General features: G+C 35.9%; 52 protein-coding genes and 1 tRNA gene (2 of these 53 running past the window's edge). 34 read left to right on the top strand and 19 right to left on the bottom strand.

What is annotated here, in order from left to right; genetic code table 11:
• Both ftsY and ACTJIP_RS04875 read left to right on the top strand, forming a co-directional pair.
• Window positions 1-468, top strand: partial view of a signal recognition particle-docking protein FtsY gene (ftsY, locus tag ACTJIP_RS04870; RefSeq protein WP_047386493.1) — the end only. The gene continues 486 nt to the left of window position 1, outside the view; only the last 468 of its 954 coding nucleotides appear in the window; its start codon lies off the left edge, out of view; its stop codon occupies window positions 466-468.
• Between the two features lie 71 nt (window positions 469-539).
• Complete coding sequence (locus tag ACTJIP_RS04875; protein WP_077419074.1) at window positions 540-800, top strand: GlsB/YeaQ/YmgE family stress response membrane protein; 261 nt, start codon at window positions 540-542, stop codon at window positions 798-800.
• A gap of 76 nt (window positions 801-876) precedes the next feature.
• Here the strand turns inward: ACTJIP_RS04875 and sppA are convergent, their stop codons facing one another.
• Entirely contained in the window at window positions 877-2,634 is a 1,758-nt protein-coding gene (gene sppA, locus ACTJIP_RS04880) for a signal peptide peptidase SppA (RefSeq protein ID WP_047386490.1), read from the bottom strand.
• A gap of 20 nt (window positions 2,635-2,654) precedes the next feature.
• Between sppA and folK the strand changes: the two genes are divergently transcribed.
• The 6 genes from folK (at window position 2,655) to fmt (ending at window position 10,481) form a co-directional block, all read left to right on the top strand.
• Entirely contained in the window at window positions 2,655-3,071 is a 417-nt protein-coding gene (gene folK, locus ACTJIP_RS04885) for a 2-amino-4-hydroxy-6-hydroxymethyldihydropteridine diphosphokinase (RefSeq protein WP_077419072.1), read from the top strand.
• A 17-nt stretch (window positions 3,072-3,088) separates the two neighbouring features.
• Window positions 3,089-4,204, top strand: a complete 1,116-nt coding sequence (locus ACTJIP_RS04890) for a flagellar motor protein MotB (RefSeq protein ID WP_077419071.1) — start codon at window positions 3,089-3,091, stop codon at window positions 4,202-4,204.
• A 50-nt stretch (window positions 4,205-4,254) separates the two neighbouring features.
• Window positions 4,255-5,781 (top strand): OmpA family protein, encoded by a 1,527-nt coding sequence (locus tag ACTJIP_RS04895; RefSeq protein ID WP_077419070.1) that lies wholly within the window; start codon window positions 4,255-4,257, stop codon window positions 5,779-5,781.
• A 210-nt stretch (window positions 5,782-5,991) separates the two neighbouring features.
• Window positions 5,992-7,431 carry an OmpA family protein gene (locus ACTJIP_RS04900; RefSeq protein ID WP_440704172.1) on the top strand — a complete coding sequence of 480 codons (1,440 nt, stop codon included), beginning with the start codon at window positions 5,992-5,994 and terminating at the stop codon, window positions 7,429-7,431.
• A 76-nt stretch (window positions 7,432-7,507) separates the two neighbouring features.
• The gene (locus tag ACTJIP_RS04905; protein WP_077419068.1) at window positions 7,508-9,412 is read left to right on the top strand and encodes a RecQ family ATP-dependent DNA helicase; all 1,905 of its coding nucleotides are present in this window, start codon (window positions 7,508-7,510) and stop codon (window positions 9,410-9,412) included.
• A gap of 121 nt (window positions 9,413-9,533) precedes the next feature.
• Window positions 9,534-10,481, top strand: a complete 948-nt coding sequence (gene fmt, locus ACTJIP_RS04910) for a methionyl-tRNA formyltransferase (RefSeq protein ID WP_077419067.1) — start codon at window positions 9,534-9,536, stop codon at window positions 10,479-10,481.
• Window positions 10,482-10,572: 91 nt separating this feature from the next.
• Here the strand turns inward: fmt and ribB are convergent, their stop codons facing one another.
• Window positions 10,573-11,694 carry a 3,4-dihydroxy-2-butanone-4-phosphate synthase gene (gene ribB, locus ACTJIP_RS04915; protein WP_077419066.1) on the bottom strand — a complete coding sequence of 374 codons (1,122 nt, stop codon included), beginning with the start codon at window positions 11,692-11,694 and terminating at the stop codon, window positions 10,573-10,575.
• 54 nt (window positions 11,695-11,748) lie between these two features.
• Window positions 11,749-12,765 (bottom strand): LLM class flavin-dependent oxidoreductase, encoded by a 1,017-nt coding sequence (locus tag ACTJIP_RS04920; protein WP_077419065.1) that lies wholly within the window; start codon window positions 12,763-12,765, stop codon window positions 11,749-11,751.
• Between the two features lie 189 nt (window positions 12,766-12,954).
• Here ACTJIP_RS04920 and ACTJIP_RS04925 point away from each other — a divergent pair, with 189 nt between their 5' ends.
• The gene (locus ACTJIP_RS04925) at window positions 12,955-13,410 is read left to right on the top strand and encodes a hypothetical protein (RefSeq protein ID WP_175627292.1); all 456 of its coding nucleotides are present in this window, start codon (window positions 12,955-12,957) and stop codon (window positions 13,408-13,410) included.
• 228 nt (window positions 13,411-13,638) lie between these two features.
• Window positions 13,639-14,487, top strand: coding sequence for a M12 family metallopeptidase (locus ACTJIP_RS04930; protein ID WP_077419064.1), 849 nt, complete (start codon window positions 13,639-13,641; stop codon window positions 14,485-14,487).
• A 42-nt stretch (window positions 14,488-14,529) separates the two neighbouring features.
• On the opposite strand, the gene ACTJIP_RS04935 is transcribed toward ACTJIP_RS04930, so the two are convergent.
• Window positions 14,530-16,656, bottom strand: coding sequence for a helix-turn-helix domain-containing protein (locus ACTJIP_RS04935; RefSeq protein WP_440704173.1), 2,127 nt, complete (start codon window positions 16,654-16,656; stop codon window positions 14,530-14,532).
• Between the two features lie 82 nt (window positions 16,657-16,738).
• Between ACTJIP_RS04935 and ACTJIP_RS04940 the strand changes: the two genes are divergently transcribed.
• Window positions 16,739-17,191: a hypothetical protein gene (locus ACTJIP_RS04940; protein ID WP_180564522.1), complete on the top strand. Its 453-nt coding sequence runs from the start codon at window positions 16,739-16,741 to the stop codon at window positions 17,189-17,191.
• A 103-nt stretch (window positions 17,192-17,294) separates the two neighbouring features.
• On the opposite strand, the gene ACTJIP_RS04945 is transcribed toward ACTJIP_RS04940, so the two are convergent.
• Complete coding sequence (locus ACTJIP_RS04945) at window positions 17,295-17,831, bottom strand: gamma carbonic anhydrase family protein (protein ID WP_047378983.1); 537 nt, start codon at window positions 17,829-17,831, stop codon at window positions 17,295-17,297.
• Window positions 17,832-17,996: 165 nt separating this feature from the next.
• Here ACTJIP_RS04945 and ACTJIP_RS04950 point away from each other — a divergent pair, with 165 nt between their 5' ends.
• The 3 genes from ACTJIP_RS04950 to hemH are packed head-to-tail and all read left to right on the top strand — an operon-like array spanning window position 17,997 to window position 20,459.
• Window positions 17,997-18,875: a NifU family protein gene (locus ACTJIP_RS04950; protein ID WP_077419061.1), complete on the top strand. Its 879-nt coding sequence runs from the start codon at window positions 17,997-17,999 to the stop codon at window positions 18,873-18,875.
• A gap of 12 nt (window positions 18,876-18,887) precedes the next feature.
• Window positions 18,888-19,415 (top strand): NADPH-dependent FMN reductase, encoded by a 528-nt coding sequence (locus tag ACTJIP_RS04955; RefSeq protein WP_180564523.1) that lies wholly within the window; start codon window positions 18,888-18,890, stop codon window positions 19,413-19,415.
• Between the two features lie 15 nt (window positions 19,416-19,430).
• Window positions 19,431-20,459, top strand: a complete 1,029-nt coding sequence (gene hemH / locus ACTJIP_RS04960) for a ferrochelatase (RefSeq protein ID WP_077419059.1) — start codon at window positions 19,431-19,433, stop codon at window positions 20,457-20,459.
• Between the two features lie 80 nt (window positions 20,460-20,539).
• Here the strand turns inward: hemH and ACTJIP_RS04965 are convergent, their stop codons facing one another.
• Window positions 20,540-22,498 (bottom strand): M4 family metallopeptidase, encoded by a 1,959-nt coding sequence (locus ACTJIP_RS04965; protein WP_180564524.1) that lies wholly within the window; start codon window positions 22,496-22,498, stop codon window positions 20,540-20,542.
• Window positions 22,499-22,865: 367 nt separating this feature from the next.
• On the bottom strand, window positions 22,866-24,086 hold the full coding sequence (locus tag ACTJIP_RS04970; RefSeq protein ID WP_180564525.1) for a DUF5103 domain-containing protein: 1,221 nt from the start codon (window positions 24,084-24,086) through the stop codon (window positions 22,866-22,868).
• A gap of 70 nt (window positions 24,087-24,156) precedes the next feature.
• Between ACTJIP_RS04970 and ACTJIP_RS04975 the strand changes: the two genes are divergently transcribed.
• The gene (locus ACTJIP_RS04975) at window positions 24,157-24,795 is read left to right on the top strand and encodes an MBL fold metallo-hydrolase (protein ID WP_077419363.1); all 639 of its coding nucleotides are present in this window, start codon (window positions 24,157-24,159) and stop codon (window positions 24,793-24,795) included.
• Between the two features lie 136 nt (window positions 24,796-24,931).
• On the opposite strand, the gene ACTJIP_RS04980 is transcribed toward ACTJIP_RS04975, so the two are convergent.
• The 3 genes from ACTJIP_RS04980 to ACTJIP_RS04990 are packed head-to-tail and all read right to left on the bottom strand — an operon-like array spanning window position 24,932 to window position 30,097.
• Window positions 24,932-27,361, bottom strand: coding sequence for a TonB-dependent receptor (locus tag ACTJIP_RS04980; protein ID WP_440704174.1), 2,430 nt, complete (start codon window positions 27,359-27,361; stop codon window positions 24,932-24,934).
• Between the two features lie 22 nt (window positions 27,362-27,383).
• The gene (locus ACTJIP_RS04985) at window positions 27,384-28,865 is read right to left on the bottom strand and encodes a trehalase family glycosidase (RefSeq protein ID WP_440704175.1); all 1,482 of its coding nucleotides are present in this window, start codon (window positions 28,863-28,865) and stop codon (window positions 27,384-27,386) included.
• Window positions 28,866-28,867: 2 nt separating this feature from the next.
• Window positions 28,868-30,097: an MFS transporter gene (locus ACTJIP_RS04990; RefSeq protein WP_440704176.1), complete on the bottom strand. Its 1,230-nt coding sequence runs from the start codon at window positions 30,095-30,097 to the stop codon at window positions 28,868-28,870.
• A gap of 123 nt (window positions 30,098-30,220) precedes the next feature.
• Between ACTJIP_RS04990 and ACTJIP_RS04995 the strand changes: the two genes are divergently transcribed.
• A complete protein-coding gene (locus tag ACTJIP_RS04995; protein WP_440704177.1) occupies window positions 30,221-31,126 on the top strand; it encodes an AraC family transcriptional regulator in 906 nt (301 codons plus the stop codon).
• 223 nt (window positions 31,127-31,349) lie between these two features.
• On the opposite strand, the gene ACTJIP_RS05000 is transcribed toward ACTJIP_RS04995, so the two are convergent.
• Window positions 31,350-31,904 carry a thioredoxin family protein gene (locus tag ACTJIP_RS05000; RefSeq protein WP_077419052.1) on the bottom strand — a complete coding sequence of 185 codons (555 nt, stop codon included), beginning with the start codon at window positions 31,902-31,904 and terminating at the stop codon, window positions 31,350-31,352.
• A 309-nt stretch (window positions 31,905-32,213) separates the two neighbouring features.
• On the opposite strand from ACTJIP_RS05000, the gene ACTJIP_RS05005 reads away from it, so the two are divergent.
• The 4 genes from ACTJIP_RS05005 (at window position 32,214) to ACTJIP_RS05020 (ending at window position 39,145) form a co-directional block, all read left to right on the top strand.
• Window positions 32,214-32,810 (top strand): TetR/AcrR family transcriptional regulator, encoded by a 597-nt coding sequence (locus ACTJIP_RS05005; protein WP_047386447.1) that lies wholly within the window; start codon window positions 32,214-32,216, stop codon window positions 32,808-32,810.
• A gap of 366 nt (window positions 32,811-33,176) precedes the next feature.
• A complete protein-coding gene (locus ACTJIP_RS05010) occupies window positions 33,177-34,337 on the top strand; it encodes an efflux RND transporter periplasmic adaptor subunit (protein ID WP_077419051.1) in 1,161 nt (386 codons plus the stop codon).
• 40 nt (window positions 34,338-34,377) lie between these two features.
• On the top strand, window positions 34,378-37,560 hold the full coding sequence (locus ACTJIP_RS05015; protein ID WP_077419050.1) for an efflux RND transporter permease subunit: 3,183 nt from the start codon (window positions 34,378-34,380) through the stop codon (window positions 37,558-37,560).
• Between the two features lie 172 nt (window positions 37,561-37,732).
• Window positions 37,733-39,145, top strand: a complete 1,413-nt coding sequence (locus tag ACTJIP_RS05020) for an efflux transporter outer membrane subunit (RefSeq protein WP_180564530.1) — start codon at window positions 37,733-37,735, stop codon at window positions 39,143-39,145.
• Window positions 39,146-39,363: 218 nt separating this feature from the next.
• Here ACTJIP_RS05020 and miaA read toward each other — a convergent pair whose 3' ends face one another.
• On the bottom strand, window positions 39,364-40,284 hold the full coding sequence (gene miaA / locus ACTJIP_RS05025) for a tRNA (adenosine(37)-N6)-dimethylallyltransferase MiaA (protein WP_077419048.1): 921 nt from the start codon (window positions 40,282-40,284) through the stop codon (window positions 39,364-39,366).
• A 293-nt stretch (window positions 40,285-40,577) separates the two neighbouring features.
• On the opposite strand from miaA, the gene ACTJIP_RS05030 reads away from it, so the two are divergent.
• The 3 genes from ACTJIP_RS05030 (at window position 40,578) to nadA (ending at window position 43,201) form a co-directional block, all read left to right on the top strand.
• Window positions 40,578-41,435, top strand: coding sequence for a YicC family protein (locus ACTJIP_RS05030; RefSeq protein ID WP_077419047.1), 858 nt, complete (start codon window positions 40,578-40,580; stop codon window positions 41,433-41,435).
• A 77-nt stretch (window positions 41,436-41,512) separates the two neighbouring features.
• Window positions 41,513-42,076: a guanylate kinase gene (gmk, locus tag ACTJIP_RS05035; protein ID WP_077419046.1), complete on the top strand. Its 564-nt coding sequence runs from the start codon at window positions 41,513-41,515 to the stop codon at window positions 42,074-42,076.
• Window positions 42,077-42,181: 105 nt separating this feature from the next.
• A complete protein-coding gene (gene nadA, locus ACTJIP_RS05040; protein WP_077419045.1) occupies window positions 42,182-43,201 on the top strand; it encodes a quinolinate synthase NadA in 1,020 nt (339 codons plus the stop codon).
• A gap of 52 nt (window positions 43,202-43,253) precedes the next feature.
• Here the strand turns inward: nadA and ACTJIP_RS05045 are convergent, their stop codons facing one another.
• The 6 genes from ACTJIP_RS05045 to ACTJIP_RS05070 all read right to left on the bottom strand — a co-directional run bounded on the left by ACTJIP_RS05045 (window position 43,254) and on the right by ACTJIP_RS05070 (window position 44,652).
• Entirely contained in the window at window positions 43,254-43,445 is a 192-nt protein-coding gene (locus ACTJIP_RS05045) for a hypothetical protein (protein WP_440704178.1), read from the bottom strand.
• A gap of 35 nt (window positions 43,446-43,480) precedes the next feature.
• A complete protein-coding gene (locus ACTJIP_RS05050) occupies window positions 43,481-43,690 on the bottom strand; it encodes a bacteriocin-like protein (protein WP_077419043.1) in 210 nt (69 codons plus the stop codon).
• 68 nt (window positions 43,691-43,758) lie between these two features.
• Window positions 43,759-43,956, bottom strand: a complete 198-nt coding sequence (locus ACTJIP_RS05055; RefSeq protein WP_077419042.1) for a hypothetical protein — start codon at window positions 43,954-43,956, stop codon at window positions 43,759-43,761.
• A gap of 61 nt (window positions 43,957-44,017) precedes the next feature.
• A complete protein-coding gene (locus ACTJIP_RS05060) occupies window positions 44,018-44,188 on the bottom strand; it encodes a bacteriocin-like protein (RefSeq protein ID WP_175627291.1) in 171 nt (56 codons plus the stop codon).
• A 57-nt stretch (window positions 44,189-44,245) separates the two neighbouring features.
• Window positions 44,246-44,437, bottom strand: coding sequence for a bacteriocin-like protein (locus ACTJIP_RS05065; RefSeq protein WP_219073213.1), 192 nt, complete (start codon window positions 44,435-44,437; stop codon window positions 44,246-44,248).
• A gap of 14 nt (window positions 44,438-44,451) precedes the next feature.
• The gene (locus tag ACTJIP_RS05070; RefSeq protein ID WP_077419041.1) at window positions 44,452-44,652 is read right to left on the bottom strand and encodes a bacteriocin-like protein; all 201 of its coding nucleotides are present in this window, start codon (window positions 44,650-44,652) and stop codon (window positions 44,452-44,454) included.
• Between the two features lie 332 nt (window positions 44,653-44,984).
• On the opposite strand from ACTJIP_RS05070, the gene thrA reads away from it, so the two are divergent.
• The 9 genes from thrA to ACTJIP_RS05115 all read left to right on the top strand — a co-directional run bounded on the left by thrA (window position 44,985) and on the right by ACTJIP_RS05115 (window position 54,341).
• Window positions 44,985-47,432: a bifunctional aspartate kinase/homoserine dehydrogenase I gene (gene thrA, locus ACTJIP_RS05075; RefSeq protein WP_428168513.1), complete on the top strand. Its 2,448-nt coding sequence runs from the start codon at window positions 44,985-44,987 to the stop codon at window positions 47,430-47,432.
• 8 nt (window positions 47,433-47,440) lie between these two features.
• Window positions 47,441-48,367 carry a homoserine kinase gene (locus ACTJIP_RS05080; RefSeq protein WP_440704179.1) on the top strand — a complete coding sequence of 309 codons (927 nt, stop codon included), beginning with the start codon at window positions 47,441-47,443 and terminating at the stop codon, window positions 48,365-48,367.
• A gap of 14 nt (window positions 48,368-48,381) precedes the next feature.
• Window positions 48,382-49,686, top strand: coding sequence for a threonine synthase (gene thrC / locus ACTJIP_RS05085; RefSeq protein WP_440704180.1), 1,305 nt, complete (start codon window positions 48,382-48,384; stop codon window positions 49,684-49,686).
• 4 nt (window positions 49,687-49,690) lie between these two features.
• On the top strand, window positions 49,691-50,059 hold the full coding sequence (gene folB / locus ACTJIP_RS05090) for a dihydroneopterin aldolase (protein ID WP_440704181.1): 369 nt from the start codon (window positions 49,691-49,693) through the stop codon (window positions 50,057-50,059).
• 35 nt (window positions 50,060-50,094) lie between these two features.
• Window positions 50,095-51,459, top strand: a complete 1,365-nt coding sequence (locus ACTJIP_RS05095) for a DUF4403 family protein (RefSeq protein ID WP_077419036.1) — start codon at window positions 50,095-50,097, stop codon at window positions 51,457-51,459.
• Window positions 51,460-51,500: 41 nt separating this feature from the next.
• Window positions 51,501-52,010 carry an RDD family protein gene (locus ACTJIP_RS05100; RefSeq protein ID WP_219073218.1) on the top strand — a complete coding sequence of 170 codons (510 nt, stop codon included), beginning with the start codon at window positions 51,501-51,503 and terminating at the stop codon, window positions 52,008-52,010.
• A gap of 58 nt (window positions 52,011-52,068) precedes the next feature.
• Window positions 52,069-52,139: transfer RNA gene (locus ACTJIP_RS05105), tRNA-Cys, on the top strand.
• Window positions 52,140-52,850: 711 nt separating this feature from the next.
• The gene (locus ACTJIP_RS05110) at window positions 52,851-53,078 is read left to right on the top strand and encodes a glutathione synthase (RefSeq protein ID WP_077419034.1); all 228 of its coding nucleotides are present in this window, start codon (window positions 52,851-52,853) and stop codon (window positions 53,076-53,078) included.
• A 429-nt stretch (window positions 53,079-53,507) separates the two neighbouring features.
• Window positions 53,508-54,341, top strand: coding sequence for a glycosyltransferase family 2 protein (locus ACTJIP_RS05115; protein WP_077419033.1), 834 nt, complete (start codon window positions 53,508-53,510; stop codon window positions 54,339-54,341).
• Between the two features lie 484 nt (window positions 54,342-54,825).
• Here the strand turns inward: ACTJIP_RS05115 and ACTJIP_RS05120 are convergent, their stop codons facing one another.
• Window positions 54,826-55,266 (bottom strand): hypothetical protein, encoded by a 441-nt coding sequence (locus ACTJIP_RS05120; protein WP_077419032.1) that lies wholly within the window; start codon window positions 55,264-55,266, stop codon window positions 54,826-54,828.
• 345 nt (window positions 55,267-55,611) lie between these two features.
• Here ACTJIP_RS05120 and ACTJIP_RS05125 point away from each other — a divergent pair, with 345 nt between their 5' ends.
• Entirely contained in the window at window positions 55,612-56,163 is a 552-nt protein-coding gene (locus tag ACTJIP_RS05125) for a YMGG-like glycine zipper-containing protein (protein ID WP_077419031.1), read from the top strand.
• Between the two features lie 117 nt (window positions 56,164-56,280).
• Window positions 56,281-57,671, top strand: partial view of an LIC_10190 family membrane protein gene (locus tag ACTJIP_RS05130; RefSeq protein WP_440704182.1) — the 5' portion only. It continues 181 nt past the right edge of the window; the window shows 1,391 of its 1,572 coding nt (coding positions 1-1,391); it begins with the start codon at window positions 56,281-56,283; its stop codon lies beyond the right edge, outside the window.

The following is a 57,671-nucleotide window of genomic DNA, read 5'->3' on the forward strand; positions in this document are numbered from 1 at the left end:
ATCTGGAGCGAAAGAGTGGGTGTTCCTATCGTAAAACAGGAAATGGGTTCTGATCCAGCTTCCGTAGCATTTGATACTGTACAAAGCGCTGTAGCACAAAATGCAGACGTTGTGATCATTGATACAGCAGGAAGACTTCATAACAAGATCAACCTGATGAACGAACTTTCCAAGATCAAAAGAGTAATGCAGAAAGTAATTCCTGATGCACCTCATGAGATCCTGCTGGTTCTGGACGGTTCTACCGGACAGAATGCCTTTGAACAGGCAAAACAGTTTACAGCAGCAACGGAAGTTAATGCATTAGCAGTTACAAAACTAGACGGAACAGCAAAAGGAGGTGTTGTAATTGGTATCTCTGACCAGTTCCAGATTCCGGTTAAATATATTGGTGTAGGCGAAAAAATGCAGGATTTGCAGCTTTTTAATGGTACGGAATTTGTAGACTCATTCTTCAAGAAAAGATGATTTATATCATGTTTTCCCTTATATTAGCAACAATCAATTTTAAATATTAACAATTAAAAAAATTTGCAACTATGGGAATACTAACATGGATTTTATTCGGTCTTATTGCGGGTGCAATCGCTAAAATGATCATGCCAGGAAGTCAGGGAGGAGGATGGCTAATCACTATTATCCTGGGGATCCTGGGAGCTTTTGTAGGAGGAGCTATAGGAGTTTACGTTCTACACTGGGGAGATGTTTCTTCATTCTGGAATCCAAGAAGCTGGATTCTTTCAATCGGAGGAGCTTTAATTATCCTATGGATTTATGGAATGGCTACCAAGAAAAGCTGATAAGTATTTATAAAAAATAAAATCCCGGATCTAAAATTTCAGATCCGGGATTTTTGTATACAATATAAAATTTAGTTTAGTTGTTGATTCTGATCTGATAAGGCATTTCCATTTTCACCTCAGACTGTAGTTTTTTATCTGTAATCTGCTGTAGAATCTCATAGTTGGATTTACCAATCTTATTTTTAATGATTCTGGCAGAAACATCTTCTTCATTCAGATCTTTAAAGATTTGTTCAAATGGTGACATTCTCTTAGGGAAAGCATCTATTTGATAAGATTTTAATCCTGCTTTTTGTGCAGCAAATTTCACCGCATCATTCAAAGTACCCAGCTCATCTACTAAGCCAATCTCTTTGGCACGAACTCCACTCCATACTCTACCACCACCTACATTGTCAATCTGCTCAAAAGTTTTCTTTCTGTTCTGAGTTACAAAATGTACAAATCTCTTATAAGTACCTTCTACACTTCTCGTCATCATATTTACTCCATAAGGCGTAACTCCGTTTAAGCCTGAATAATACATAGAGTTGGCATTGGTAGCTACAATATCCGCACGGATTCCGTTTTTGCTTGCAATATCTTTATAATAAGGCATTACCCCAAATACTCCGATAGAACCGGTAAGTGTATTAGGCTCTGAATAAATTTTATCAGCTGCCATGGCAACATAATATCCTCCTGAAGCCGCATAATCACCAAAAGAAACCACCAATGGCTTTTTCTTTTTCAGCTGCTGCAATTCAAATAAGATTTCATCCGAAGCATTGGCACTTCCCCCAGGAGAATTGATTCTGAAAACAACTGCTTTCACTTTATCATCTTCCTGAAGTTTTTTAATATACTTCACATATTTCTCAGAATGAATATCGTTATACTCATCTCCATTGTTAATAGATCCTGAAGCGTACAGTACAGCAATCTTTTCACCAGATTTATCTTCATCAGCATAAGAACTGATATAGTTTGTCAAAGAAATTTTATTAAGCTTTTCCTTATCTTTTACACTTAACTTCGTCTTAAGAAGATCTTCATATTCTGATTTCTGAATAAGTTTATCTGCAAGTTTATATTTTAAACTTTGTTCAGGAATCATTCCATATAAACTATCTGTAATTGTTCTGAACTGAGCGGTATCAATTTTTCTTGAAGCTGCCATTTTGTTGGACGTATTTTTCCAAAGGTCATTCAGAAGAGTGCTTAGCTGCTCTTTATTTTCCGGAGAAATATCATTCCTTAAAAAAGGTTCTACCGCAGATTTGAATTTACCGTGACGAATCACTTCAATTCCAATACCGTATTTATCAGCAAAATCCTTAAAGAAAGTAACTTCAGTAGAAAGACCTTTCAATTCAATACCACCTGCCGGATGAAGATAATATTTATCTGCTACCGATCCTAAATAGTAAGCTGATTGCGACACTCCGTTTCCGTAAGCATACACAAATTTTCCGCTCTTCTTAAAATCTTCAATAGCATTTCTAAGATCATCAATCTGAGTCAGACCTGCATTCAGATCATCTGCCTCAATACTGATCCCTTTAATATTATCATCGGTTTTAGCCTTATTAATAGCTTCCAGTGCATCATATAAAAGGACACTTTTATTTTGGGCGCCTATACCAAACAATCCCATCTGCTCTTCAGTAGGACTATCGATTATATTTGTTTTTAAATTAATCGTAAGAACCGAGTTCTTTTTCACCGCCACCGACTTATCATTTCCCATAGAACTGAACACAAGCATCATGATGAAAAAGATGAAAAATAAAGCGCAAAGTATGACAATTGCCACTATATTTGCCAAAACATTTTTAAAGAAACTTCTCATAAATCAATCAATTTTCTAATATGTCGCAGCATAAGGTCGTTTTGTTACTAGGAAGTAACTTAGGAGAGCAAAAAAAAAATGTAGAGCTTGCATTAAAGAGGTTAAAAGATGCTGGAAATAACATTTCACAAACCAGCGAATATTTAATGTCTGAGCCTGTAGAATTTGCCAGTTCCAATATTTTTTGTAATATTGCAGCAATAATATTCACACCTCTTTCACCAATTCAACTGCTTGATTGTATTAAGAATATAGAAGTTGAGATGGGAAGAATTAATGATTCAAAAGTATCTGGAGGCTATACTGACAGGATAATAGACATTGATATCATTAAGTATAATGAATTAAATTTTCAATCAGAAAGATTAGAAATCCCTCATAAAAAGCATCTTTTTGAAAGGGATTTTTCCAGAGTATTATTAAAAGATTTTATTTAAAACATAAAACATATTGTATGAAATTAGGTTTATTATTATTGGCTACGACATTGCCAATTGCAGCTTTCGCACAGAACAGCAGCACTACAGTAAACTCTTCCACAGAGTATCCTAATACATTCTCCTCAGGCTCCGCTAATGTACAAACTTTCGACAATAAAGCCAGACGCTTTAGAGACTGGTCTATTTCTGTCGGAGGTGGTCCTGCATTTATGGTTCACTCCGATTTAAAATCTATCCGTAAGGATAAGACCAATTGGGGGTACAATGCCTATGTAAGCGTAGACAAACAAATCACACATGCATTCGCTCTAAGCGTAATGTATATGAGAGGAGAAACGAAACAGACAGCACAGCTTCCCGGTGCTGCAGGAGTAAAATCAGGAGTAGCAACTGCAACAACACAGTTTGACAACATCTCTTTATTAGGAGATATCAACTTCTCGAACTTATTCAGAAGAGTAGACAACCACTCCCCTTACAGATGGGCATTCCATGGATATATGGGAATTGGAGTTCAGGGATTCAGAACGTCATTACATGATAATGATGAGTTCAGATGGAGTAATACTCCAAGAAGAGCCCCTTTATTCATTAAACAAGATATCGATATCAATTCTATCTTTTATCAGGGAGGTCTAGGAATAAAATATAATGTTTCAAAACTTATTGATGTTGAAGCAAGAACCATGTATATCATCAGTGGTGATGATGAATTTGATGGTGGCGGATGGGCTGATCCTAATGACTATGATCCTTCCACACCAGGTTCAAAATATAACATGCTAAACCCTAGAAGATCAGATAATGCCTGGACAGTAAGTTTAGGAGTATCTTTCAAATTAGGAAAGCAGTTATCTCACCTTGCATGGCATGACCCACTTCAGGAAGCTTACTACAGAACAAGTGTTCTTGAAAATGCATCAACAGATCTTGTTGTTTGCGAAAAAGGAGATGCTGATAATGATGGAGTATGTGATGATTGGGACAGACAGCTTGACACTCCTGCAGGAGCAAGAGTAGATGGTGCCGGAGTTGCTTTAGACATGGATCTTGACGGAGTTATTGACCTTTATGACAAGTGTGTAACTGTACCAGGACCTGTTGAAAATAACGGATGTCCTATCAAATAATTAATAAATCTAAAAATTCTTTTTCAAAAGAAATCAAATAATAATACACGATGAAATTAAGTTTAGCAATTGTAGCATTTGCTTTGGCAATTCCTTCTGCCACTTATGCACAAGACTCAACTGCTGATTCAGGTGGAAAATACCCAAATACATTTTCTTCGGGATCTGCCAATGTTGCTCCATTCACGAACCAGTCTAAGAGATTTAACGATTGGTCTGTTTCAGTAGGAGCTGGAGTCCCACTTCTTCAGTCAGCAGATTTAACCTCTATCAAAAATGGTAACGGTAAAAACCTTTTTGGATATTCAGCCTATGTAAGTATTGATAAAGCAATTACACATGCTTTCGGAATCAATCTACAATATGACAAAGGTGAAACCAGACAAGGATGGTTCAATACTAAAAACGCAGCACCAGATGCAACAGCAGTAGGAGCAAGAACTCAGTATGATGCGATCTCTATCTTAGGAGACATTAACTTTTCTAATTTATTAAGAAGAGTTGATAATCATTCTCCTTACAGATGGGCTCTTCATGGATATGCAGGTATTGGTACTATTGCCTACAGAGCATACCAGAAAGACGGGAATAACAAACAGACATTGATGACTGAAATTAAACCTTTCCAGTTAGGTTCTATGTTCATGCAGGCTGGTACAGGTCTGAAGTTTAAAGTTAACAGAAGAATTGATATTGAAGGTAGATTAATGTATGTAGTAACCGGTGATGACGAATTTGATGGTGGCGGTGATGCTTACAGTGCTATCAACAAGCGTTCTGAGCAGGTTTCTGACAACTTCTTCAATGCAACTTTAGGTCTTACTTTCAAATTAGGAAAACATGAGTCTCACCTAATGTGGCATGACCCACTTCAGGAAATCTATTACAAACTGGATGTATTGGCTAATAAAAACCAGGATATCGAAGTATGTAAAAAAGGAGATGCTGATAACGATGGGGTATGTGACGATTGGGACAGACAGCTTGACACTCCTGCAGGAGCAAGAGTAGATGGTGCCGGAGTTGCTCTTGATGTTGACCTGGATGGCGTAATTGATCTTTACGACAAATGTGTAACGGTTCCTGGACCTGTTGAAAACAATGGATGTCCTATCAAAAAAGACAACAAGGAGACTGCTGTAGAAGTAGAGAAAACCCTTAAAGATATTTATTTCAATTTTAATAAAGCGACTATCAGACCTGAATCTAATGAAAAACTAGACCTGGCTGCTTCAATTATTAAGGAAAACGGAGGTAACTATCTATTGACAGGACATACTGATATCAAAGGAAATGCAGCTTACAACTTAAGACTGTCTAAAGAAAGAGCAGCTGCTGTTGTAGGAGCTCTGGAAACCAGAGGTATCAATGAAAATGTACTGAAATCAAGAGGAGTAGGCTCTGCAGAAGCTACTATCCCTGCATCAGCTTCTGATGCTGAAAGAATGGCGGATAGAAAAGTTACGGTAAGATTTGTAGAAACATCAGAATGGGATTCTATCAAAAAGAAAGACTATGAAGATGCGCCTGTAAAAAAAGCAGTAAAAAAAGTACCTGCTAAGAAAAAGAAGAAATAATTTTCATAATACACAAAACCGAAAAGAATTACTCTTTTCGGTTTATTTTTTTTTTACTACGAATTATTTTACATACCTTTATCATTATTTTCAGGACAACGGTATGAAACACATTAAAAATCAACTAGTTTGATTTGAAAAAAAATAACATAAAACCGCTTTTTGGCGTAAAAAATCATTTAAAATAACTTAACTTAAAAAAATAACACTATGAAATTAAGTTTAGCAATTGTAGCATTTGCTTTGGCAATTCCTTCTGCCACTTATGCACAAGACTCAACGGCAGTTTCAAAAGGAGAATATCCTAATACATTTTCTTCGGGATCTGCTAATGTTTCCCCATTCACCAGTCAATCTAAAAGATTTAACGATTGGTCTATCTCTGCAGGGGTTGGAGTTCCACTTCTTCAGTCAGCAGATTTGACTTCAATCAAAAATGGTAACGGTAAGAACCTTTTTGGATATTCAGCCTATCTAAGTATTGACAAAGCAATTACACATGCTTTCGGAATCAATTTACAGTATGACAAAGGTGAAACCAGACAAGGATGGTTCAACACTAAAAATGCAGCACCAGATGCAACAGCAGTAGGAGCAAGAACTCAGTATGATGCGATCTCTATCTTAGGAGACATTAACTTTTCTAATTTATTAAGAAGAGTTGATAATCATTCTCCTTACAGATGGGCTCTTCATGGATATGCAGGTATTGGTACTATTGCCTATAGAGCATACCAGAAAGCAGGTAACGGAAAGCAGGCATTGATGACAGAAGTAAAACCTTTCCAATTAGGTTCTATGTTCATGCAGGCTGGTACAGGTCTGAAATTTAAAGTGAACAGAAGAATTGATATTGAAGGTAGATTAATGTATGTGGTAACCGGTGATGACGAATTTGATGGTGGCGGTGATGCTTACAGTGCTATCAACAAGCGTTCTGAGCAGGTTTCTGACAACTTCTTCAATGCAACTTTAGGTCTTACTTTCAAATTAGGAAAACATGAGTCTCACCTAATGTGGCATGACCCACTTCAGGAAATCTATTACAAACTGGATGTATTGGCTAATAAAAACCAGGATATCGAAGTATGTAAAAAAGGAGATGCTGATAACGATGGGGTATGTGACGATTGGGACAGACAGCTTGACACTCCTGCAGGAGCAAGAGTGGACGGTGCCGGAGTTGCGCTTGATACTGACCTTGATGGTGTAATTGACCTTTACGACAAGTGTGTAACGGTTCCTGGACCTGTTGAAAACAACGGATGTCCTGTAGCAACAACAGGACCTGTAGTAGAAACAGAAACTAAATTGGAAGGAATCGAATTTGATTTAAATTCTGACAGAATTTTACCTTCAAACACTCCAATCTTAAATAATGCTGTAAACTATATTAATTCTTCAAATGGTTCTTATAGTGTAATCGGAGCTACTGATACAAGAGGTACTGATGCTTACAACCAAAAACTATCTGAAAGAAGAGCAAACAACGTTAAGAACTATCTGATCAAAAACGGTGTTCAAACTGGTAAATTACAGGCAGTAGGAAAAGGTGAAAAAGACCTTAAATACCCTGAGTGTGAACCAGCAACAAAGTGCCCTGAATGGAAAAACAGAGCCAACAGAAGAGTATACTTCGAAGCTAAATAATAAACTTATTTATATTATATGAAAGTCACGCCAGGCGTGACTTTTTTTGTCATAATACTTTCCTTATTTTTACAACATGATTTCGCCGCAGGATTTTCAAAAGCTCAAATATGATACCCTTAAGTATTTCTGGGGTTACACCGAATTCAGAGATGCTCAGGAAGAAATTATTAATGCCGTCATTAATGAAAAAGACACGCTGGTTCTGTTACCCACAGGAGCAGGGAAATCGCTATGCTATCAGTTGCCCGCTTTATTGAAAGAAGGAACCTGCCTGGTAGTTTCTCCTTTACTTGCATTGATGAAAGATCAGGTAAATCAGCTTAAATCCCGTGGCATTGAAGCAGAATATCTTTCTTCCGAACTGGATGAATATGATGTTGAAACAATTTACAATCGCTGTAAAGAAGGCCTCACAAAATTACTCTATGTTTCTCCTGAAAGACTTACCAATAGCCAGTTTATTCAGAACATGCAAGAAATCCAGTTATCTTTTATTGCAGTTGATGAAGCTCACTGTATTTCAGAATGGGGCCAGGATTTCAGACCAAGCTATCAGAATATTAAAGGGTTCAGAAGCAACAATCCTGAGATCCCCTGCCTTGCCCTGACCGCAACGGCAACTCCAAAAGTTCTGGAAGAAATCAAAAATAAATTAGAACTAAAGAAACCTTTTGTTTTCCAAAAAAGTTTTAAGAGAGATAATATCAAAATATTTTCAGATGAAGTATCTGATAAATTCCAACGTGTTTTTGATATTTTAAAATACAGCAACGATTCTGGAATTGTATATGTAAGAACCAGAAAAGAAGCTGAACTGCTGGCAGAATTTTTGAAAAAAAATCAACTGAAAAATGTAGATTATTTTCACGCAGGCTTAACGACCAGAGAAAAAAACACCAGACAGAATCTTTGGAACAACAGTGACAACCATGTTCTTATTTCTACCAATGCCTTTGGGATGGGTATTGATAAAGATAATGTACGTTTTGTAATTCACTATTCTCCTGCCGCCTCGCTGGAAAACTATTATCAGGAAATCGGAAGGGCCGGAAGGGATGGAAAAGACAGTTTTGCCTTCATGCTTTGGAATAAACAGGAACTCCTGAATTTTGATCAGATCTTAAAAAATCAAACGCCCAACAAAGCAGAATTTTTAAAGATCATCAGCTACCTCTACTCTATTTTTCAGGTAGCAGAATTTGAACTTCCTGAAAAAACATTTCAGCTGAATACTCTGGGTATACAGAATTTTACCAAACTGTCGAAAGCAAAAATCAACAACATACTCAATTTTCTTCACAACCAGGAGATTATTTACTATAATGAAAATAAAAGTCTGTCCTCACTTGAACTGTTTATCAAAGCTGATGAGATAGATCAATTGCCACAAAAAGATGCTCATTTCATAGAGCTTCTTTTCCGTACTGTATCTGGCATCACTACTCACAAAGTAATGTTCAGTGAACAGCAGGTAAGCAATAAAATCAATGTCGGTGTCCCTTTGATCAAAGAACGTCTTAAGGAACTGCAGCAAAAGAATTATCTTGAATATATTGACGGTGCGCTTTCCAGTATTAAATTCCTTAAACCCCGTGATGAAAGAGCGGTAAATAGTGCTTATTGGAAGGTATTTGAACATATTCAGAGAAACAAAATCCAGAAATGGGAAGAGATGAAGTTTTACGCAGAAAATAATAAATACTGTAAAATGAAACTCATCCTAGCCTATTTTGGCGAAAAAAATTCAAAAAACTGTGGCCAGTGTTCTGTTTGTGAAAAAAATAAACAGTCAATGTTTGGCAAGAATATTTCTCAGCAGATCATCAATTTATTAACTAAAAAGCCGGCAACGATTGAAGAGCTTTCTATACAGCTGAGTTATCATTCTAAAGAGAATATCTTAGAAAATCTTATTTTCCTTTTAGATTCCGGAAAAGTAAGAATGCTGAACTTCAGGACTTACGAACTGAATCAGTAATGATAATGTAGTGCAATAAAGGCGCAAAAACACTTTAGTAAGCTATTCTCTTCTCTAAAACTCTCTCACCCTCGAACTTCAATATCTTCCGACTCTCAGATCAAAAACTTATCTTTGCAGCATGAAATCATTGAAAGTCGTTTTTTTAGGGACTCCTGAGTTTGCAAAAACTTCTTTGGAGGCAATCCATCAATCTCACCATCAGGTGGTAGGTGTTGTAACTGTAGCTGATAAAGCAAGTGGACGTGGGCAGAAAATACACCAATCCCCTGTAAAAGTTTATGCTGAAGAAAATAATATTCCTGTCTTTCAGCCGGAAAAGTTGAGAAATCCTGAGTTTTTGGAAGAACTTAGAAACCTGGATGCCGATGTTTTTGTAGTAGTGGCTTTCAGAATGATGCCCAAAGTTCTTTTTGAAATGCCTAAAATGGGTACCTTCAATCTTCATGCATCTTTACTGCCGGATTACAGAGGAGCTGCTCCCATCAATTATGCAGTAATTAACGGTGAAAAAAAATCAGGAGCAACGACTTTCTTTATTAATGAAAAAATTGATGAAGGTAATATTCTTCTTCAACAGGAAATAGAAATTTTACCTGACGAAAATGCAGGAAGCCTTCACGACAGACTCATGGAAATGGGTTCAGGACTAGTCGTTAAAACACTAGATGGTCTGGCTGAAAATGCCATTGAAGAAAAACCTCAGCCACAGGTAGAACATCCTAAGAATGCTTATAAAATTTTCAAGGAAGATACAAGAATCAAGTGGGATCAATCTTCAAAAACTGTTCATCAGTTTATTCTGGGAATGTCGCCTTATCCTGCAGCTTTCACTACTTTAAAAATTGAAAACGAAGAAAAAGGATTAAAAATATTCGGCGGTAAATTTGAACTTTCTGATCATGAAAAACCGGCAGGAACTTTAGATATTTCCAAAAATGAATTTAAAATCTATACTCAGGACGGAATTTATTATCCTCTGGAACTTCAGTTGGAAGGTAAAAAAAGAATGACTGTAAAAGATTTCTTAAATGGTTTCAGAAATTTTGATGGAATCTCATTAACATAAAGGACTACATTCAGTTCATCAACATAAAAAAGGTTTAGAATTTTTCTAAACCTTTTTTATGATAAACAGTCAAAGTTGACTATCCGTTTTATTATAGTTGTACCATCTCAGTAACCTCTACATCATATCCTCCAACCTGAGGCTTGATATTAGGGTTTTGAGTGATTACTTTGAACTTGTTGATTCCTAAATTCTTTAAGATCTGCGTTCCAATTCCATAATCTCTGTAATTGTATGCTAAAGTAGGATGCTGCTCCTGCCCGTCCTGATAGTTCAGGAACTGCTGAAGTTTTCTCAATGTATTTTCAGAGTTAGAAACATTATTGATGAAAATGATTGCACCTTTTCCAGCTTCATTTACCATACCTGTTACTTTTTCCAATAATGGCTTCTCACCGTTGTTTAATCTTGTCAATACATCAAAATAAGAATCTGAAGACTGTACTCTCACCAAAACCGGCTCATCTACAGTCCATGTTCCTTTTGTCAGTGCAAAGTGGATCTGGTCATTGGAAGTTTCTCTGAAAGCATAAAAATCAAACTCACCGTAGTGCGTTTTTACTTTTTTCTCCTCAAGTCTTTCTACCAGGTTTCCTTTTTTAAGTTGGTAATGAATAAGATCTTCAATAGAAACGATCTTCATATCGTGCTTCTGAGCGAATGCATGAAGTTCAGGCAGACGGGACATTGTACCATCTTCATTCATAATCTCACAGATCACACCGCCTTCTTTCAAACCTGATAAGTTAGTAAGATCAATGGCAGCTTCAGTATGTCCGGCTCTTTTCAATACTCCTCCTTTTCTTGCACGAAGCGGGAAAATGTGGCCAGGTCTCATAAAGTCTGTAGGCTTGGATTTTTCATCCATCAGTGCTAAAATTGTTTTGGCTCTGTCTCCTGCAGAAATTCCGGTAGATGTTCCGTTTCCTAAAAGGTCAACCGATACCGTAAAAGCCGTTTCTTTAGGATCACTGCTTCTGCTTACCATCACTTCAAGCCCAAGTTCATCACATCTTTTTTCAGGAAGCGGCATACAAATAAGCCCTCTTCCGTGAAGAGCCATAAAATTGATAATTTCCGGTGTTGTCAACTCTGCTGCACAAAGAAAATCTCCTTCATTTTCTCTGTCTTCGTCATCTACTACTATGATTATTTTACCATTTTTAAGGTCTTCAATAGCCTCTGGAATAGTATTTAATTTAATATCGGACATTTTTACTTTTTATTTTTGCAAAGATACTCATAAAAATAAGCATCTGCCAACTAATTATGAATGGTTTATTACGCTTTGGATAGAGTTAGCTGCCTCTCTGAAAATCTCATAAGATCTCAATCTTTTCTGATGATCATAAATATGCGAATTGATGATCAGTTCATCAACCTGGAATTTTTCCTGGAAACTTTTAAGCTCTTCCTGAACTTCAGCCTGATCACCAATAAAAGTATATCTCAACTTCTGTAAAACCATGGATTTTTCCATTGGAGACCAGATTTCGTCCATATCATCAACAGGCGGAGCGAAAGGTTTTCTGTCATTTCTTACAATATTGATGAAGGCCTGAAATAAAGTGGTGGAGATTTTATGAGCTTCCTCTGAAGTTTCTGCTGCTACACCGTTTACACAGGCAATGATATAAGGTTTATCCAGATATTTTGAAGGTTCAAAATGTTCTCTGTATATTTTAAAAGCCATTTCCATCTGCTCCGGAGCAAAATGTCCTGCAAATGCATACGGCAAACCAAGTTCCGCCGCCAGCCAAGCACTGTCTGTACTTGATCCCAGAATATAAATTGGTATATCCAGCCCTTCTCCGGGAATAGCACGAACCATAGCATCTGAATTTTCCTTAGAAAAATATCTTTGAAGTTCCAGAATCTGTCTTGGAAACTGTTCATTAATAATTGCAGGATTTCTTCCTAAAGCCTGAGCCGTCAATCCGTCCGTTCCGGGTGCTCTCCCAACTCCAAGATCTATTCTTCCGGGAAAAAGAGACTCCAAAGTACCGAACTGTTCTGCAATAATCAGAGAACTATGGTTGGGAAGCATAATTCCTCCAGAACCTACTCTGATTTTTTTGGTCCCATTGGCAATAAACCCAATCAAAACAGAAGTTGCCGAACTGGCAATACTTTCCATATTGTGATGTTCTGCAAGCCAGAATCTTTTATAGTCTAAATTTTCAGCGTGATTGGCTAATGATAAGCTGTCCTGAAAAGTATCGTGAATGCTTTTACCTTGCTTTACTGGTGCAAGATCTAAAACAGAAATTTCAAAATTTTTCATATTGAGATGTTAATTTTTCTTTGGTCTCGAAAAAAACCATACAAATTTAAAACATAAAAACTGCATTAGTTACTTTTTGTAATTAATAAAACCGATCAGTTAATTCAGGGAAAAACTATTGGAATTCAAATTTTCTTTACCTGATTTTAGTTATACAATTTTGAGTAAATTGCAACATCATTCAAGAACATGAAAACAAAGGTAATGTATATCGAAAACAAATCCTTCGGTCATCACGGTCCGGCATGGATTGGTTTTGTAGAATTTTCAAAATCCGGGCAAACTGTTTATTTTGATAACAAGGCTCTCAAAAAACTTAAAAAGCCAGGAATCAATGCCAATCATTTTGATATAGAAACAGGAGAAGAATACTGGATATCCGGTATTAAGCAAAATGGTCAGAACAGACATCAATTTGGTGGTGGAAAAATTATGATTGATAGAAATTCAATTGATGAATATTTGAAACTGGTAGATTTTAACCATATTGATGAAAAGTATTTTGAAATTATTGAGTTCTCCGGAACAGATAAAAATAGATTTAGGGAAATAGAAAATACCGAAACTGAATTCAGAGACAGAAGCTATCGGGCTACTTTCTATGACAACAATAAAAGAAAATTAATCTTCGATATTAATATTTAAATGAAAAATATTTATTAACTCTTTATCTCAGAGTTACAGAGTTAATCAGGATTTATTAAACGAATAAAATGAAAAAGGGTTTGAGTATTTTCAAAACTTTTTTTTATTTTACTCAAGCGAATTCTCACATTCAATAATTATCATATAAAAGTTTTTTTTAACATTAATAATTCAATAAAAAGAGAAATATTAATTATATTCGTATACCAAATCTTTAAAAACTTTAACATGAACAAAAAACCAAACAATCTGTTTTCCCGGCAGATTCTGACAGGAAGAACTGTCTTTATGAGCCTTGTTATTGCTGCAGTATTAACATCTTGTAGTAAAAACAATGAAGAAATAACCTCCGAAGCTCAAACTAATGCTTTTACTACTGAAAATGTCAAAAAAGGGCAATTGAATGGCCAGGAAATTAGTTATGAAAGAAAAAACGGAATGAATTTTTTCCAGGGAGACATTGTTCTCTCCGACAAACAGCTGGCAGAAGGCAGTGAACTCAATAAGGGCGGTGCAAGCTATTCAAGATGGCCAAGCAGTAAAATTTATTATACTGTTGCCAGTAATATGGGATCTATCAATGCTAATAAAATTACTTCTGCCGTGAATGAGTACAATACAAAAACAAATACTCAGTGGATTCCACGTACCAACCAAACAAATTATGTAGAATTTATTTTTGGAAGTTCATCAGGATCAGACGGCTGGGCTCATATTGGATATCAGGGAGGAAAACAAACTGTTTCTTTGGATCAATATATTTCTGTAGGATCGGTAATTCATGAGATGGGACATACGATAGGGCTTTATCATGAACACACCCGCAAAGACAGAGATCAATATGTAAAAATTCTTTGGAATAATATCCAAAGTGGGCAGTCATATAATTTCAATATTTATAGCTCGGGGACAGATATAGGACCATTCAATATCAATTCAGTGATGATGTACTGGCCGACTTCTTATTCTAAAAACGGGCTTCCAACTATTACAAGAGCAGATAATTCAAGCTTTACATATAATAGAACAGGTTTTACAACCGGGGATATCAATACCATTAATGCTATGTACCCTTAATTTTAAAGAATTTTTTGTGACCATCAAAAAAGAGAAGAATTCTTATGAATTCTTCCCTTTTTTATAATTATAATGATTAATCAAAATCCTGATTTCATTGAATTCAAAGTGACTTGGTAATGCACTCTTCCACTCAGTCAATGTTTCGTGTGGATTTTTGTAGAATTCATCTTCAAAAGCCTTGATCTTATCTGAGGTGATTACTCTGGAGATATCCAGCAATCCCTGTTCTGCAAATTTGGCAAGATGGCCAATAACCGTTTCTTTTACCAAACCTCTTTCCAAAGCAATTTCTCCGATAGTTTTTCCCTGTTCAAATAACTGAAAGGTTAAAACCTGAGACGGAACTTTAGCTATTTTCAGATTGATTTCTTTATCATTCTTTTCATCTAAAAGTTTAGTTTCCAGAAGATAAATTTCTCTTAAACTGTTCAGGTATTCTTCAATATCTTCCAGCCAGTTTTTGAATTCCTCGTTATATTGTTTTAAACCCTTCGCTCCTTTTATTTCAGCATAAAACTCTTTCAAAGGATCGAAAATTTTATTTCTGGTTTCTATAAAGAAGAAATTAACGGCTCCTTTCGATTTGCTTTCAATCTCAGACCAGTCTTCTTTTTGTTCAATAAAATTATTGACTTTCTGGAAAATGATTCGTTCCAGTTTTTCAAAGATTTTTCCAAGATTTACTGCTTCATGTTTCAACTGAAGATAAAGCTGTTTAGTCTTGGCATGATCTATATTCTTGGTCACAATAGACAGGTTATTCCATTCCTCTACTTCTTTTAAAAACCATGTGCAGTCAAGCGTACGAAGTACTTTCCTGATGCTGTAGTCATATTTTTCCTGATTCAGAATAGCCTCCACATGATCATTGGCAATAGTATCCGTATGGAAATGCAAAATCCTGTTATCCTTGAAAATAACTTCAGGGGCAATTTTTGATTTTAAAACAATTCCTTCCAATGTTCTGCAACGGGATAAAGCCACATATACCTGACCTGCCGTGAAACTTTTTCCGGCATCAATAATTACTTTATCAAACGTCAGTCCCTGGCTTTTATGAATAGTAACAGCCCAGGCCAGTTTTATCGGAAATTGTTCAAAACTTCCTAATACTTCTTCCTGGATATTTTTATCAGTGTCAAGGAAATATTTTTTCTGTTCCCAGGTTTCTCTTTTAACTACAATTTCATTTTCGCTTTCATCCAGAACAACACGAATTTCATTTTCATCCAATCCAATGATCTCGCCTAATTTCCCGTTGAAATATTTCTTTTCTCCGGAAATATCATTTCGGATAAACATGATCTGAGCGCCAATTTTCAATTCTAAAAACTGTTCGTTTGGAAACTGATTTTCTTTAAAATCACCTACAAGTTTAGCTTCATAAGTTTGAGGATCTACCTTTATCTCCGCCAGTTTTTCCAGGTTGATTTCATCAGCCATTCTATTGTGAGAGCACAGGTATACGTAAGATTCTTTCCCCATGTCAAAATTGGGATCGTATCTTTCATTGAGATGGTTAAAATCTATATTATCCACATCACCGTCACGGATAGCATTCAGAATCGCCAGAAATCCCTGATCAGACTGTCTGTAAACTTTTGTCAGTTCAATGGTAACAATCGGAATTTCCTTAATGGCATGACTGTCAAAAAAGAAGGGTGAATTGTAATACATTTTAAGAATATGCTCATCCCTCACCACAGGCGGAAGCTGAAACAAATCTCCAATAAACAGCATCTGTACTCCCCCAAACCTTTGATTATTCCTTCTGATAAACCTCAAAGAAAAATCCATCATATCAAGAACATCAGCTCTCAACATGGAAACCTCATCAATGATAATGATCTCAACTTCTCTCAGAAGCTTCAGTTTATCTTTACGGTATTTGAAATGGGGCATCAGATCGGCAATATTATTAGCCAAACTGGTGTCTATTCTTTCTGTCGTAGGAAGAAAAGTTCTCAACGGCAGTCCAAACATGGAATGAATTGTAACGCCGCCCGCATTGATTGCAGCAATTCCTGTGGGTGCTACTACAATATGCTTTTTCTTTGTACGTCTTACAAAATCATTGAGAAATGTCGTTTTACCTGTTCCGGCTTTCCCAGTCAGAAAAACACTTCTATTCGTATATTCTATTAAGTCAAAAAAATGATTGTTCATCGTTGTCAAAAATACGGAAATGAATTTGAATTTCTTACCTTGGCATAAGTTTTGAAAATTCTTAAAAAGAAAAAAGTTTATTGTGAAAAAAATATTCTTCCATTTCCCGGTGATAGTATTATGTACTACATTAACTATGGTTTCCTGTAACACATCAAAAAATGCCAATACCAATCTTCCTGTTGATATCGCGGACAGACCTGTTGACGAAGACAGTCAGAAGTATGAGCAGGCACAACTCGATAGATTAAAAGCTTCTATTGAATCTGAAGTGTCCGGAGAAAAATGTACGGATCCCAGTGAATGGGCATTTGCGCCTATGGGAGCAAAATCCTGTGGCGGACCTCAGCAATACATTGCTTATCCCAAGAAAATAGAAACTGCTTTCTTACTGAGAGTAAATGATTACACGGATAAAGTAAAAACTTTTAATGAAAAATATAATATCATGTCTGACTGTGTAGTAATCACACCTCCTACATCTTTGAAATGTATTCATGGAAAAATCAGACTGATCACTCCGGACAATAACTAACAATAAAACAAAGGTTCTATATCAAATCGAAAAAAGCTCTGTCTCAGGACGGAGCTTTTATATTTATAGGGTCAATGTTGAATGTTGACCATTCAAAGGTAAATTAGAATTGATGATCTTTCACGTTTTCTTTATACCACGATGAGTATTTTACATAGTTATCAGCGATTCTGTTAACTTCTCCTTCTAATAGCTGAGCATTAATATCTTTGATTTTTTTTGCAGGAACTCCACCCCAAACTTCTCCGGATTTTATATGAGTGCCCTGAGTTACTACAGAACCTGCCCCTACAATAGAATTTTCTTCCACCAAGCAGTCATCCATTACAATAGCTCCCATCCCAATCAGGACATTATCTTTAATGGTACACCCATGAACAATTGCATTATGTCCGATAGAAACGTTATTTCCGATATTCAGCGGATGTTTCTGATAGGTGCAATGCAGCATTGCATTATCCTGAACATTTACCTTGTCACCCATTTTTATATAGTGAACATCGCCTCTGATCACAGCATTATACCAAACGCTGCAGTCTCTTCCCATTGTAACATCACCAATAATAGTAGCGGTTTCTGCTAAAAAAGTATTTTCTCCGATCTGTGGTGCTTTTCCTAAAAGTTCTTTTATAAGTGCCATAATATTAATTTGAAAATTTGAAAATATGCCAATTGAAAATAATGATCTTCTGCTTATAGTCTCTGGTATCTAACTTCTAAATTACAGTGATAGCAAAAATCTAACTCTCAATTTTCAGCGTCTAACTTCTAATGCGTATTTTTGTATCTCAAATTTAACGAAAAAATGCGTACCGTACTTATAGAACCTACCGAAAACCCGAAAGTAATGAAATTTGTAGCAGATTACAATCTCATTCCAGGGTCTTTAGAGTTGGACAGAAATTCAGATATTTCAGAAATTCCTATGGCACAGGAACTTTTCAATTATCCGTTTGTAGAAAGAATTTTCATAACGGCTAATTTTGTAGCTGTGGCTAAACAGGATACCATAGAATGGGAACATGTAGCTGAAAGTCTGAAAAATGTGATTGAGGATGAATTATTGGCCAACCCAAGAATTTACCTTCAAAAGAAAAAAGAAATGTATCAGATCTATGCTGAAATGACTCCAAATCCTAATGTAATGAAATTTGTTTCAAGCAAATTACTGATGGATGGTTTTGTGGAAGTAAAATCTATTGAAGCCGCTGAAGAAGTTCCTTTGGCACAGGCAATCTTTAAAGAATTTGAATTTACAAAAGAAGTTTTCATTTCTGACAATTTTGTAGCTGTTACCAGAGACAATTCTGTAGAATGGCATCAGGTGATGATGACTGTTCGTGCACTTATTGCCGAGTATCTTCAAAATGGAGGTGAGATTTCTAAAGTAGAGCCTCAGAAACACGAAAACCCTGTTGAAAAGATCATCAACAGAGATTATACGGAAGATGAGCAGAAAATTTCTGACATTTTAAATGAATATGTGGCTCCTGCAGTAGAAAATGATGGTGGAAAGATTTCATTGATGGAATATGACCAGGAGAGCAAAACTGCAAAAATGCTTCTACAGGGAGCTTGTTCAGGCTGCCCAAGTTCTACGGCTACTTTGAAAAACGGAATTGAAAATATTTTAAAACAATTCGTTCCGGATCTGGTAGAAAAAGTAGAAGCTGTAAACGGATAATTCAGTTTGAAAATGCCTCCCGAAAAGAAAATTGTGGTTATCATTGGAAGTGCGTCGGAGAATTCCAGCAACCAGAAACTTATGGAACAGGTCCTGGAAAAGATAGGAAATACAGATTTTCAGATGTATGATAATCTTTCTGTTCTTCCTCATTTTGATACTGCAATAACGGATGACAATATTCCTGATGAAGTTCAGAAGATCAGAAAGGATATTAAAAACTCAGCAGGTGTTATATTTTCCACTCCGGAATATATTTTCAGTATTCCCGGCAGATTAAAAAATTTGTTGGAATGGTGTGTTTCCACAACAATCTTTTCTGAAAAGCCAGTGTCAGTAATTACCGCATCAGCCAGTGGAGAAAAAGGCCACGAAGAGTTATTAATGATTTTAAAGACTCTTGGAGCGGTAACAGATGATAAACATCAGGCATTAATAAAGGGGATAAAAGGCAAATTTGACAGCAATGGCTTACTGGAAAGTAATACCTTTGCTAAAGTATCAAAATTAGTAGCAGATTTTACAACGTCTGTTTCATAATTAAAAATTAGAATATTGAATAATAAAGGAATTTTACTGGTCAATCTTGGATCACCGAGATCAACCTCTGTAAGCGACGTAAAGGAATATCTTGACGAATTTTTGATGGATGAAAGAGTGATTGATTACCGTTGGATCTTTCGTGCTCTGCTTGTACAGGGAATTATCCTGAAAACAAGACCTGCCAAATCTGCTGAAGCCTATAAAACGGTGTGGACAGATAAAGGTTCTCCACTGATTGTCATTACTGAACAAATTCAGAAAAAACTTCAGAAAGTGGTAGACGTTCCTGTGGAAATAGGAATGAGATATGCACAACCAAGTATTGAAACGGGTATTCAGAAACTGGTAGACCAGGGAATCACTGAAATCGTTCTTTTCCCTTTATATCCTCAATATGCCATGAGTACTACGGAAACGGTAATTGAAAAGGCTGAAGAAGTAAGAAAAAAGAAGTTTCCAAAGGTAAAGATCAATTATATTCAACCTTTTTACAACAGAGATATTTATATCAACTGTCTGGCAGAAAGCATTAGAGAGAAACTTCCAGAAAATTTTGATGCCCTTCAGTTTTCTTATCATGGAGTTCCGGAAAGACATATTTATAAGACAGATCCTACAAAAACCTGTAATCTTAATGACTGCTGTTCCAGAGATGACAATCCAAGCCATCAGTTCTGCTATCGTCACCAATGTTATAAAACGACACAGCGTGTTATTGAAAAACTGGATTTACCAAAAGAAAAAACTATTGTTTCTTTCCAGTCACGATTAGGAAAAGACAAGTGGATCGAGCCTTATACTGATGAAACACTGGAAACCATTGGTAAAAAGGGAATAAAAAATCTGGCCATAGTTTGTCCTGCATTTGTCTCTGACTGTCTTGAGACTTTGGAGGAAATTTCTGTAGAAGGAAAAGAACAGTTTATGCACGGAGGTGGAGAGAATTTCCATTATATTCCCTGTCTGAATGATGAAGACCGATGGATTGATGTCGTAAAAACACTTTGCGAAGAAAAGCTGAATGATTTCTATCTGGTATAATCACTTTACTCAAAATATAAAAAAGGCTGCAAGAATTAACTTGCAGCCTTTTCGTTGAATATATTAAAATTTGATTTGGTCTATTTTTTAATCAGGTTTCCTGCTTTCTGTCCGTTTACCGTTACAATATATACTCCAGGAAGCATATTGGAAGGAAGCTGAACATTCAGTTTATTCGCACCTTCTGTAATTTCAACTTTTTCAGAAATTTCTTTCTTACCTGTAAGACTTACCACTTCTACAATTCCTTTTCCGGCTTTACCTTCAAAGTTCACAGTGAATCTGTCAGTTGCAGGATTCGGGCTGATTGTATAAGCTGAAACATTTGAAGCTGCTGCAACAAGTCCCGCAGAAGAAGTTCCTCCTCCTACACCTACTGCATTCCATGCATTGGTAACCTGTGTCACTTCATTACTGCCAGCTCCATATAGGTCTGCTGCCGCCTGAAGAGAATAGGTTCTTGTATTTGCATAGTTGGATGATGAAGTCAGGTAAGTAGTTAATGTTCTGTAAGCAATAGCTCCTGCTTTATCCAGTCCAATTCCGGAAACATTATAAGCGAAACCGTTATCATTCGTACCAGAACCTCCTGTTACCAATAAATAATACCAGAAATTAAGGACTCCTGAATTGGTATGAACTCCACAATAGTCATTAGTATTTTGGCCCGGCACTGCACATCCTGTGGTAGTTGCATCTTTCCAGTATGTACCTTTATAAGTATCCGGTTGGCGGTAGGCATTAGGGTTTGCCATATCTCTGATGACATAATTGAAATCTTCTCCCAAAGTCCAGCTTGCTTTGGTTGGTCTTGCCCAACGTTCTATTGAATTTCCGAAAATATCAGAAAACCCTTCGTTCAATGCTCCCGGCTCTCTCTGATACACAAGGTTAGCCGTTTTGGAAGTAAGCCCATGGGTAATTTCGTGTCCGCAGACATCTATAGCTGTTAAAGGTTTACCACCATTTGTTGTAGAACTTCCGTCACCATAAAGCATTCTCGAGCCATCCCAATAAGCATTGAAGATATTGTTTCCATAATGAACATATGATTTTATGGTAAAATTATTATTATCAATACTTTTTCTTCCGTATTTTGTATAATAATAATCTAAGGTTTTTTCAGCACCCCAATGAGCATCTGTAGCATATTGATCTTTATTGGTATTTACATTATTCCAGGCATTATCTGTATCTGTAAAATCAACAGCAGATGCAAAATTGGTCGTTTTCTTAAGATTATAGGTCTCTACAGATGTTCCTGCATTTCTTCCCGTTTCTCTCAGTCTGTAACTTCCGTTATAAGAATCAGTTACTATGTTTTGACTTCCACTGTAAACGGTTGTAGCCGTTCCCGGAGTATTTACTTCATGAATAATTGCATCTACTCCTAGTACTTTCCCGTTTTTAGCATCTACAAAAACATATTGTCTGCTTAATGGTTTGTCTGAGTAAATATCGAATTTATAAGCCAGCGTTAAATCATTCATTTTTTCATCCGTAGGATCTGAATAATACACTAATTCACCTTTAGGAGCAAAACTTGCATTGGCATCATTGGAGTCTCTTTTGATAAAATCTTCCTCTTCTTTATTCTGCCATTTATAGGATTCTGCCCCTACGAATGATAAAGCACTCTGAAGAGCGATAGTCTCAGAAATATTGGCTTTCTTTTCAGCTCCTTTTGGAATATTAAGAACCCATTTTCCTGACTGTCCCACAATTTTTCCTCCTTTTGTCTGTACAGCCATCATTCCGTATTCTACCGGAATACCATTTACAGTCTGTTGAAATCTGTGAGTTTCAAAACCTAAAGCATCTCTTTCCAGTCCTAACTTGAGCCCTTGCCCCTGAGAAAGTCTCTCTGTAGCTTCGTCAAATAAAACAGGACTTCCCTGAAAAGCAGGTGCATTTTTTTCGAATCGCATAAAGTCTGCGTGTAATCCACTTTTACCCGGATTTAGTTTTGATGGTGTGTTTTGTCCAAAAACAAAAGAGCAGGCAGCAACACTTGCCACTAAGATAAATTTCGTATTCATAATAATATTTGGTTGATTGTGTTGACGAATTTATAAACTTTTCTCAATAAAACATCATAAATTATAAATAAAATTCAATAGATATTATAGATCAATAAATAAAACACAATAATGATTTTAAAAAAAAGAAAAATATTTAAATATAATTTTTTTGCAATATAATTTTTGAATTAAAATATTTAATTAAAATCAAAATTTTGTGAATTATTTTTTTTCACCAAATAGTGCATTATAATCAAAAAAAAATAATTCTAATCTGATATTTTAAGGTCTGATATTTTTAAAATGGCAAAAAATAAGGACTATCTTAAAAGACAGTCCAAAATTATAGGGTATATTTTTATGTAAAATTATATCAGGTCATGATTTATCGTTTATTGGCAATTGGTGTCCTGAATTCACCATATCCCATCAAACCATCATAATTTCTTCCGAAAGGTGCATAATAAAGAAATGCCTGGTAAAGGTTTTCCGTCTGCCAGAAATTACCGTTTACTTCACCGAAATTCAATGTTCCATTTCCTTCTTTGGTCACCAAAACGTAATTATAGAAACCTTGTTTAAGGAATATTTTAGCCACATACTGTTTGGTAGCTGCATCATACTGCATCTGATTTTCTTTGCTTGGTTTATAATTATTAAATCCACCCAAAACATAAATCTCTTTATCTACCGGATCCGATTCAAGGTAAAAATGCACCCATGAATAGTCAGCTTCTCTTTCTGCATCTCTTTCTCTACCCAAATCATTTCTTCTGTAATACCATGCTCCGTTGACATCCGGCTGATATTGATAATTTAAAGGAAACGCCCATACCGGATGAAGATAGGTCTGGTTGACATCTTCTTTTATTTCGGTTGTACGCACCATATCTGCTGCCATATTCATATTTTTATTATCGAAATAATAAAACTCATTGTCTCCCGGAAACGTAAGATTCATCTGCTGGAAAAGCACCTGGTTTCCTAAAACACTGCTTGGCTTCAGATTAGCAATCACCATATTCGGGTTGTTATTCTGCATCACATTCATTGTGATTGAATTGACATTGGAAGAAATATCTCCTCCTTTCGGAGAAACATTCACCTCTACCCTCTGGTTAAGGTTAGGATTTTTTGCATCTGCAAATCTTGAAATATTTAAACCCACAGATGTTGCATCTTCAACCAGATAAAATCTTTTTTTGAAAAGAGGCTGATCTGCAGAATCTTTGTAAACAATCAGTTCATAATTCCCTGAGATCTTCAGCTGGATTTTATCATTGGGAAAAACAAGTTTATAGTGAGTATAAGCCTGTAAGGTATTGAATGAATACTGAAACTGATCCAAAAGCGCATTCATACTTCCCGCAGCAAATTCTGTAAAAAAAAGATTATCATCATTCCAGTTTCTGTCATAATGCTTGAATGTATATCTGTAGATCTGGCTGCCGTTTGTAAGATCGTCAAAGCCCAGAACCAGCTGTTCGCCAATTCTAATTACCGGAGTTTCATCATTGGTCTGAGGGTTGAACAACTGAACACTTTGGATATTTTGTCCAAAAACCAGTCCGCTCAAAGTAAGTAAGAGTATTCGCAAAGTTTTCATTATGACGAAGATAACGAAAAATAGCCATTTTCTTAATAATATCGTATTTTTGAATAAAAAATATTCAGATATGCTTCAGATTCAAGGTTTCGTATTCAACTTTGCAAGCGAAAATACTTACATCATTTATAACGAGAATAAAAACGCTTGGTTAATTGATCCGGGAAATATGAAAGGGCAGGAAACTCAGGCTATTGACAGTTTCATTTCAGAAAACGGACTGAAGATTCAGAGAATTCTTCTTACCCACGCACATATTGATCATGTATTGGGGCTTCAATGGGCTTTTGATACGTTCAAAGTACCTGTAACGATGCACCAGGAAGATCAGGAGGTTCTGGATATGCTTCAGGCAAGCGGAATGAGATTCGGAATGCAGGTAGATCCTGTAAAAGTAGATGTGGAATATATAAAAGAAGGGGATGAACTGGATCTGGATGGTGAAAAGTTTAAAATTTACCATGTTCCTGGGCATTCTCCGGGCAGTGTAGTGTATCACCATGAAAATCAGAAATTCATGGTTTCAGGAGATGTCCTTTTTGAAGGTAGTATCGGAAGAACAGATTTATATAAAGGTAATTATGAACAGCTGATTGATGGTATTAAATCGAAACTTTTCATTTTAGATAATGATACTCAGGTTTTCTCAGGACATGGAAATCCTACTTCGATTGGTTTTGAGAAACAGTATAATCCGTTCTTGAAATAAGTAAAAATAAAAACTCCCGCAGATTAAACAGAGAGTAACACTTAGCATTAAATTGGTGAAATTTGCTTTTGGGAGAACATAAAAATACAAAACCGTCAGTATGTTCGACGGTTTTGTTGTTATAAAGAAATAGAATTTAGAAATCCAGCGTGATTGAAGCTCTGGCGGCAGCTCCCATAATAGGTCTGGCCATAATGATTCCATCTCCGTTTGGAGAACCTGCTCTTGGATCACCTTCTGTGATTCCGATTGTATTAAAGATATTCGTTCCATCCACAGCAAAGCGTATTCTCCCCAATTGATAAGACATTCCTGCTCCAAATTCGGTGAAAGAAGGTAAAGTCTGTACATTCTTCTCATCCTGGAAACGCTTTCCATAGTAATTCATACTTACATAGGTTCTCCATGCTTTTGTAATATTGACTGCCGGAGAAATATTGAAGAAAAATTTAGGCATTCTTCTGACCACATTTCCTTCGAGAACACTTCCAGCCTCAAGGTTTTTATATTTAGGACTCTGGATTGTCCCGTTGAATGTTACTTCTAAAATATTATTGAATAAACGGGCGAAACCTTCTAATTCAACTCCATAGTTTTGTGTATTGGCGAAGGTATTTTCGGATTTACCATCAGAGAAAACATCTGTAAATGACAGGTTCTTCAAAGTAGAATAGAACGGAATTACTGCTATATCAAACGTACGCGAGTAATATTTATATCCTACTTCCAGCTGATTGGTTGTTACTGATTTTAAAGGTTTATCAGGGTTCGGATTGGAGAAATAATTGTAATATGCTTCTTCATTCGGTGATCTGAAACCATTGGAAAAACGGGCATACACTGCATTCTCTCTATTGATCTTATAATTTGTAGCTAATGTGAAAGATACCTTATCTACATTATAATTCCAGTAGGTATATTTATTTCCAAGTACACTCATATTATCATCGGCTGTAGTCGTGTTGAAACCATGAGTTCCATCAGTTGTTAACCCTGAATTATTTAAATTGGAAGAGGTTGTATTGGCAAAATTCCCTTTGTAATAATCATGGCTGTAGCGAAGACCTCCATTCACACTTAAAGCATCAGTAATATTATAATCAAGGTTTACATAAAGATCATTTAAACTTCCCTGAGTTTGAGTATCTCTCTGTAAAAACGTCATATTGGAAACTCCGTTATAAGTTTTAGAATATCCGGTATCTGATGGACTAAGGGAAGTATCTACGAGATTCAATAATTCTGGTCTGTCTGTGGCTGTAGTGAGGATATTACTCCAATTCCAGTATTGGTGGGATTTCCAGTTGGATTTATAAAAACCTGCCGTAACATTTCCTTGGTCAAATTTATAATTGAACTGCAGATCATTAACGAAGTTATTCATTTGTTTGTCAATTGCCCAGAATCCCAGTTTCTGTACATATTCAGGATTAACCACAGCTCCGTTGCTCACCAATGAATATTGATAATTACTGCCGGCAATTCCGTTGCTCTTAGCAAATTCCCCCATCGTCTGTGGACCTCCTGCAGGGAAAATCCCTGTATAATTCATGTTGATATTGGTGTATCTGGTCTTGTTTAAAACACTGAAATTATTTCCAAGATCATATTTAAACTCTGCTCCCAGTGCATCTACTTTCGGATGAATCCCGTCTTCAAGATTTCTGTTGAAAAATCCACCTCCTGCCTGTGGTATATTCAGCTGGCTGATTGCTCTGTAACTGTATGTTCCGTAATTAGGATCAAAATTCTGGAATCCTTTCAGCTTATTGCCATTTTGAACCAAAGGAATAGGAAGGAAAAATGTATTTCTGTCATCCAGTTTTTTATAATATACTTTTACATAGCCTTTATCAAATACATATTTCAGATTCATTCTGATTTGTCCGCCATTATTGGCTTTGAAACCTGTTTTTCTGATTCCGTCATCAGTTCTGTAAAAACCTCCTACATTAAAAAATAGTTTATCCTGAACCAAAGCTCCACCCACATTCACATCAGTACGCATTAATCCATATGTACTTGTTTCCAGTTTTGCTGTACCTCTGAAATCATTGGTTCCTTCTCTGGTAATAAAGTTGATTAAACCACCGGGAGAATTGGTTGCAAAAATAGATCCGGAACCTCCTCTCAAAGCTTCCATACGGTTTACCGAATTATCTACACGAAAAAAGTTGTCTGCATTGGCAAACTGAAGGGCACCGTCTTCAAAAACCGGAAGACCATCTTCCTGTACCTGCACAAATTCATAAGCTCCAGCAGAAGGAATCCCTCTTGCAAAAAGGTTGTTTCCTACTTCACCTCCTGAAGTTTCTACCGCAAACCCGGGAACTCTTTGTAATAAAGCAGCTGCACTGATTGGATTCTGCTTTTGAATTTCTTTGGAACTAAATGTGGAAATCGCTGTACTGGATTCTATTTTTTTCTTTGGATTTGAATTTCCTGTGATGACAATCTGATCGATAGAGGAAATTTTTGCAGAATCCTGCGGAGTTTCCTGGGCATAAGCATTATTAAAATATAACGTAGCTGTTGCGGCGATTAAAAAGATTGATTTTTTTTTCATAGCCTTATTTTTATTGTTAGTTTCAGTTTTGTTGTAATTGTAAATACACTCCATTGGTCCAACCGAATCCATCCTGATTAGGGTATTCCCCGCCGCCTGCTATTGTTTCTGTGTCTAATGCATTGTATTTTTCCATTAGTTTTCCGGTATTCTTGTAGACTCTTTCTACATTGGAACACCAATTGTTTTTTATCTTCTCAGCCAGTTCATCAAAGCCATAATTTTTCATTGCTTTAAAGCCCAGCCATTGATAAGGGGCCCATGCATTGGGAAGATCCCACTGCTGGCCTGAGTTTTTAGTGGTGGTAACCAACCCGCCTTTATAAAGAAATTTTTCGGCAACAGCTTTAGCAACAGCCTCCGCTTGTTCCTGATCTGCAATTCCAAGGAATAAAGGGTAAAGAGCAGCAATATGTTCAGACGGTGTTTTTGTGTTTTTTTTTGTGTGATAATCTTTATAATTGTTAGTATTTCTATCCCAGAAATATTTATTGATCATCTGTCTTCGGCTTGCTGCTCTTTCTGAAAAATAATTTTCTTTTTCACTCAGATTCTGAAGCGCTGAAGATTTTGCCAAAGTCGTTTCCAGATGCCACAAAAGGCAATTCAGGTCTATTTGGGCAAGATTCAGTGTTTCTATCGTCTGTATATTTTCTCCGTCTGCAAACCATCTGCTGGAAAAATCCCAGCCTGATTCACAGGCACTTCTTATATTTCTGTAAAATTCATCTCCTGAAGTTTTTTCATGATCTTCAATGTCGATCAGGTAACTTTCAGGGCGTGGTCCATTTTCTGCATCGTAGTAACGGTTCAGAATATCTCCGTCTATTGTTTTAACCACTCTTTTTACACTGGAATTGTTTTCCAGCCATTCATCGCCATTCATCCAGAAAGCATATTCTTTTTCCAGAGTGTCGTGATATTGTGTATAAATTCCTTCGTCATTCGTCGTTTCAAAAAGCAGGTCCAGCATTAATGAAAAATAAGGAGGCTGCGATCTGCTCAGGAAATGAGTTCTGCTGGCATTCGGAACAAATCCTACATTCTGAATCAGGTAAGAACAGTTTTCAATAATATTTTCCATCATTTCTATTCTGCCGGAAGCTTTTAATCCCAGCATAATAAAATAGCTGTCCCAATAGAAAAATTCATTAAAACGACCTCCCGGAACGATATAAGGTTTTGGTAATTTTAAAAGGGTTCCTTTTTCTTCAGAAGCTGTACGGGTCAATTCATCCCATAATTTTTCAATATGCTCTTTGATAGGAAGGTGCTCTTCTCTCTGAACAGAAACTCTGGCCCCTAAAAAATCAAAATGGGTCATCACAAAATCTTTAAGATCAAAACCAGGGATATCTTTTGCTTTTTCATACTTCTCATTGATTTTTGCAATGGGAAATAATGGAACTGCATCCGTCATTATTTTCTGATCTTCAAAAATTTCAGATCTCTGTACATCATCAAAAAGAGTTTGAATTTCGTTTATGTAAAGCTGATTACTCATTGTTATTTTTTAGGATTAATTTTTAATTTATTCATGAAAATTGCCGAAGTGATCAGTAATGAAAGCGGAATCAGGGAAAGATAAAATGCCTGCTGACCGCTGAATTCCTGAAATACAAAACCGGTAATAATAGAACCTATCGTTCCTCCAATTGCTGAGAAAACAACAATTAAACCTGACATTGCGCTGTGCAAATATTTCGGAATAGATGCCAGAATTACAGAATTAATGCTTGGATAAATCGGTGCCAGCAAACCTCCCATCAAAGGAAATAAATAAACGACCAAAGGTGCATTCATCCAACTGGTATTTGTATCTATATGAATATTATGGGTAAGGGGTAAAACCAACAATAAACTGATAGCAAAGCCTATCACACAAAAAGAAACTACATAGATCCAGTTGAACTTCTTAGAAAAGAATCCCGACAAAAATCTTCCCAACGCAAAAGCTCCCGCCAAAACGGCTCCCGCCTGAATACTCATTGAGGTAGGCACTTTTAAAATTTCTCTATAAAAAGTAGGTGTCCATGTTTGAAAACTCTGCTCTACCAGTACAAAAAGGAAAGCACATAATAAAAAGAACAATACTTTTTTATAACTGAACAGGCTGACGCTGTTTCTTAAATCTCCCAATAAGTCTGTTTTCTCACTTTTGGCTTCCTGCTCATTCAGTTTTGAAAAGAACAAGAATAAAAAAGATAAAGTGGAAAGCCCGCCCAGAATCCAATAGACATCCAGCCATCTTGTAGATTTCGGGTTATCATCATCAATATATAAACTGAATAATACATTTCCTGCTAGAACTCCAATCATGAAAAATCCTTCCAGAAATCCCATAAAACTGGAATGTTCTTTATCTGTTTCCGTTACCAATCCAATAGAGGTAAAAACTGAGATTTTAATTAAAGCAAAGGAAACTCCTACTGTTGCAAATAATAATTTGAAAACCCAAAAGGTATTGGTAAACGGCATTATAAAACACATACAGCTTACCAGAAATAAAGCAATCAACATGGATTTTTTGATTCCTATTTTGGGAAGAAATGAAGCAAGAATGAATGAACATATTGCAATGGGAAGATCTTTGAACCCTTCCAAAACACTGGCCGAAGATTTTGAAATCCCAAAATTCTGCTGTACCTGTAGAATAACTGTTCCTACAGAATTCAGAAGAATTGCGAAGACAAAATAGTTTAAAAATAAAATGGCCTTGATGTTAAGATTTTTCATTCAGGTTATTTCTTGTCGGCTAAGATAGAAGCATTTGTGTTAACGATAATTTAACACAGTAAATCAATATTTGAACTATATTAATATAATTAGTATTTTTAGTAATTAAATATGATTAATTAAATGAAAGTTACTTTTGAAAGGGTAATCCCTAATGAAAAGAGCTCGTTCCGCACGATTCATAACAACTCCCCTATTTCAGAATTCAAATGGGAGTATCATTATCATCCCGAAATTGAACTGGTATGTGTCATTTCCGGGAACGGAACCCGCCATGTGGGTTATCATAAAAGTAATTACACCAATGGAGATCTGATATTAATCGGGTCCAATATTCCGCACTCCGGATTTGGACTGAATTCTATTGATCCTCATGAAGAAATTGTACTTCAATTCAAAGAAGAAATTCTGCAGTTTCCCCAACAGGAAGTAGAAGCCAGATCTATCAAAAATCTGTTGGAACTTTCAAAATACGGGATTCATTTTCATCATAAAGTAAAAAAAGTAATGCTTCCAAAATTGAAGCTTATGCTGGAATCGGAAGGTTACAAAAGGTATTTGCTATTGCTTGAGATTCTTTTCGAGCTTTCAAAATGTGAAGATTATGATCTTTTGAACAAAGAAATCATGCCTTACACCATTATTTCCAAAAATAAAACCCGTCTTGAAAATATCTTCACGTATGTAGAACATCATTATGACAGGGAAATTGAAATTGAAGAAGTCGCCAGACTCGCCAACCTGACATTGCCAGCTTTCTGTAATTTCTTTAAGAAAGCAACCCAGATCACTTTTACAGAATTTGTCAATAGATACAGAATCAATAAAGCTTGCCTGCTGATGGCACAGGATAAGTCGATTTCAGAATGCAGCTATCATTGCGGCTTCAATAATGTGACCTATTTCAATAGGATGTTTAAAAAATATACCGGGAAAACGCCTTCAGAATTTATTAAGAATTATTCTCACAACAACATCAATGTAGATTTGAAAGTTGAAAAAGAGACTAAAGCTAAGGTAAGTTTTTGATAATGACATGTTGAAATTCCTCTGTCAACAAACTTTTCTGAGACTTCTACGGAGTGACAAAGTGGATGAAGAAATATGCTATGAATTAAACATCTGCCAAATCCACGAAGGAAAGACCAGATCTATAAATAAACAAGAAACAAAAAAAAGCCACTCAAAAAGAGCAGCTTTATATTAGTATGAATAAGAACCAGTAACTGAATAACCAGCAACTGATCATTACTTATTTCCATTTAATATTGCATCCCATACTTGGTCTTTGAATTTCTTCCTGCGCTTCTCCAGCCAAAAGATTTTCAAAAGCAATAATCAGATCCTCACCTGTAACATCTTTATTATTTCCCGGTCTTGAATCATCCATCTGACCTCTGTACACAAGATCCAGTTTATCATCAAAGAAATAAAAATCCGGGGTACAAGCCGCATCGTAAGCTTTTGCTACCGCCTGGCTTTCATCAAATAAATAAGGGAAATCAAAATTTCTTTCAATCTGAAATTCGATCATTTTCTCAGGAGAATCTGCCGGATATTTCTCAATATTATTAGCATTGATAGCGATGAATTCTATTCCTCGCTCGTTATAATCTTCGTATAATTCATTGATCTTATCAATCACATGAAGAACAAATGGACAGTGGTTGCACATAAAGATCACCAAAGTACCATTTTCTCCTTTCAGTTCTTCCAAAGACTGAAGTTCGTTCGTTTTTGACGGGTTAGGAAGTTCAAAAAACGGAGCCTTTGTTCCTAATGCCAGCATATTTGATGGAGTATTCATATCCTTTTTCTTTACCGGCAAAGATAGATATTTCTTTTATTAATTATGAAGAAGACATTTCTATTTTAACTTTAGTAAAGAAGATTGAAGCTGGAGGAGGGAAGATTTTAAGGTCTCAAAAATAGTTATAGTCAAATTCTATTAATATTTTTTTTTACCACAAATCAACTTCCAGCTCCCATTCTTCCAGCTTCCAGCCATTGAATGAAATCTTCAATACGTCCTCTTTTGAAGTTAAATGTATAATATCCTTTGGAAGTTATATTAAAAAGTTTGTAGTTTTGCTAACGCTGTTAGTAAATAAATATCATGGGTCTACATGAACGCCGTCAACGAGAAAAAGAATCCATCCGTGCAAATATTTTGCAGGCTGCTTTTACTTTGGCTAAAACTGAAGGCTGGGGTTCACTGTCTATGCGTAAGATAGCTGATGCTATTGAGTATAGTGCTCCTGTAGTCTATGATTATTTTGAAAATAAAGAAGCTATTCTATTTGAGATTTCTTTAGATGGCTTTCATAAGTTACACATAGAATTATTAAAAGCTCAGCAGAAGCATGATACTCCGGAAGAGCAAATGGTTGCTATTGTGGATGCATACTGGAACTTTGCTTTTAAAAACAAGGAATATTACCAGCTTATGTTTGGTCTTGGAATGCAATGCTGTGGAAAAGGGCAGATGAAAAAAGAATTCTCATCATTCCAGGAACTGATCTATGAATGTACCTATGAGATTATTAAGAAAAACGGATCCAATCCTGACAATGCATGTCATATGTCTCATGCTCTGTTTTCTGCCGTTCACGGAATGATCTCTATTATGATGATGCGTACTGCTGATATCCCTTCCACAATGAACAAGACGACATTGGACGAAACTGTTTCGGCTTTTATTAAGTCTTTGTAAATTTTTTTTGAATTTAAAATTAACACCGTTAGGAAACTTAACGCCTAATTAATTTAGATGATTCTGTAATTCCTGATTAAAAATGAAACCATTTATGAAGCAATTCATAGTATTCAGCTGTTAAAATTAGTCATTTTTTTGCTTATTAATTAACACTGTTAGTAAAATTAACACACCTTACACCATCATTATACACTTAAATACATTAAAAACAATTTTCAATTATGGAAACAATCGACTTCATCGGACATTAAAAATTCTGTAATTTTTTTTGAACTAATCATTAACACTGTTAGGAAAAAAAACAGCATTTATTAAAAAGAACTTTACTTAAATCTAACACTTCATTAAAAAAATTAAACCACAATGAAAATACCTGGAAAAACAAGGTTTATTGTACTTATTGCAAGTATAATTCTTTTACAGAGCTGTACCAAGGCTGCAGAAGGATCCAATGCCGCGCCGCCAGCTCCAGAACTTCCGGTTTATACCGTTCTCACATCACCCGCTACTACATATCAGGAATTCCCTACTGCCTTAGAAGGGAAAAATAATGTTGAAATCAGATCTCAGGTAGATGGCTATCTTGATAGAATCTATGTAGAGGAAGGATCTTACGTAAGAGCCGGACAGCCATTATTTAAAATAGACTCCAGAAGCTATGGTGAGCAAATGAATATGGCACAAGCTAATCTACAGGTTGCCAATGCTAACATCCAAAAGGCAAGAGTAGAAGTAGACAGACTTCAGCCATTGGTTGCCGCTAAAGTAGTTTCTGATGTACAGCTAAAAACAGCAAAAGCCAATTATGAAGCCGCTGTTGCTGCTGCCTCACAGGCTAAAGCTTCTGTAGGGAGCGCAAGAATCAATGTAGGATTTACAACCATTACAGCTCCTGTAAGTGGTTATATCGGAAGAATCCCTTTCAAAAAAGGAAGTCTGATCTCCAGAACAGATGCAAGTCCATTGACATTATTATCTGACATCAGTGAAATTTATGCTTATTTCTCTTTGAGTGAACTGGACTTTATTGCTTTTCAGAATAAATATCCTGGCGCTACTTTGGAAGAAAAACTGAAAAATATGCCAATGGTAGAATTGGTGATCGCTGATAACAGTACATATCCTGAAAAAGGAAAACTGAGTATCGTAGACGGGCAGTTTGATAAAACTACCGGAGCCATCAGTGTACGTGCCGTTTTCCCTAATGCCAACGGAGCTTTAAGAACCGGAAACACGGGAAGAGTACGCATGCCGCAACTGATCTCGAATGCTGTAGTGATTCCACAGGAATCTACTTTCGAAATTCAGGATAAAACATATGTGTATGTAATGGGTAAAGACAAGAAAGTAACCGGAAGACCTATCAAAATATCTGGAAAAACAGATAGCTATTATTTTATTTCTGAAGGGCTTGCACCTGGAGAAAAAATCGTATTCACAGGAATTGGAAGCTTGAAAGACGGGGCATCTATCAGACCGAAAAATATTTCTTCTGACAGCTTACTAAAAGCAAAACCATTATAGTCCATTCCGAATACAGAAGACTTTAAAAAATAAACTTCTTATGTTAAAACAATTTATAGAAAGACCGGTCCTTTCAACGGTCATCTCCATAATACTCTTATTATTGGGAGCCTTGTCTCTCTTTAATTTACCGATTGCCCTCTTTCCGGACATCGCCCCACCAAGTGTACAGGTAACTGCATTCTATCCGGGAGCCAACGCGGAGGTTGTAGCACGTTCGGTTGCTACCCCAATTGAGGAAGCCGTGAACGGAGTTGAGAACATGACGTATATGACCTCAAATTCCAGTAACGACGGTACAATGACACTGAGTGTCTTCTTCAAACAGGGTGCTGACGCTGATAATGCAGCTGTAAACGTACAAAACCGTGTATCGAAAGCGATGAGCCAATTACCTCAGGAGGTAGTACAGGCCGGGATTTCTACCCAGAAAGTACAGAACAGTATGATCATGTTCATGGGTTTGACCAGTGAAAATGAAAAACAATATGACGAACTATTCCTTCAAAACTACCTGAAGATTAATGTTATTCCTCAGATACAGCGTATTCCAGGGGTAGCACAGGCTCAGGTATTCGGTACAAGAGATTACTCGATGAGAATCTGGCTGAAACCGGACAGACTGGCTGCCAACAACCTTTCTCCTCAGGAAGTTCTTGGAGCTATCAAAGATCACAATCTTGAAGCCGCTCCGGGCCGTTTGGGACAGGGAAGTAAGGAAACTTATGAGTATATCCTTAAATACAAAGGAAAACTGAATAAGAATGAAGACTATGAAAATATTGCTATTAAAGCCAATAGTGACGGTTCATTCTTAAGATTAAAAGACGTAGCAAGAGTAGAATTCGGTTCTTATACTTATACGGCAACAAACAGAGTAGACGGGAAACCGGTTGCCGGATTTGCAATTTTACAGACTGCAGGTTCCAATGCGAATGAAATCCTTACTGAAATTGAAAGTCAGGTGAAAGTAATGGAAACTACCCTTCCAAAAGGAGTAAAGCCAATTATTATGTATAATTCCAAAGACTTCCTGGATGCATCTATCCATCAGGTTGTGGAAACTTTAGTCATTGCCTTCATTCTGGTATTTATTGTAGTATATATTTTCCTTCAGGATTTCAGGTCTACATTAATTCCGGCTATTGCAGTACCAGTTGCGATCATCGGAACATTCTTCTTCCTTCAGCTCTTTGGTTTCAGCATCAACATGCTTACGCTGTTTGCATTGGTTCTGGCCATTGGTATTGTAGTGGATGATGCCATTGTAGTGGTGGAAGCCGTCCATTCTAAAATGGAACAAACGGGAATGCCTGTAGAACATGCTACAATGAACTCGATGAGTGAAATCTCAGGAGCTATTATCTCCATTACACTCGTAATGTGTGCGGTATTTATTCCGGTTGGTTTCATGCAGGGACCTGCAGGAGTTTTCTACAGACAGTTTGCGTTTACCTTAGCAATTGCGATTTTAATTTCAGCAGTAAACGCATTGACATTAAGTCCGGCGTTGTGTGCAATGTTCTTAAATGACCCTCAGGGAGAACATGGAGAACACGGTCATAAAACAGGTTTTGGAGCAAGATTTTTCAATGCATTCAATGCAAGCTTCAACAACATGACCAGAAAATATATCTATAGCCTTAAGTTTTTAATTAAAAATAAATGGGTTGCGATAGGAGGACTTGTAGTCATTACAGCAGCAAGTATATTCCTGATTAAAAAAGCACCGTCAGGATTTATTCCTACGGAAGACCAGGGATTCGTATTGTATGCAGTAAATACTCCTCCGGGAAGTTCACTGGAAAGAACGCACAGAGCGACAGCACAAATTGATAAAATTATCAATGGTGAGAAAGCAACCAACCACCTTTGGGTAGCCGATGGGATGAACTTCATCAGTAATGCCAATGCTTCTCCATATTCTGCAGGTTTCATTAAGCTTAAAGATTATGACAAACGTGGTGAAATGAAAGATCCTGATCAGATCGCAGGAACTTTAACAGGAAAGGTAAGCCAGGTGAAAGATGCCAATGCATTCTTCTTCAACTTCCCTACTGTTCAGGGATTCGGTAACGTTTCCGGATTTGAATTCATGCTTCAGGATAAAACAAATGGTTCCTTTGAACAGCTTGGAACAACCACCCAGCAGTTCATTGGTGAATTGATGAAAAGACCTGAAATTGCATTTGCCTTTACGACATATGCTGCAGGAAACCCTCAGTATACCATTGATGTAGATACTGATAAAGCCAATCAGCTGGGTGTTTCTGTAACAGAGCTGATGCAGACGATGCAGATCTATTTCGGAAGTAGCTTTGTATCAGATTTCAACAGATTCGGAAAGTATTACAGAGTAATGGCACAGGCAGATATTCCTTATCGTACTGACGTCAACTCTCTGGAGGGGATTTATGTAAAAAATAAATCGGGAGAAATGGTACCTGCAAAAACACTGGTAACGTTAAAAAGATCTTTCGGTCCTGAAACGGTAACAAGAAATAACCTTTTCAACGCAGTAACAATTAACGGAACTCCAAAACCTGGCTACAGTACCGGAGATGCCATCAAAGCGGTAGAAGAAGTTGCACAGCAATCATTACCAAGAGGTTATGGATACGAATGGACAGGGATTACCCGTGAGGAGATCAAAACAAGCGGGCAGACTGCATTTATTTTCTTCTTAAGTATTTTGTTTGTCTATTTCTTACTCGCAGCTCAGTATGAAAGTTATATTCTTCCATTTGCTATTATTCTTACGATTCCTACAGGGATTTTCGGAGTATTTGCCTTCACAGGACTGGCAGGAATTGATAACAACATCTACGTTCAGGTAGGATTGATCATGCTTGTCGGGCTATTGGCTAAGAATGCCATCCTGATTGTAGAATTTGCTGTACAGAGAAGAAAAGCAGGAAAAACTTTGATTGAGTCTGCACTTCAGGCATCAAGATTACGTTTAAGACCAATCTTAATGACCTCTTTTGCCTTCATCGTGGGGATGCTTCCGCTGGTATGGACACAAGGTGCCTCTTCAAAAGGAAATCACTCTATCGGGTACAGTACCGTAGGAGGAATGCTTACAGGAGTAGTATTCGGAATTTTTATTATTCCGGTAATGTATGTGATCTTCCAGTACCTGCATGAAAAAATGCCAAGCAGAAAACAGAAAAGACTTCTGAAAAAACAAATGGAGGAAGAACTTTTAACTGCTACTCACTAATAAAAAAATGAATTACAAAAACTTAGAGAAAACTTTAAGATCACAAAAGATTAACGAGTCTCTTATTTGTTCTTAATGGTTTGGAAAGCTAAATATTTTCTCCTACTAAAGACAATTTTTGCATAACAGAAAACCTCTCTAAGTTTTGTATTCAATTAAAAGTTAAAAAACTATGAAAAGAGTAAAAAATATTATTCTAACATTTGCGGTGGCCATAGGCTCTGTTTCGTGTGTGTCAAAACTGGCATACACGGAGCCGGAGCTTCCACTTCCGGAAAAATTTCAGTACACCGCAACTGCAGATACTGCCAGCATAGCCAATCTGGAGTGGAAACAGTTCTTCAGCGATCCTATTTTACAGGGATTGATTGAAAAAGGAATCAAAAATAATTATGACCTTCAGATTGCATTAAAACAGGTTGCCTCTTCACAGGAAAAACTGAAACAGGCAAAATATCTGCAATATCCCGATGTAGGATTCGCTGTTTCTGCACAAATTTCAAAACCTTCAGAAAACAGCATGAACGGAAAAAGCTTAAATTCATTTTTAGGACAAAACCATGTTGAAGATTACAATGCAGCCTTCAACCTTTCATGGGAAGCTGACATCTGGGGGAAAATTAAAAACCAGCAGGAAGTTTCAAGAATGCAGTATCTTCAGACTTATGAAGGATCAAAAGCAGTTCAGACTCAGGTAGTAGCAGCTATTGCTCAGGGATATTATAACCTGTTGATGCTTGACAGACAACTAGCTATTGCAAAATCGAATCTGGAGCTAAGCAGCAATACCCTAATGATCACACAAAAAATGTGGGAAAGTGGTGATAATACCTCTTTAGGCGTACAGCAGGCCGCAGCACAGAAACAGGCAACAGAACTTCTGATTACTCAACTGGAACAGAATATTGCTATTCAGGAAAATGCATTGAGTATTTTGGTGGGAGAACTGCCTAATAAAGTAAACAGAACAATTGAAATGTCTGATACTTCTTTACCTCAGAATATTACTGCAGGACTTCCGGCAGCTATGGTAAGCCGTAGACCTGATGTACGCCAGCAGGAACTTGTTTTACTGGAATCGAATGCTACCGTAGGAATTGCTCAGGCCAATATGTATCCGGCACTGAAAATTACAGCTAATGGAGGAGTAAATTCATTCAAGTTTGATAACTGGTTCCAAATTCCGGCTTCTTTATTCGGATCAGTTTTAGGAGGACTTACCCAGCCTATTTTTCAGAAAAGACAGTTGAAAACAGATTTGGAAGTAGCTAAAATTCAAAGAGAGAAAAATGTTCTGGCATTCCGTCAATCAGTATTAAATGCTGTAGGTGAGGTTTCAGATGCTTTGGTATCCAATGAAAACTTAAAAGCTCAGGAACAAAAAGCTACTGAACAGGCAACGACTTTGAAAGACGGAATAAAAAGTGCACAGCTTCTTTACAAAGGAGGTTCAGCCAATTACCTGGAAGTGATTACAGCACAGGGAAATTCCCTACAGGCAGAGTTGAATCTGGCTTCCATTAAAAGACAGAGATTAAGCAGCATTGTAGATTTATACAGAGCTTTAGGCGGCGGTTGGAAGTAGTAAATTAAATTATATTTGTTTTAAGATGCGGTTCTTTTTAGAACCGCATTTTTTTGTATTGTTTCTTTTTATTACAATATGAATTTAAACTTAGATTCCTACGGAATGACAAACTGGATGCTTAATTTATCCATACACTGTGTCATTCCGTAGGAATCTATATTTTCAAAGCTTATTAAGTTTGTATAAGAAAGGCTGTCTGATAATTTAAAAAGTATTTATTTCTGAAACTGCTCAGCAATCCATTTTAGTAAATTTTCAAAATCATTTTGAGCATACCCCAACTGCAAATAATGAATATCATCCGCCTTTCTGTACCATGTCAGCTGACGTTTGGCATACCTACGGCTGTTCTTTTTAATTTCTGAAACCGCAAAATCAAGATCCCATTCTCCATCAATATATTTGAATAATTCTGCATAGCCTACTGTATTTAAAGCAGTCAGCTCTTTGAATTGTTCAAGACCTTTCACCTCATCCAGCAAGCCGTTCTCCATCATAACGTCTACTCTACGATTGATTCTGTCATACAGTTCTTCTCTTGGAGCTTCTATTCCGATTCTGATGACATTAAAATCCCTTGAATCCTGGGATACTGCAATCAATTCAGAATATTTTGTTTCCGTTTGCCAGATCACATCTATGGCCCGTAGAAGCCTGCGGTGGTTGTGAATATCCACCACATTGAAATATTCGGGATCGAGTTTCTGTAGAATTTCCTGAAGTTTTTCTATCCCCTCCTGCTCCATAATCATCTGAAGCTTTTCCTGATTTTCAGTATTGGCTTCAGGAAGATCATGCAAACCTTCTATCACTGCTTTTTCATACATCATACTTCCACCGACAAGAATAACGGTATCATGAGTTGCAAAAAGTTCATTGAGTTTCTGAAGGACATCTTCTTCGTATTGCCCTATAGAATAATATTCTTCAACTGAAAGATTTCCGATAAAATGATGAGGTGCCCCAGCCAGTTCTTCTTCTGAGGGTGCAGCGGTTCCTATTTTCATTTCCTTAAAAAACTGGCGGGAATCACAGGAAATAATCTCAGTACTGAAATGTTGAGCCAAATCAATTGCCAATCTCGTTTTACCAATTCCGGTGGGTCCTACTACAGAAATCAAATTTTTCTTTTTCACCGCGCTAATTTACGAAAATGCATTCATTTGAATTTTTATTCTGCAAAAGAAAGCTGTTGTTATTTTGAACCATTAAGATTTTATGAAGAAGTTAAGAATATTAAGATGAGCTTCGCTTTTAGTATAACGCTTATCAAAATCTATTAGATTTTTTTTTAATTAAACGGAACGGCTTAAATCTTCTTAATGGTTCAAAAATAAATTTAGAATGAATAATCAGATTGTTTACGTTAAAGTTTCATCTTATTACATTATACACTTAAATGTTTATCTTTGTAGAACAATAAAAAACTATGATTTTATCAATGACCGGATTCGGTAGAGCCGAAGATGTTTTTGAAGGAAAAAAAATTACAATAGATATTAAATCATTGAACAGCAAGAGCTTTGATTTGAATATCAAAATTCCTTTACGCTATAAAGAAAAAGAATTTGAAATCAGAAAAATTCTTAATGATAGAATTATCCGTGGAAAAGTAGACTGCTACGTTAATATTGAGAACCTTGAAGAGTCAAATGATGTAAAGATTAATAAAAATTTAATTGACGCTTATATCAAAGAACTTAAAGGCATAGCTTCTGACGGTCCCGATTTCGAATACCTTAAAATGGCGGTAAGACTTCCTGATGCCATCTCATCAAGACCTGATGAACTTACAGAAGGTGAATGGGAATCATTGGCAAAAATTGTCAATAATGCCGTGGACAGATTTGAAGAATTCAGAAGAACTGAAGGCAGCATTCTCCATGAAGAATTAAACAGGAATATTCAGAATATTGACAAATATCTTGGAGAAGTGATTCCTTTTGAAGAAGAAAGAATTGTAAGCGTGAAAGAACGTTATCAGAAATCTTTGAAAGAATTTGAAAATGTTGATGAAACACGTTTTTACCAGGAAATGGCCTATTTTACTGAAAAGCTTGATATCTCTGAAGAAAAGGTAAGACTTACCCAGCACTTGAAATATTATAAAGAAGTAATGGACAATGAATCTTTCAACGGGAAAAAACTGGGCTTTATTTCTCAGGAAATCGGAAGAGAGATCAATACATTAGGTTCTAAAGCTAATCACGCAGAAATCCAGAAACTGGTAGTGATGATGAAAGATGATCTGGAAAAAATTAAAGAACAAACGTTAAACGTATTGTAGGTACGAGGTATGAGATTGTGGTTATTACTTGTAAGAATGCCCCGGAACTCAAAACCCGTAACCCGAAATTGTAAAAAATGGATAAAGTAATTATATTTTCAGCACCATCAGGGAGCGGAAAAACTACATTGGTAAAACATTCTCTGGAAACATTTCCGGAACTGAATTTTTCAATCTCATGTACCACAAGACAGCCGAGAGGAAGCGAAGTTCATCAGGTGGATTATCATTTTCTGACACCTGATGAATTCAGACAGAAAATTTCTGAAGGTGCTTTTGTAGAATATGAAGAAGTATATACTGACAAATATTACGGTACTTTAAAATCTGAAGTAGAAAAAATCTGGAATCAGGGAAAAGTAGTTATTTTTGATGTAGATGTAAAAGGAGGTATTTCATTAAAAAAATATTTCGGTGAAAAAGCCCTGTCTATTTTTATAGAACCGCCTTCCATTGAAGAATTGGAACGAAGATTGATTTCAAGAAATACAGATGATGCAGAAACCATAAAAACCCGCGTAGCAAAGGCAGAAGAAGAAATGTCCTACGCCAGCGAGTTTGATAAGATCGTGATTAATACCGATCTTGATGTAGCTAAAAAAGAAATAGAAAGTTTAATAAAAAGTTTTATCAGTAATTAATGGCTGAAAGATGGAAGCAGGAAGATGGGAGCAACCGAAATACTCTCAAAATCTAACTTCCAATTTCTAACCTCTAACTTCTGATACTAAAAAATTGAGGTTGATATGAGTACCGAAACATTAGAAAAAGCTAAATCTGCAATTCCTGTCAGAGGATTTCTGGATATAAAAGATATAGCTATTCCTCAGGGAGAAGAGTTGGTAAAAGCCATTCTTAAACTTAAAGAGGAGAAAAATGCTGTTATTCTTGCCCATTACTACCAGCCGGGAGAGATTCAGGATATCGCTGATTTCCTGGGAGATTCCTTACAACTGGCAAGACAGGCAAAAGACACGAATGCAGACATGATTGTATTCTGCGGTGTACATTTCATGGCGGAAGCGGCTAAAATTCTGAACCCAACTAAAAAAGTAGTTCTTCCTGATACCATGGCCGGATGCTCTCTGGCAGACGGTTGTTCTGGAGAAGGGTTAAGAAAAATGCGTGAACAGCACCCGAATGCTTTAATTGCAACTTACATCAACTGTAACGCAGAAACTAAAGCAGAAAGTGATATCATCGTAACCAGTTCAAATGCTGAAACCGTAATAGAAGCACTTCCGAAAGACAGACCTATTATTTTCGCACCAGACAAAAATCTGGGAAGATATTTATCTAAGAAAACAGGTCGTGATATGATCCTTTGGGATGGAAGCTGTATAGTACACGAAGCATTTTCAATGGAAAGAATTGCCCAGCAGCTGGCAGATAATCCAGATGCCAAGCTGATTGCACACCCTGAAAGTGAAGAAGCTGTTTTGAAACTGGCTCACTTTATCGGTTCTACTTCTGCCCTGTTGAATTATGTGGAAAAAGATGACTGTCAGAAATTCATCATTGCTACAGAAGAAGGTATTCTTCACGAAATGAGAAAACGTGCTCCTCACAAGGAACTGATTCCAGCATTGGTTTTTGATGAAAGCTGTAACTGCTCGGAATGTTTCTATATGAAACGTAATACAATGGAAAAATTGTACTTATGTATGAAGTATGAACTTCCGGAAATTCTTATCGACGAAGAATTAAGATTAAAAGCATTGAAACCTATTGAAGCAATGCTTGATCTTTCAAAAAGCATAAAATAAACAAAGAGGCTGTCTCTGAAAGAATTTACTTTTGAGACAGCCCTTTTTATTTTTAGTCCGCAGTAATTGCAACAAAACAATCTGCACTTACAACAACGCACATTCTGCAATTCTCAGACAATCTCCAATATGCCTCGCATGAAGGATCACTGGAAGAGCCTGGGCCAAAAACCAGATGGGTAGGACAGCCGTCACATTTTGATACACCAGCCCCTATCATCTGTTCCAAATCTCTTCTGTTCAATTTCTTTAAATCTTTCATAAAAGTCTGATTATCTTTTAAGAAACTCCTCCGTCCACACATTCCATACTTACCAGAACACACATCTTGCAGTAGTCGGGAAGCCCCTGATAAGCAGAACATGGATACTGATATTCAGGACCATCTCCGAATGTAGCATGTTGTGGGCATCCTGCACATCTTGAAGGGCCTGCTGCTCCATTTAATTGTCCAAGCTCTTTTCTGTTTAATTTCTTTAAATTTTTCATAGTAGTTTTAAATTAAATGTTGATTATATGTTTTACAACAAATTGATGGTTTTTAAATAATATATTTTCTAACCCTCCAGAACCATACAGCTTCCTGGAATAGATGGATCATAAGGGAAAAGATAAAGACAAACTTTACGCCCTCTAAAATCTGTACATACCGCACAACCTTTCGGTCCGCAATCAAGATCTACAGCACAGGTATCTCCTCCACCTCCAATAATAGCTCTTAAGCTTTCTCTGTTTAATTTTTTTGAATTTTTCATGGTAGTTTAATTTTAAAATTAAGTTTTAATTTTTTTCATTGGATTGTATAAGCAGCAATACTTACAGCATTGGTGCATAACAGGTTCCTCCCGGTTTCAGCCAGCATCCCCATTTCCCCCCTCCTCGGAAACATACAAATTGTTCACCACCACAGGCTTCAATCTGGATATCGGTAAATCCTCCAGCGATGTTTTTCTTTTCTTCGCGTGATAATTTCTTAATTGTTTTCATATTGTAATAATTTTAGTATTCTGTAATAAAAAACAACAAACTTTTTGTCATTAAAAATTAATAAGGACCAAAGCATTCAAAACTCACTAATACTCTTCCTTTACAACATTCTGGTAAGGCATGATAATCAGCACATGACCTTGGTTCACCTGGTCCGTAGGGTCCGGCAGGACAGTTCGCATTACAAGGGCCTATTCCACCGTTGACAGATTTTAAATCATTTCGATTGATTTTCTTTAAATTTTTCATATTTATTTTTTTGATTAGATTTCAGGATAGATACATAATGAACTTACGAATACACAGGATTTGCAGCGTCCCGGTAATGCATCATATTCTTCACAGGAATGTGCAAATTCAGGGCCTGGGCCGTATCCTCCACCTGTAGGACATCCGTCACATCTGAATGCCGCTCCACTGATTTGCCCTAAACCTTTCCGAGAAATTTTCTTTAAATTTTTCATGGTTATGTCGTTATTAGTTAATCTTATAAATATAACATTTTTAATCAATTACAACAAATATATCTCTAAAAAAGGAAATATATTTTATTATATTAAAAACTTGGCTGTTTCAAAATAATTTGTACATTTGTTCTGTTACAATGAATTTGTTAAGAAACATATCTGATATTTCTGACCTGAGATTACCTATTTCAGGCATATCTTCCGTTTCTACATTCACAACTACAACAACTACCCCATAACGGGGTAAATTTTCACATATTATTTCCGGCACCGTACTCTTTTTTTAAAGAGTAACCATTTCTTTTTACCCAACTTCAAAAAAATAATTGATGAAAGTTTTAAAATTCGGCGGAACATCAGTCGCCCATTCTCAGAATATTCTACTGGTGGAAAAAATCATAAAAGATGAATCTTTAAAAAACAAAATAGTTGTTATTGTATCAGCACTTCATGGCGTTACCGACCAACTGATCAGGGCAGCAGAATATGCTTCTGTAAAAGATGAAAACTATGTTCAGATTATTCAGAATCTGGAAGAAAAACATATCAGTCTGGTCAAAGATCTTTTTCCAATCACAGAACAAAGTTCATGGCTAAGCTTTGTAAAAAAGCATTTCAATGACATTGAAGATCTTTGCAACGGAATTGCCGTTCTTGGTGAGCTGACAAACAGAATAAAAGATAGAATAGCTTCTTATGGAGAGCTTCTGTCTTCAAAAATTATTGCAGCAAGACTTCAGCATAAAGAATTAGACTCTGTGTGGATGAATTCCGCAGAACTGATCAGAACAGACAGCAATTTCACCCATGCAAAAGTAAATTTCGACGCTACCGAAAAAAATATTATTCATTTTCTGAATGAAAATCAGAACCGTATTATTATAGGTCCGGGGTTTGTAGCTCATGATGAAAAGAACAACCCAACAACATTAGGAAGAGGCGGTTCGGATTATACTGCTTCTATTATTGCTGCTTCCGCTCATGCAGAAGAACTCCAGATCTGGACCGATGTAAGCGGAATGATGACCGCTGACCCTCGTCTTGCTTCCAATGCTAAACCTATTTCAGAAATATCTTATCATGAAGCCATGGAACTTTCTCATTTTGGGGCAAAAGTACTTTATCCACCTTCCATTCAGCCTGTAATGATAAAAAATATAGACCTGATCATCAAGAATACTTTTGATCCTGAATCACCGGGAACTTTAATTTCTCATCAACAGAAATCTTCAGACAATGAAAAACAGATTGCAGTAGGTATTTCAAATATGAATAATATTGCTCTGCTTACATTGGAAGGAAGCGGTATGGTAGGAATTCCGGGTATTTCTGCAAAACTTTTCCAGTGTTTAAGTAACGAAAAAATAAATGTAATCCTTATTACACAAGGATCATCAGAACATTCTATCACTATAGCTATTGAAGAAAAAGAAGCTTTACGTGCTGAACACGCGATCAATTCTTCTTTCGAAGATGATATCAATCTTAAAAGGGTTTATGCCGTAAAAATTGAAACAGGACTTTCCATTGTAGCACTTGTAGGAGAAAGCATGAAAAGCAGAAGCGGTGTAAGTGCAAAAATGTTCGGATGCCTGGGAAATAACGGAATCAATATAAGAGCGATCGCACAGGGTTCTTCGGAAAGAAATATCAGTATTGTTATTTCAGAAAAGGACAGTAAGAAAGCTGTGAATGTACTTCATGAAGAATTTTTTGAGTCTGAAATAAAACAGATCCACATCTATATCTGTGGAACAGGAAATGTAGGCTCAAAACTGATTCAGCAGATTTATGACCAAAACGAATATTTAAAGGAAAACTTTTTGATCAACTTGAGAATTGCAGGGATTTCCAATAGCCGTTATATGCTGTTTTCAGATCAGGGAATATCAAAGGAAAACTACCTTAACTGGAATCAACAGGGAGAAAAAGCCTCTGCCAATGAATTTGCCAATGAAATTATCCACAGAAACCTTAGAAATTCCGTTTTTGTTGATATAACTGCAAGCCCTGACGTTCCTGAAGTGTATCAAAGCCTATTGAAAAGAAGTGTGAATATCGTTGCATGTAATAAAATTGCGGCTTCTTCAGATTATAAAAAGTATAAAACCTTAAAAAATACGGCGAGAAACCACAGCTGTAATTTCTATTTTGAAACCAATGTAGGAGCTGGGCTTCCTGTGATAGGAACGATTAACGACCTCATCAAAAGCGGAGATAAAATCCAATCCATCCAGGCCGTTCTGAGTGGAACATTGAATTTTGTCTTTAATGAATATGATGGCAGCAGAACATTCTCTGAAGTAGTAGCTCAGGCTCAGAAAGAAGGATATACAGAACCGGATCCGAGACTCGATTTGTCGGGAACTGATGTAGCAAGAAAAATTTTAATTCTGGCAAGAGAAGCCGGATATCCCCTTCAGTTTGACGAAATTGAAAACATAGGTTTTCTGCCTGAAGAATGCATGCAGGGAAGCGTTGACAGTTTTTACGAAAAACTCTCAGTGTATGAAAATCACTTTAAAAACTTATTTAACGAAGCTAAAAACGAAGGCAAAATATTAAAATACGTTGCAAAGTTTGAAGAGGGAAAAGCAAAAGTAGGTTTACAGCATATCGCTCCGGACAGTGATCTGTTTCATCTTTATGGCAAAGACAATATTGTCATTTTTAAAACCCTTAGATATTCCGAGCAGCCTTTGGTCGTAAAAGGAGCCGGTGCCGGAGCTGATGTAACGGCAAGCGGAGTTTTTGCAGATATTATTCGTTCTATTTAAATACAATTATGAAAAAAGTAAAACTAAAAGTCCCGGCTACTGTTGCCAATCTGGTTTGCGGATTTGATATTCTGGGAATGGCTGTTCATGATCCATATGATGAGATGGAATTCAGATTGTTGGAAACTCCTGAAATCATTATAAAACATACCGATTCTTTTGGACTTCCCGAAGAACCTTCCAGTAATGTTGCAGGTATTGTCCTTTTAAAAATTCAGGAATATTTTAATCTGAAGAATGGTTTTGAGGTGATTATCCGTAAACATATAAAACCTGGAAGCGGGCTCGGCTCCAGTGCGGCAAGTGCCGCCGGAGCCGCCTTTGGAGCCAATGCATTATTAGGAAACAAATTGTCACAAGAAGAGATGATTCATTTTGCCATGTTTGGAGAAGAACTGGCTTCAGGAGTACGTCATGCAGATAACATTGCTCCGTGTATCTATGGGGGAATTACCCTGGTAAAATCTACCAATCCCATTGATATCATTCCGCTGAACAGTCCAGATTTATTTGTAACAGCAGTACATCCGCAGGTGGAAGTCAAAACTTCAGATGCAAGGCAGATATTAAAGAAAAATATCAGTTTAAAAAGCGCTGTAGAACAATGGGGAAATATAGCTGGTCTTGTAGCAGGAATTCAGAAAAATGATTTTCCATTGATTGGCAGGAGTCTTCACGATGTCATTATAGAACCAATCCGTAGTATTCTGATTCCGAAATTTGGCGAAATTAAAGCCAAAAGCTTGCAATTGGGAGCTCTGGGAGGAGGAATTTCCGGATCAGGACCTTCTATTTTTATGCTGTCTCAACAAAAAGAAACGGCAGAAAAAATTGCTCAGATGATGAAATCAGTATATGATGAGATTGAAATAGAAAATCTTATATATGTTTCAAAAATAAATCCAACAGGCATTCAAATCGTTGAAGAAGTTTAACCTAAAAAACAGAAATGAAATATTATAACTTAAAAGATACTCTGGAAAAAATTAACTTCAGAGAAGCAACAATAAAAGGTCAGGGAAAAGAAAAAGGATTGTTTTTCCCTGAAAGTATTCCTCAGTTTGACGACAGATTTATTCAAAATCTTCATCAGTATTCTAATGAAGAAATTGCTTATCAATGCATGAAAGATTTTGTGGGAGATGAAATTCCTTCAGAAGTCCTGAAAGAAATTGTGGCAGAAACGGTCAGTTTTGAAATTCCTCTGGTAAAGATCAATGAGCATATCTCTATTTTGGAATTGTTTCATGGTCCCACTCTTGCCTTTAAAGATATCGGTGCGAGATTTATGAGTCGTTGTCTGTCTTATTTCCTGAAAGATCAGCAGAAAAAAGTTACTGTTCTTGTGGCAACTTCCGGAGATACAGGAGGTGCTGTTGCCCATGGGTTTTATAAGATTCCACAAATCAATGTGGTCATACTGTACCCTAAAAACAGAGTAAGCCCGGTTCAGGAGAAACAATTGACAGCACTAGGAGAAAATATTTCAGCATTGGAAGTAAATGGCAGTTTCGATGACTGTCAAAATCTTGTCAAGCAGGCTTTTTCTGATGAAGAAATTAATAATCAGTTATTTCTGACCTCAGCCAATTCTATTAACGTTGCGAGATGGCTTCCTCAGCAGATTTATTATTTAATAGCTTTAAAACAATGGATCCAACATCATAAAGAAGAACCGGTAATCTGTGTTCCGAGTGGAAATTTCGGAAATATCTGCGCCGGGCTTCTTGCTCATTTCAGAGGTCTTTCTGCCAGTCATTTTATTGCAGCCTGTAATTCTAATCAGGTAATTCCTGATTATTTTAAAACTCAGAACTACCAGCCACAAAAAGCAGTTGCTACTTTATCTAATGCCATGGATGTGGGAGATCCGAGCAATTTCGTAAGGATTTTAGAGCTTTTCGGACATCGGTTTGATGCTTTAAAAAATAAAATATCTGCATATTCCATTGATGATGATAAAACAATGAATATCATCACAGAAGTGTATAAGAAATACGCCTATATTCTGGAGCCTCACAGTGCCGTAGCATTTGCTGCTATGGAACAGTATCTGCAAAAAAATCCTGGTCAAAAAGGGTTTATCATCGGAACTGCACACCCTGTAAAATTCCCCGATGCTGTGGAAAAAGCAATCCATACTCAGATTGAAACTCCTGAGTCATTGAGTGAACTGATGAAAAAGGAGAAAAAAACTGTAGAAATAAATTCAGATTTTGAAGAATTAAGACGATTTTTGCTTCATAAAATATGAGGCAATGAGCAAAATATATCTTGAAGATGTACGAATATATGCGTACCATGGCGTACTTCCTGAGGAAAACATTATCGGGACGTCTTATATTCTGAATGTAGAACTTCATACTGATCTGTGGAAAGCAGCAGCATCTGACGATTTGCATGATACCATAAGCTATGCGGATATCAATGATATTCTTCACAAGGAAATGAAAATAAAATCCAGATTACTGGAACATGTAGCCGGAAGAATAATCTCAACCATCCACAACAGCTTTCCACAGGTTGATTATATTAAATTAAAAATTACCAAAACAGCTCCCCCTATGCAGGGAGAAATGACAGGTGCCAGCATTGAGCTGGAAAAAAGCTTTAAACCGGAAAATTAAAATTCTTATTTTCGTTCATTAAAAAAACATACAAATTGAAATTCGTTAAAATATTATTTTTAGTAGCAGGTATCAGCGTTTTTGGTCAGGCCGGCGTTGATAATCAGTTGGCAGCTTATAATTTTCCAAAGATAAAGTCCAGTATTACGATGCCTGTGACAATTCCTCTTTCGGAACTGAGCAATATGATCAATGCTTCTGTGAAAGAGCTTGTTTACCAGGATGACTCTTATACTGACAATAACAATGATCAGTTTAAAGTAAAAGTATGGAAAACCAGGCCTATTCGTCTTGTTGGCGGAACCAGTCAGAATTTACTGATTGAAGTTCCTTTAAAAATATGGGCAGAAAAAGGAATCGGAACTTTGGGAGTATACACATATCAGAATACAACTTTTGAAACGGTAATGTCATTCAATACAACTGTTACTTTTAAGAATAACTGGACCATTACTACCAATACACAGCCCAATGGATTCAGGTGGGTAACAAAACCCGTTCTTGATTACGGAAGAATACAGATTCCCATTACCTCTATTGTTGAAAAAAGCTTAAAAGAACAGCAGGAAAAATTCTGTAAGACGATAGATCAGCAAATGGCTACACAGCTGAATTTCCAACAATATGCCTTAATGGCCTGGAATACATTTCTGCAGCCTTTCAATATCTCCGAAGAATATAATACATGGCTGAAGGTTAGCCCGGTGGGAGTCAATATTACTCCTTTGAAATTTTATGGTAACCAGATCAATGCTACGCTTGGTGTTGATATTTATTCCGAAACTTTTACAGGAAATAAACCTGCAGCTTCTTCACCGGTAACCAGTGTTGCCAATTTTAACTCCACTCCTACTGTTGCGGATAAGTTTATTTTACAGACTACAGCCAATATCCCTTTTACAGAGGCAAGCAGTATGGCAAGAAAAACATTCCTGAATAAGGAATTTGATATTCGTGACTCTAAAGTGAAAGTCACTGATATCAGAGTATATGGAGTTGATAACAGAGTGGTTATCGAAGCTCAGACCGACGGCTATATAAAAGGTACGGCCATTATTTCCGGAATTCCTGTGTATGATGATACAAAAAGAAAAATTGTTTTATCAGAGACCAAATTTAAACTGAAAACTACCAATATCCTTCAGAAAACAGCTTCTCTCCTTTTCCAGGGAAAAATTGTAAAAATGATTGAAGATGAATATGGTATTCCAACCCAGGAGCTGGAAGAAGCATCAAGAAAGAGTATTGAAGAAGCTTTTAATAAAGAATACTATAAAGGTTTAAAGATGAACGGGAAAGTTTTCAATCTGAAACCCAGTAAAATTCTACTCAACAATACCGGAATTACAGCAGTGATTGACACGAATGCCTCATTAAAATTACTGGTCAACGGATTTTAAAATTTCAATAAAAAACTAAACTAAAAACTAATAACCGATTCATGAGAAAATATTTAGTCGTTGTAGACAGAAACAGAGCCCAAAAGGGGATAAGACTTGCTAATCTTATAATTGACAGAGCTATTATCACCATTATCTTTTTTGCTTTTGGAGTTATTGCAGCCCTGACATATAATCTTACCAGTAATGATTTTCTTCTCAAAATTGTGTATAAAATGTCAGAAATAAATAAATTCCTGGATATACTGATCACCTCTTTAATCTATTTTATGTACACTTTTCTCATAGAATATTTTACAAAAGGTAGATCTATTGGCAAGTATATCACAGGAACTAAAGTTATTTGTATTGATGGTACAGAGCCTACTTTCAATGATTATCTTATCCGGAATATTTCCAGGTTCGTTCCCTTTGACGGTCTTTCTTTTTTAGGAGAAAACGGCTGGCATGACAAATGGAGTGAAACAAGAGTTATCAACATCAAAAATTATCAGGCTGAAATTCAAGCAAAAAGCGAAATCGAGGCTCTTGGAAAGAAAGAAATTGCTTAAAAACTTTTGTTCATAAAGAAATTTTGCTATATTTGCACACCTCAAAAATGGTAAAAATGGTACTTTGGCCGAGCGGCTAGGCAGTGGTCTGCAACACCATCTACAGCGGTTCGAATCCGCTAGGTACCTCAGAAAAAACCTCTAAGTTATTTAGAGGTTTTTTTGTTTTTATACCTTTAATCTTTTCAAATATTCCATTCTTTTATCATCAAAATTACTTTATCAACATCAGTAACTTATTCTTCACTTCATTCGCTCTTATCTTTTTGAATGAATATCTTTTTATTGCATTAGACTTTTCCTTTTAACAATAGAAAATAAGCTCTTTCAGATCAAAGAAGAGTTTGATAAATAATGTAAAAAGATGATGGATAGAAAATTATCTTACTCAAAAATAGAAGGTTGATCAATTTACGTTTATGAGCATCATCATATTAGAACAAAAAAATCCTCGGAAATTCCGAGGATAAAAACTAATAACCATGAAAACTCAAATTAAACATGAGTTACATTTCTATATTGAAAAATCGTGCCAAGAATGCCAGTTTTGAGAAAAAAAAGCATTTTACTCTGGTATTATTCATTTTGAAATTTTAGCATTTTAGACCGTTTTTACTAATGTTTTAAAAACCACTTCATAATTAATTATAATTAATTAAAATAAATCCAGCATGCCGATAAAAACATTAAAAATAAAATAATTTACATTTTGATAAAATACAATTCATATTCAGGAAATAAAATTGTCAAATATTTAGTCAGAGATCAAAAAACCTAAATCAACACCAAATTGGCATAATTTATTCTTCATATAAATCAATCCAATAAATTTAAATAGTCATGGCACAAATAATTTTTAGTAAAGAAGATTTTACGAAAAGAAATGAAAAAGAATATCAGTTGGAGTATAACGTAAATGAAATAGGCAAAGGTTCTGACCTCATTGTAGAAAGATTAACCGAAAAAGGAGACTATGAAATCATTCAGGCTCCCCTGCAAAAATCAAATGACAAAATATTCATCATTTGGGATACTCCTTTTTACGGTAGAATACTCTTTGATCTTTAAAACATTTTGAGATTATTATATGAAAAAAGCCCCCAAAAAAATGGAGGCCTCAAAAAACACAAATGATGAAAAAAAATTTTATATCAGAGATAAAAATTATTTTATCTATTAATTCTTAACCAAAGGTATACCAGTCTTTTTTTTTATTTTATGAGTACAATCATAAAATTATTATTTCTTTTAAATAGTAAGCTATCCAGCCAGCACACAATATTTCTCAAAAAAAGACAATAAACAATACTGTTTTAATTCCTATTCTTCGGCTATTCTCAAATATTCCAAAACTGATTCACTGAAAAAATAGTAGTTAAGATATAATTCACACGCATAGATTTCAAAATATAATAAAAAATATCAGATATCTTATGATCATAGTAATATTCTTCACATATCTTATTTTATAATTTCGCGTAATTAATTCAAAATAACGTGATAATTTTTTCTATACTTATAGCCAACTATAATAATGGAAAGTATTTCAAGGAATGCTATGATTCATTAATCAATCAAACCTATAGAAACTGGGAAGTGATTATTGTTGATGATGCCTCTACAGATGATTCAGTAGAAATTATACAGTCTCTTATCCAGGATGATTCCCGCTTCAAACTCTATCGTAATGCAACAAATAAAGGTTGTGGCTTTACAAAAGCTGCCTGTATGAAATATGCCCAGGGAGATTTGTGTGCCTACCTGGATCCTGATGATGCACTTTATCCGGAAGCATTGGAAAAAACAGCCCAGGAATTCGTTGATAGAGATGATCTTGCAGCTGTTTATTCCCAAATGATGCTATGTGATGAAAATCTCACTCCTGAAAGAGTATATGCCGGCACCAAGCAAATTTACAACAACCGCCATTTTTTCAACTGTCCCATTCAGTTTGCACATTTCTTTGCATTTAAAAAAGAAACTTACTCAAGAACAACAGGAATTAATCCTAATTTGAAAAATGCAGTAGATCAGGATCTGTATTTAAAAATACTGGAACAGGGAGAAGCTAAATTTATCAAAGAACCCTTATACTTGTACAGGCTTCATTCTGATGGAATTTCCCAGGACAAAGCAAAACAAAGCGCAAAAGAATCGTTTGCCAGAGTAATACATGATACAATGAAAAGACGGGGAATCAAAACCATCAATAACCAGACTGTTCCTGAGGTTTTCACCAGTTCACAGGAAATCTATAGCCTTATTGGGTATCAGACTAAAAAAATTCACCGATTAATCAGTAAAATAAAAGTCACCTTAGATAATATATAATACAAAAGACTCTTCGAAACGAAGAGTCTTTTTGATAAAATATGGAATGAAAATATTCTTATACTCAAAAATACCATCTCCCTTCCAATTATTATATGAGCAGAATCATAAAGCTTTGATAAAACTTAATACATAGAAACGGCCTCCTGACGGAGGCCTAAAAAACACAAATGATGAAAAAAATCTATTTAGAAAAATCCAAACAGAATATCGTAGAATCGTTCAATACAACTATTACTATTACATTTCTTCAGAAAAATATAATACAACATAGAAATAGAGAATGAATACTTCTATAGAAACCTAACAGCATCCTGAAAATTGTATTAATAATATTTTACACAATTATAGCAATTTATTAGTTTTTATTCAATATAAAATTGATAAAAACAAAATAAAAAATGCAATTAATTATTTAAATAATTAAAAAACATTCATTTTCGAAAAGGGTAAATTTAGTTAAATAATTTCTTGCTCACAAGGTCTACTCCTCCCAAATGATCGGAATATACACCGTAATATATCCATCAGAATCTACCTGTGCGTCCGAAACCGTAGCAATTACCGTTCCATAACCTACCCAACCACCTTGTCCCTGCATAGCAGAAAAAGTATAAGTTCCTGCAGGAAGACCATTATAATATTGTGGCACAGACTGAAATCCACCACTGTAATAGGTATCATAAACTTCTCCGGTAACCATGTTTTCTGCAAGGAAACTTCCTACATCATAATTTCCGGAAAGAATTTTTGCCCCGCTTTTTGAAAGAAGACCATAACGGATCTTATACGTCTGGGTCTTTGGTGTGGTATCCGCTATTTCTGAACAGTTTTTATTGTTCTCTGTTATTTCATTAGAGGAAAATGAGGTTGCAACAGCCAGCAGTCCGATACATGCTGATACTGTAAAAATTGATTTTTTCATATTAAAAAGTAATTTGGTTCTCAAAAGTAATCAACTTATATGAATTGAGTAAAAACAATCAATGAACTAAAATTTACAAATCCAAATTCCGGAACGGTCTGAAATACTAATGATAGATTTACTTAAAGAATCAATTTCCCTTTTCTGAAGAAATTTTTAACATAAAATAAAATTTCAATAGTAAACGCATAAAATCCCCATCAATAATACAAAAGTGAACAGTATTTAAAATTAATTCACTTTTCTCTGATCAATTTTAACACTCCTTAACTAAATTTTGGCTTCATAATTGAAAATACATTTAAATCAAAGTCATTTTGGCTTTACCTTATTAAAATTTGAATTATGAGAAAGATAGTATTAGCAGGTTTTTTATCCGTCTTTTTAATGACGGCCTGCAAGAAAGATGACAGCGTTGCTGAGAAATCACTGGAAGCACAGAAACTTGAATTTCAGGCCAGACAACTTGAAATAGAAAAACAAAAACTGGCTATTGAAAAAGAAAAGATGGTCTATGAAGCTCAGAAAAAAGCAGACAGCATATCTGAAACCAAAAAAGCAAGAGCTGCTGCTGAAAATAATTCAAGACCACAGGTAATCAGAGAAACAAGAACAATATATAGAGACAGAAACTCAAATTCCGGCTCATCAGGAAGTAACGGAAGTTATGCCAATAACGGAAGTGGAACTTCACAGGGAACTACCCAGAAAAAAGGATGGAGTAAAGCAGCCAAAGGAACCGTAATTGGTACTGTAGGTGGAGCTGCGGCAGGAGCACTCATCGCTAAGAAAAACAGAGGACTCGGAGCTGTAATTGGTGGTGTTGTAGGTGGTGCCACAGGTTATACCATCGGTAGATCGCAAGATAGAAAAGACGGAAGGGTACAACCCCGTTAATAAATATTTTCACAATAAATATAAAGATTGCTTATTTTTAAGCAATCTTTTTTTATGCTATTGATTCTGTTTTCTTCAATTCTCATCATTCCTGTCTTAATGGGTTGGGGGAAAATCATGGAAAATATCTCAGGGGTTTTATTCCAGGGAATCTCAGGAAAAATCCTATCCGGAATCTTGGGAATAAGCCTGATATGGACACTTATTTCATTTTTTTTTCCTTTAAATATTTATATAGAAACAGTTTCAATACTTTTGGGATTATTCTTTTTCTTTAGAAACAGACTCTACAGGGAGTTTTATCAGTTTTCAAAAAAAGATTTCACATTAATGAGTGCTGCAACTCTTATTATCATACTCGCAGGCTCTTATTATCCTTATATACTAGATCATTTTGGCTATTACATCCCAACTCTTCAGTGGCTTACAGAATATGGGCTGGTAAAAGGAATTTCAAACGTTGATCTCACGCTGGGACAAATGTCTGTCTGGCATATTTTCCAGGCTGGATTTTCCAATTTCTCTGACCCGTTTTTAAGAATCAATGCTGTATTACTGATTATTTACACCCTTTATATCATCGAACGGAAAAACTGGATACACCTTTGTTTCCTGCCGGTCTTATTATTGTTTACGCAATCTCCAAGCCCGGACCTTCCTGTTATTATTTTTTCACTGATTATCTTAAATGAGCTCATAGCCGGAAACAGAAATACAACTCTTCTTTTTGCCTTTTCAGTTTTTGTTTTTGCTATAAAACCTACCATGATATGGCTGCCCCTATTAGTATTTTCAAGCTCTGTTTTTATTTTCAAAAACAATTTCAGACAATTACTTTTAGGAATTCTGATTCTTTTACTGTTCTTTATTAAAAATATATGGACATTCGGTTTTCCTGTTTTTCCTGTAGCAATGGGTGATTTGGGTGTATCCTGGAAACCCAATCCGGAAGTACTAAAAATTTCGTCACAGTTTGCCATCATGAAGACCTATGATATGCAGTATACCTATGAAGAAATTCAAAAATTTTCAACAGCAGATCATATTAAAAACTGGCTTTCTCTGGAAGGAATCAAATCAAAGATTAATATTCTTTTTGTCCTGAGTTTAATTATTTTTTCTGTATTTGCCTGGATAAAAAAGAAAAAACTCATCACGCTGATCTGTATTTCTTTGTTGGTAAAAAGTATATTGATCCTTGCGTTTTCCGCTCAATACAGATTTTTTATCGATGTTTTTTTCGTGATGTTTTTTGTTCTGTTTCATGAATATTTTAATCAGAAGAAATCCATTATTGTTTTTTCAGTTTTAAGCTTATTTTTCATTTCAATGTTATCCTTTCCGGCATTTATTCAAAAATATATTCCGAGTTTCAGGGTAGGAAGCTTTATGACAGGATTTGAAAAAGAACAGATTTACAAGCCTTCAAGCTATGCATACCATCAGTTTAATACATTTAAAATCGGCAATTTTAAATTTAATGTTTCTCACAATTACCCTTACAGTTT

The sequence above is a fragment of the Chryseobacterium sp. 22543 genome, assembly GCF_052044565.1.
GTDB lineage: Bacteria > Bacteroidota > Bacteroidia > Flavobacteriales > Weeksellaceae > Chryseobacterium.

What these genes read in the sequence shown, in the direction of transcription:
- ACTJIP_RS04875 (WP_077419074.1), top strand. Translation starts at nt 540, where the DNA reads ATGGGAATACTAACATGGATTTTATTCGGTCTTATTGCGGGTGCAATC.
- sppA (WP_047386490.1), bottom strand. Translation starts at nt 2,634, where the DNA reads ATGAGAAGTTTCTTTAAAAATGTTTTGGCAAATATAGTGGCAATTGTC.
- folK (WP_077419072.1), top strand. Translation starts at nt 2,655, where the DNA reads ATGTCGCAGCATAAGGTCGTTTTGTTACTAGGAAGTAACTTAGGAGAG.
- ACTJIP_RS04890 (WP_077419071.1), top strand. Translation starts at nt 3,089, where the DNA reads ATGAAATTAGGTTTATTATTATTGGCTACGACATTGCCAATTGCAGCT.
- ACTJIP_RS04895 (WP_077419070.1), top strand. Translation starts at nt 4,255, where the DNA reads ATGAAATTAAGTTTAGCAATTGTAGCATTTGCTTTGGCAATTCCTTCT.
- ACTJIP_RS04900 (WP_440704172.1), top strand. Translation starts at nt 5,992, where the DNA reads ATGAAATTAAGTTTAGCAATTGTAGCATTTGCTTTGGCAATTCCTTCT.
- ACTJIP_RS04905 (WP_077419068.1), top strand. Translation starts at nt 7,508, where the DNA reads ATGATTTCGCCGCAGGATTTTCAAAAGCTCAAATATGATACCCTTAAG.
- fmt (WP_077419067.1), top strand. Translation starts at nt 9,534, where the DNA reads ATGAAATCATTGAAAGTCGTTTTTTTAGGGACTCCTGAGTTTGCAAAA.
- ribB (WP_077419066.1), bottom strand. Translation starts at nt 11,694, where the DNA reads ATGTCCGATATTAAATTAAATACTATTCCAGAGGCTATTGAAGACCTT.
- ACTJIP_RS04920 (WP_077419065.1), bottom strand. Translation starts at nt 12,765, where the DNA reads ATGAAAAATTTTGAAATTTCTGTTTTAGATCTTGCACCAGTAAAGCAA.
- ACTJIP_RS04925 (WP_175627292.1), top strand. Translation starts at nt 12,955, where the DNA reads ATGAAAACAAAGGTAATGTATATCGAAAACAAATCCTTCGGTCATCAC.
- ACTJIP_RS04930 (WP_077419064.1), top strand. Translation starts at nt 13,639, where the DNA reads ATGAACAAAAAACCAAACAATCTGTTTTCCCGGCAGATTCTGACAGGA.
- ACTJIP_RS04935 (WP_440704173.1), bottom strand. Translation starts at nt 16,656, where the DNA reads ATGAACAATCATTTTTTTGACTTAATAGAATATACGAATAGAAGTGTT.
- ACTJIP_RS04945 (WP_047378983.1), bottom strand. Translation starts at nt 17,831, where the DNA reads ATGGCACTTATAAAAGAACTTTTAGGAAAAGCACCACAGATCGGAGAA.
- ACTJIP_RS04950 (WP_077419061.1), top strand. Translation starts at nt 17,997, where the DNA reads ATGCGTACCGTACTTATAGAACCTACCGAAAACCCGAAAGTAATGAAA.
- ACTJIP_RS04955 (WP_180564523.1), top strand. Translation starts at nt 18,888, where the DNA reads ATGCCTCCCGAAAAGAAAATTGTGGTTATCATTGGAAGTGCGTCGGAG.
- ACTJIP_RS04965 (WP_180564524.1), bottom strand. Translation starts at nt 22,498, where the DNA reads ATGAATACGAAATTTATCTTAGTGGCAAGTGTTGCTGCCTGCTCTTTT.
- ACTJIP_RS04970 (WP_180564525.1), bottom strand. Translation starts at nt 24,086, where the DNA reads ATGAAAACTTTGCGAATACTCTTACTTACTTTGAGCGGACTGGTTTTT.
- ACTJIP_RS04975 (WP_077419363.1), top strand. Translation starts at nt 24,157, where the DNA reads ATGCTTCAGATTCAAGGTTTCGTATTCAACTTTGCAAGCGAAAATACT.
- ACTJIP_RS04980 (WP_440704174.1), bottom strand. Translation starts at nt 27,361, where the DNA reads ATGAAAAAAAAATCAATCTTTTTAATCGCCGCAACAGCTACGTTATAT.
- ACTJIP_RS04985 (WP_440704175.1), bottom strand. Translation starts at nt 28,865, where the DNA reads ATGAGTAATCAGCTTTACATAAACGAAATTCAAACTCTTTTTGATGAT.
- ACTJIP_RS04990 (WP_440704176.1), bottom strand. Translation starts at nt 30,097, where the DNA reads ATGAAAAATCTTAACATCAAGGCCATTTTATTTTTAAACTATTTTGTC.
- ACTJIP_RS04995 (WP_440704177.1), top strand. Translation starts at nt 30,221, where the DNA reads ATGAAAGTTACTTTTGAAAGGGTAATCCCTAATGAAAAGAGCTCGTTC.
- ACTJIP_RS05000 (WP_077419052.1), bottom strand. Translation starts at nt 31,904, where the DNA reads ATGAATACTCCATCAAATATGCTGGCATTAGGAACAAAGGCTCCGTTT.
- ACTJIP_RS05005 (WP_047386447.1), top strand. Translation starts at nt 32,214, where the DNA reads ATGGGTCTACATGAACGCCGTCAACGAGAAAAAGAATCCATCCGTGCA.
- ACTJIP_RS05010 (WP_077419051.1), top strand. Translation starts at nt 33,177, where the DNA reads ATGAAAATACCTGGAAAAACAAGGTTTATTGTACTTATTGCAAGTATA.
- ACTJIP_RS05015 (WP_077419050.1), top strand. Translation starts at nt 34,378, where the DNA reads ATGTTAAAACAATTTATAGAAAGACCGGTCCTTTCAACGGTCATCTCC.
- ACTJIP_RS05020 (WP_180564530.1), top strand. Translation starts at nt 37,733, where the DNA reads ATGAAAAGAGTAAAAAATATTATTCTAACATTTGCGGTGGCCATAGGC.
- ACTJIP_RS05030 (WP_077419047.1), top strand. Translation starts at nt 40,578, where the DNA reads ATGATTTTATCAATGACCGGATTCGGTAGAGCCGAAGATGTTTTTGAA.
- gmk (WP_077419046.1), top strand. Translation starts at nt 41,513, where the DNA reads ATGGATAAAGTAATTATATTTTCAGCACCATCAGGGAGCGGAAAAACT.
- nadA (WP_077419045.1), top strand. Translation starts at nt 42,182, where the DNA reads ATGAGTACCGAAACATTAGAAAAAGCTAAATCTGCAATTCCTGTCAGA.
- ACTJIP_RS05050 (WP_077419043.1), bottom strand. Translation starts at nt 43,690, where the DNA reads ATGAAAAATTTAAAGAAATTAAACAGAAAAGAGCTTGGACAATTAAAT.
- ACTJIP_RS05055 (WP_077419042.1), bottom strand. Translation starts at nt 43,956, where the DNA reads ATGAAAAATTCAAAAAAATTAAACAGAGAAAGCTTAAGAGCTATTATT.
- ACTJIP_RS05060 (WP_175627291.1), bottom strand. Translation starts at nt 44,188, where the DNA reads ATGAAAACAATTAAGAAATTATCACGCGAAGAAAAGAAAAACATCGCT.
- ACTJIP_RS05065 (WP_219073213.1), bottom strand. Translation starts at nt 44,437, where the DNA reads ATGAAAAATTTAAAGAAAATCAATCGAAATGATTTAAAATCTGTCAAC.
- ACTJIP_RS05070 (WP_077419041.1), bottom strand. Translation starts at nt 44,652, where the DNA reads ATGAAAAATTTAAAGAAAATTTCTCGGAAAGGTTTAGGGCAAATCAGT.
- thrA (WP_428168513.1), top strand. Translation starts at nt 44,985, where the DNA reads ATGAAAGTTTTAAAATTCGGCGGAACATCAGTCGCCCATTCTCAGAAT.
- ACTJIP_RS05080 (WP_440704179.1), top strand. Translation starts at nt 47,441, where the DNA reads ATGAAAAAAGTAAAACTAAAAGTCCCGGCTACTGTTGCCAATCTGGTT.
- thrC (WP_440704180.1), top strand. Translation starts at nt 48,382, where the DNA reads ATGAAATATTATAACTTAAAAGATACTCTGGAAAAAATTAACTTCAGA.
- folB (WP_440704181.1), top strand. Translation starts at nt 49,691, where the DNA reads ATGAGCAAAATATATCTTGAAGATGTACGAATATATGCGTACCATGGC.
- ACTJIP_RS05100 (WP_219073218.1), top strand. Translation starts at nt 51,501, where the DNA reads ATGAGAAAATATTTAGTCGTTGTAGACAGAAACAGAGCCCAAAAGGGG.
- ACTJIP_RS05110 (WP_077419034.1), top strand. Translation starts at nt 52,851, where the DNA reads ATGGCACAAATAATTTTTAGTAAAGAAGATTTTACGAAAAGAAATGAA.
- ACTJIP_RS05120 (WP_077419032.1), bottom strand. Translation starts at nt 55,266, where the DNA reads ATGAAAAAATCAATTTTTACAGTATCAGCATGTATCGGACTGCTGGCT.
- ACTJIP_RS05125 (WP_077419031.1), top strand. Translation starts at nt 55,612, where the DNA reads ATGAGAAAGATAGTATTAGCAGGTTTTTTATCCGTCTTTTTAATGACG.